Source organism: Flavobacterium sp. FlaQc-57, from assembly GCF_044007395.1.
Lineage (GTDB): Bacteria > Bacteroidota > Bacteroidia > Flavobacteriales > Flavobacteriaceae > Flavobacterium.
Map to the genome: position 1 here is coordinate 1 of NZ_JBIPDA010000005.1, position 57,671 is coordinate 57,671.

43 protein-coding genes and 4 pseudogenes are annotated in these 57,671 nt (G+C 32.1%); 34 read left to right on the forward strand and 13 right to left on the reverse strand.

Annotation, left to right across the window (positions count from 1 at the left end):
* The 10 genes and pseudogenes from ACHRVZ_RS15465 to ACHRVZ_RS15510 all read left to right on the forward strand — a co-directional run.
* Positions 1-227, forward strand: a 227-nt coding sequence (locus tag ACHRVZ_RS15465; protein WP_395423594.1) for a hypothetical protein, incomplete at its 5' end; no start/stop codon positions are given.
* A gap of 704 nt (positions 228-931) precedes the next feature.
* Entirely contained in the window at positions 932-1,168 is a 237-nt protein-coding gene (locus ACHRVZ_RS15470) for a TonB-dependent receptor plug domain-containing protein (RefSeq protein ID WP_395424145.1), read from the forward strand.
* Between the two features lie 143 nt (positions 1,169-1,311).
* A pseudogene (locus ACHRVZ_RS15475) lies at positions 1,312-1,943 on the forward strand (GH92 family glycosyl hydrolase); the annotation flags it as partial.
* A 32-nt stretch (positions 1,944-1,975) separates the two neighbouring features.
* On the forward strand, positions 1,976-3,406 hold the full coding sequence (locus ACHRVZ_RS15480) for a glycoside hydrolase family 125 protein (RefSeq protein WP_395423596.1): 1,431 nt from the start codon (positions 1,976-1,978) through the stop codon (positions 3,404-3,406).
* Positions 3,407-3,433: 27 nt separating this feature from the next.
* The gene (locus ACHRVZ_RS15485) at positions 3,434-5,614 is read left to right on the forward strand and encodes a GH92 family glycosyl hydrolase (RefSeq protein WP_395423598.1); all 2,181 of its coding nucleotides are present in this window, start codon (positions 3,434-3,436) and stop codon (positions 5,612-5,614) included.
* Between the two features lie 64 nt (positions 5,615-5,678).
* Positions 5,679-5,837, forward strand: coding sequence for a hypothetical protein (locus ACHRVZ_RS15490; RefSeq protein WP_395423600.1), 159 nt, complete (start codon positions 5,679-5,681; stop codon positions 5,835-5,837).
* 21 nt (positions 5,838-5,858) lie between these two features.
* Entirely contained in the window at positions 5,859-6,002 is a 144-nt protein-coding gene (locus ACHRVZ_RS15495; protein WP_395423603.1) for a hypothetical protein, read from the forward strand.
* A complete protein-coding gene (locus ACHRVZ_RS15500; protein WP_395423605.1) occupies positions 5,999-6,193 on the forward strand; it encodes a glycoside hydrolase family 97 N-terminal domain-containing protein in 195 nt (64 codons plus the stop codon). The genes ACHRVZ_RS15495 and ACHRVZ_RS15500 overlap by 4 nt, the downstream gene beginning before the upstream one ends.
* A pseudogene (locus ACHRVZ_RS15505) lies at positions 6,190-7,183 on the forward strand (glycoside hydrolase family 97 catalytic domain-containing protein). The gene ACHRVZ_RS15500 and the pseudogene ACHRVZ_RS15505 overlap by 4 nt, the downstream one beginning before the upstream one ends.
* Before the next feature lie 315 nt (positions 7,184-7,498).
* Positions 7,499-8,122: an HNH endonuclease gene (locus tag ACHRVZ_RS15510; protein ID WP_395423608.1), complete on the forward strand. Its 624-nt coding sequence runs from the start codon at positions 7,499-7,501 to the stop codon at positions 8,120-8,122.
* A gap of 78 nt (positions 8,123-8,200) precedes the next feature.
* On the opposite strand, the gene ACHRVZ_RS15515 is transcribed toward ACHRVZ_RS15510, so the two are convergent.
* Both ACHRVZ_RS15515 and ACHRVZ_RS15520 read right to left on the reverse strand, forming a co-directional pair.
* On the reverse strand, positions 8,201-8,557 hold the full coding sequence (locus ACHRVZ_RS15515) for a transposase (RefSeq protein ID WP_395423610.1): 357 nt from the start codon (positions 8,555-8,557) through the stop codon (positions 8,201-8,203).
* A 25-nt stretch (positions 8,558-8,582) separates the two neighbouring features.
* The gene (locus ACHRVZ_RS15520; RefSeq protein ID WP_395423611.1) at positions 8,583-9,734 is read right to left on the reverse strand and encodes a transposase; all 1,152 of its coding nucleotides are present in this window, start codon (positions 9,732-9,734) and stop codon (positions 8,583-8,585) included.
* A gap of 293 nt (positions 9,735-10,027) precedes the next feature.
* On the opposite strand from ACHRVZ_RS15520, the gene ACHRVZ_RS15525 reads away from it, so the two are divergent.
* Positions 10,028-10,711 carry a WG repeat-containing protein gene (locus ACHRVZ_RS15525; protein WP_395423612.1) on the forward strand — a complete coding sequence of 228 codons (684 nt, stop codon included), beginning with the start codon at positions 10,028-10,030 and terminating at the stop codon, positions 10,709-10,711.
* Positions 10,712-11,263: 552 nt separating this feature from the next.
* On the opposite strand, the gene ACHRVZ_RS15530 is transcribed toward ACHRVZ_RS15525, so the two are convergent.
* From ACHRVZ_RS15530 to ACHRVZ_RS15555, 6 genes are all read right to left on the reverse strand, one after another.
* Positions 11,264-11,425, reverse strand: coding sequence for a hypothetical protein (locus tag ACHRVZ_RS15530; protein WP_395423615.1), 162 nt, complete (start codon positions 11,423-11,425; stop codon positions 11,264-11,266).
* 128 nt (positions 11,426-11,553) lie between these two features.
* Positions 11,554-11,715, reverse strand: coding sequence for a transposase (locus ACHRVZ_RS15535; protein ID WP_395424146.1), 162 nt, complete (start codon positions 11,713-11,715; stop codon positions 11,554-11,556).
* A gap of 319 nt (positions 11,716-12,034) precedes the next feature.
* On the reverse strand, positions 12,035-14,092 hold the full coding sequence (locus tag ACHRVZ_RS15540) for a hypothetical protein (RefSeq protein ID WP_395423618.1): 2,058 nt from the start codon (positions 14,090-14,092) through the stop codon (positions 12,035-12,037).
* Positions 14,093-14,176: 84 nt separating this feature from the next.
* Positions 14,177-16,177, reverse strand: coding sequence for a hypothetical protein (locus ACHRVZ_RS15545; RefSeq protein WP_395423620.1), 2,001 nt, complete (start codon positions 16,175-16,177; stop codon positions 14,177-14,179).
* A gap of 244 nt (positions 16,178-16,421) precedes the next feature.
* The gene (locus ACHRVZ_RS15550) at positions 16,422-16,553 is read right to left on the reverse strand and encodes a hypothetical protein (RefSeq protein WP_395423622.1); all 132 of its coding nucleotides are present in this window, start codon (positions 16,551-16,553) and stop codon (positions 16,422-16,424) included.
* Positions 16,554-17,326: 773 nt separating this feature from the next.
* Positions 17,327-17,566: a hypothetical protein gene (locus ACHRVZ_RS15555; RefSeq protein ID WP_395423624.1), complete on the reverse strand. Its 240-nt coding sequence runs from the start codon at positions 17,564-17,566 to the stop codon at positions 17,327-17,329.
* A 3,845-nt stretch (positions 17,567-21,411) separates the two neighbouring features.
* Between ACHRVZ_RS15555 and ACHRVZ_RS15560 the strand changes: the two genes are divergently transcribed.
* The 11 genes from ACHRVZ_RS15560 (at position 21,412) to ACHRVZ_RS15610 (ending at position 40,573) form a co-directional block, all read left to right on the forward strand.
* Positions 21,412-23,235, forward strand: a complete 1,824-nt coding sequence (locus ACHRVZ_RS15560; RefSeq protein WP_395423626.1) for a hypothetical protein — start codon at positions 21,412-21,414, stop codon at positions 23,233-23,235.
* Between the two features lie 29 nt (positions 23,236-23,264).
* Positions 23,265-23,951: a hypothetical protein gene (locus tag ACHRVZ_RS15565; protein WP_395423627.1), complete on the forward strand. Its 687-nt coding sequence runs from the start codon at positions 23,265-23,267 to the stop codon at positions 23,949-23,951.
* Positions 23,952-24,014: 63 nt separating this feature from the next.
* Positions 24,015-24,593 carry a hypothetical protein gene (locus ACHRVZ_RS15570; protein ID WP_395423630.1) on the forward strand — a complete coding sequence of 193 codons (579 nt, stop codon included), beginning with the start codon at positions 24,015-24,017 and terminating at the stop codon, positions 24,591-24,593.
* Positions 24,594-24,670: 77 nt separating this feature from the next.
* On the forward strand, positions 24,671-25,249 hold the full coding sequence (locus ACHRVZ_RS15575; protein WP_395423631.1) for a hypothetical protein: 579 nt from the start codon (positions 24,671-24,673) through the stop codon (positions 25,247-25,249).
* Positions 25,250-25,377: 128 nt separating this feature from the next.
* Positions 25,378-26,820 carry a hypothetical protein gene (locus tag ACHRVZ_RS15580; protein WP_395423633.1) on the forward strand — a complete coding sequence of 481 codons (1,443 nt, stop codon included), beginning with the start codon at positions 25,378-25,380 and terminating at the stop codon, positions 26,818-26,820.
* Positions 26,821-26,901: 81 nt separating this feature from the next.
* Positions 26,902-28,911 (forward strand): hypothetical protein, encoded by a 2,010-nt coding sequence (locus tag ACHRVZ_RS15585; protein WP_395423635.1) that lies wholly within the window; start codon positions 26,902-26,904, stop codon positions 28,909-28,911.
* 1,604 nt (positions 28,912-30,515) lie between these two features.
* Entirely contained in the window at positions 30,516-33,590 is a 3,075-nt protein-coding gene (locus ACHRVZ_RS15590; RefSeq protein ID WP_395423637.1) for a SusC/RagA family TonB-linked outer membrane protein, read from the forward strand.
* A 16-nt stretch (positions 33,591-33,606) separates the two neighbouring features.
* Positions 33,607-35,232 (forward strand): RagB/SusD family nutrient uptake outer membrane protein, encoded by a 1,626-nt coding sequence (locus tag ACHRVZ_RS15595; protein ID WP_395423639.1) that lies wholly within the window; start codon positions 33,607-33,609, stop codon positions 35,230-35,232.
* 36 nt (positions 35,233-35,268) lie between these two features.
* Entirely contained in the window at positions 35,269-36,396 is a 1,128-nt protein-coding gene (locus ACHRVZ_RS15600) for a SusE domain-containing protein (RefSeq protein ID WP_395423640.1), read from the forward strand.
* Positions 36,397-36,455: 59 nt separating this feature from the next.
* Positions 36,456-37,634 (forward strand): glycoside hydrolase family 76 protein, encoded by a 1,179-nt coding sequence (locus tag ACHRVZ_RS15605; RefSeq protein WP_395423642.1) that lies wholly within the window; start codon positions 36,456-36,458, stop codon positions 37,632-37,634.
* A gap of 710 nt (positions 37,635-38,344) precedes the next feature.
* A complete protein-coding gene (locus ACHRVZ_RS15610) occupies positions 38,345-40,573 on the forward strand; it encodes a GH92 family glycosyl hydrolase (RefSeq protein WP_395423643.1) in 2,229 nt (742 codons plus the stop codon).
* Between the two features lie 824 nt (positions 40,574-41,397).
* Here ACHRVZ_RS15610 and ACHRVZ_RS15615 read toward each other — a convergent pair.
* Entirely contained in the window at positions 41,398-41,649 is a 252-nt protein-coding gene (locus ACHRVZ_RS15615) for a hypothetical protein (protein ID WP_395423644.1), read from the reverse strand.
* A gap of 256 nt (positions 41,650-41,905) precedes the next feature.
* On the opposite strand from ACHRVZ_RS15615, the gene ACHRVZ_RS15620 reads away from it, so the two are divergent.
* From ACHRVZ_RS15620 to ACHRVZ_RS15655, 8 genes and pseudogenes are all read left to right on the forward strand, one after another.
* Entirely contained in the window at positions 41,906-42,472 is a 567-nt protein-coding gene (locus tag ACHRVZ_RS15620) for an IS3 family transposase (RefSeq protein ID WP_395424147.1), read from the forward strand.
* An 18-nt stretch (positions 42,473-42,490) separates the two neighbouring features.
* Positions 42,491-42,691, forward strand: a pseudogene (locus tag ACHRVZ_RS15625) (IS3 family transposase); the annotation flags it as partial.
* A 403-nt stretch (positions 42,692-43,094) separates the two neighbouring features.
* Positions 43,095-44,459 carry a TlpA family protein disulfide reductase gene (locus ACHRVZ_RS15630; RefSeq protein WP_395423646.1) on the forward strand — a complete coding sequence of 455 codons (1,365 nt, stop codon included), beginning with the start codon at positions 43,095-43,097 and terminating at the stop codon, positions 44,457-44,459.
* A 136-nt stretch (positions 44,460-44,595) separates the two neighbouring features.
* Positions 44,596-45,822, forward strand: a complete 1,227-nt coding sequence (locus ACHRVZ_RS15635; protein ID WP_395423647.1) for a gliding motility-associated C-terminal domain-containing protein — start codon at positions 44,596-44,598, stop codon at positions 45,820-45,822.
* On the forward strand, positions 45,822-46,769 hold the full coding sequence (locus ACHRVZ_RS15640) for a type IX secretion system membrane protein PorP/SprF (protein ID WP_395423648.1): 948 nt from the start codon (positions 45,822-45,824) through the stop codon (positions 46,767-46,769). The genes ACHRVZ_RS15635 and ACHRVZ_RS15640 overlap by 1 nt, the downstream gene beginning before the upstream one ends.
* Positions 46,770-47,330: 561 nt before the next feature.
* Positions 47,331-48,212 carry a helix-turn-helix domain-containing protein gene (locus ACHRVZ_RS15645; RefSeq protein ID WP_395423650.1) on the forward strand — a complete coding sequence of 294 codons (882 nt, stop codon included), beginning with the start codon at positions 47,331-47,333 and terminating at the stop codon, positions 48,210-48,212.
* 520 nt (positions 48,213-48,732) lie between these two features.
* Positions 48,733-49,482 (forward strand): LytR/AlgR family response regulator transcription factor, encoded by a 750-nt coding sequence (locus tag ACHRVZ_RS15650; RefSeq protein WP_395423652.1) that lies wholly within the window; start codon positions 48,733-48,735, stop codon positions 49,480-49,482.
* 230 nt (positions 49,483-49,712) lie between these two features.
* A complete protein-coding gene (locus ACHRVZ_RS15655) occupies positions 49,713-50,078 on the forward strand; it encodes a hypothetical protein (protein WP_395423654.1) in 366 nt (121 codons plus the stop codon).
* 811 nt (positions 50,079-50,889) lie between these two features.
* On the opposite strand, the gene ACHRVZ_RS15660 is transcribed toward ACHRVZ_RS15655, so the two are convergent.
* Complete coding sequence (locus tag ACHRVZ_RS15660) at positions 50,890-51,252, reverse strand: hypothetical protein (RefSeq protein WP_395423656.1); 363 nt, start codon at positions 51,250-51,252, stop codon at positions 50,890-50,892.
* Between the two features lie 430 nt (positions 51,253-51,682).
* Between ACHRVZ_RS15660 and ACHRVZ_RS15665 the strand changes: the two genes are divergently transcribed.
* The 4 genes from ACHRVZ_RS15665 to ACHRVZ_RS15680 are packed head-to-tail and all read left to right on the forward strand — an operon-like array spanning position 51,683 to position 55,324.
* Complete coding sequence (locus ACHRVZ_RS15665) at positions 51,683-52,402, forward strand: hypothetical protein (RefSeq protein WP_395423658.1); 720 nt, start codon at positions 51,683-51,685, stop codon at positions 52,400-52,402.
* 30 nt (positions 52,403-52,432) lie between these two features.
* Positions 52,433-53,089 (forward strand): hypothetical protein, encoded by a 657-nt coding sequence (locus tag ACHRVZ_RS15670; RefSeq protein ID WP_395423659.1) that lies wholly within the window; start codon positions 52,433-52,435, stop codon positions 53,087-53,089.
* Positions 53,090-53,119: 30 nt separating this feature from the next.
* The gene (locus ACHRVZ_RS15675) at positions 53,120-53,665 is read left to right on the forward strand and encodes a hypothetical protein (RefSeq protein ID WP_395423661.1); all 546 of its coding nucleotides are present in this window, start codon (positions 53,120-53,122) and stop codon (positions 53,663-53,665) included.
* A gap of 12 nt (positions 53,666-53,677) precedes the next feature.
* Positions 53,678-55,324 carry a hypothetical protein gene (locus ACHRVZ_RS15680; RefSeq protein ID WP_395423663.1) on the forward strand — a complete coding sequence of 549 codons (1,647 nt, stop codon included), beginning with the start codon at positions 53,678-53,680 and terminating at the stop codon, positions 55,322-55,324.
* A gap of 133 nt (positions 55,325-55,457) precedes the next feature.
* Here ACHRVZ_RS15680 and ACHRVZ_RS15685 read toward each other — a convergent pair.
* From ACHRVZ_RS15685 to ACHRVZ_RS15695, 3 genes and pseudogenes are all read right to left on the reverse strand, one after another.
* Positions 55,458-55,637 (reverse strand): annotated as a pseudogene (locus ACHRVZ_RS15685) (IS3 family transposase); the annotation flags it as partial.
* Positions 55,638-55,651: 14 nt separating this feature from the next.
* On the reverse strand, positions 55,652-56,200 hold the full coding sequence (locus ACHRVZ_RS15690) for an IS3 family transposase (protein WP_395424148.1): 549 nt from the start codon (positions 56,198-56,200) through the stop codon (positions 55,652-55,654).
* 133 nt (positions 56,201-56,333) lie between these two features.
* Positions 56,334-56,633: a transposase gene (locus ACHRVZ_RS15695; protein WP_395423665.1), complete on the reverse strand. Its 300-nt coding sequence runs from the start codon at positions 56,631-56,633 to the stop codon at positions 56,334-56,336.
* Positions 56,634-57,671: the final 1,038 nt, after the last annotated feature.

Genomic DNA, 57,671 nt, shown 5'->3' on the forward strand with positions numbered 1-57,671 from the left:
AGTTAGGATTTACCTTTGATATGAAGGGCAAAAATGCGCTGTATGCGGCAATGTTTTTTGAAAAAGGATATGGTTCAATAGTTGATCAAAATAAAAACGAATCTTATATAGGTTATAATCCAGGATCGGTTTTAGAACGAAAAGCAAATGGATTGTATAGCACAGATAAAAATGCTAAAATACAACCTATAGCTTTTGGTGTAACATTAGGATGGAATTTTAAATAAATAAGAAAAGGTGTCAAATAAATAAAGAGATTAAAATTTCTTTCCTATTTTGCCTCAAAGGTGTCCGTCTTACATTACCATTAGAACTGCAAAGGGATTATTTTTTTAAGGTATTTAAACAATTGGAAAATGAACTTCTTTGGAAATAATTCCTAAGAATTAAGTAATAAAAACCACTTGTTAATTTGTGAATGAAAAACAGGAATTCAGCACTTATTTTATGATTCAATTTATTATCTTTAGTATAAACGATATATTTATTTTTGAAAACAAAAAGCATCACTTCGTTGGTGATTTTTGTTTTACAGCTTTGTTAAAATTAAATGGATTTAAAATTATGCTATAATATCTTATTTTTCGAGGTCGATCATTAATTCCATTAAATATGCCACATGTTACTTTGATTGAATGTAATTGAAAGAAGAAATTCATCTTTGAGTTAAGTTTCATATTTAAACCTTAAATAGTAGGTGGGTAATAAATTTGTCAACTTTGGGGCCTAAAGCATCACTTCGGTGATGCTTTTTTAATGAATTAAAGTCTTCTAATCTATTGTTGGAATCAAGCGCAAAGCTTGGGTATATCCAAAAAGATTAGATAATCTGAATAAGAAGAAATCTACTTTACGCACTCCTCTAAATTGACTTCTAAACGCGGGTTATGGTACTCAAAAGAAAGCAAATCTTACAGGTGCTGTAGCTTAGATTAACGGAAAAGAATTGCAAAACCGTCCTGTAGTAAACGCTGCGCAAGCGCTTCAAGGGTTGGTAGCTGGTTTGAATATTACTACAGATGCTGGAGCTTTAGACAGTAAACTCAGTATTAATATTCGTGGAACTGGTACTATCGGCGATGGCTCAAATGCCAGTCCGCTAATTCTTATTGACGGAGCCGAAGGCGACCTTTATTTAAAGAAGCTAAAAAGCAAGGGAATGTATTAGTAGTAACTTTTGAAAAACAATCAATTGGATCTGGGCTACAAGCAGAACAGAATGGGTTAACAAACTTTGAAATTGCAGGTGCTGATAAAAATTATGTAGTGCAAATTTATCTATAAAAAACAGTACACTAATAGCAAGTAGTCCTGCAAGGTTTGGTTGATTTAATGGGCGGAAGTAAAGCATTTGTTACACAACTAGATAAAGTATTTTCGTCTCCTCCAATTTTTGCCACAAAAGATTTTAAAGGAGGCGTAATTCACGAAATGAGAGAAATGCAAATTGCCAACATGGGACAATATGCACATGGAAACCAGCCAATTCAGCACATGATTTATCTTTATAATTATGCCGGAGAACCTTGGAAAGCACAATATTGGGTAAGAGAAACGATGAACAGAATGTATCATGCAACGCCTGATGGATATTGCGGAGATGAAGATAACGGACAAACTTCTGCCTGGTATGTTTTCTCTTCTTTAGGATTTTATCCTGTTACACCGGCTTCTGATAAATATGTAATTGGTGCTCCATTGTTCAAAAAAGTAACAATTCAGCTTGAAAATGGAAAAACTATAACTATAAATTCACCAGCAAATAGTGATCAAAATCGATATATTAAAGACCTGAAAGTAAATGGAAAAGCATATACGAAAACTGGCTAAGTCATTCAGAATTAATGAAAGGCGCAACGCTGGATTTTGATATGTCAGAAAAACCAAATAGAAAAAGAGGAATTAACAAAGAAGATTTTCCGTACTCATTGTCAAATGAATAACAGAAGCTCTTACAATTTTAAAATATAAAAGAATGCAAAGAAGAAAATTTATCCAAAATACCGTTTTGTTTAGCAGTTTAGCACTTATTGATCCAATGGAAATAATTGCAGGTACAAAAGCAATCAAAGATTTCCCTATTGTGAGAGTTGCAAAAGACAAAAGAAATTTTCAAAGTGATTTTATTGAAAAAACCATCGCTGAGTTTCAAAAGAATGTAAAAGACAAAGAATTAGTATGGTTGTTTAATAACTGTTTTCCAAATACGCTTGATACTACAGTAACCTATTCACAAAAAAATGGACGACCAGATACGTATGTTATAACGGGAGATATTGACGCTATGTGGCTCAGAGACAGTTCTGCTCAAGTTTGGCCGTACATGGCTTTTGCTGCGAAAGATGTAAAATTTAAAAATCTTATTGCAGGTGTTATAAATAGACAGACTGAATATGTATTGAAAGATCCGTACGCGAATGCATTTTACAATGATCCAAATAAAAAAGGGGAGTGGACCACCGATCATACGGATATGAAACCGGGCGTTCACGAAAGAAAATATGAAATAGATTCGCTTTGCTACCCAATCAGATTAGCCTATAATTACTGGAAAAATACCGGAGATATTGCGCCATTTGATGAAAACTGGGTTAAAGCGATTAAAACAACGCTTAAGGTTTTTAGAGACCAACAGCAAAAAGACGGTAAGAATCCATATACATTTCAAAGAACTACTCAGTTTGCAACAGATACAAGACCACTTAAAGGATACGGTTATCCTGTAAAACCGGTTGGACTTGTTTGTTCTGCTTTTAGACCAAGTGATGATGCAACTGTTTTCTCTTTTCTAATTCCATCTAACTTTTTTCTGGTAGCAAGTATGAATCAGGCTGCCGAAATGCTGGAGATAATTAAAAAAGACAACGCAACGGCAAAAGAATTAAGAGATTTGGCAAATGAAGTAGCAAAAGCTATTAAAGAGTTTGCAGTGGTTAAACATCCTAAATATGGTGACATTTTTGCATTTGAAGTAGATGGTTTTGGAGGTCATTTGCTTATGGATGATTCTAATGTTCCAAGTTTACTGAGTTTACCTTATTTAGATGCCATTGATGTTAATGATCCAACCTATCAAAACACACGAAAGTTTATTCTTTCAGAAGATAATCCGTTTTTCTTTAAAGGAAAAGCAGCCGAAGGAGTAGGCGGACCACATTGCGGAATGGATATGATCTGGCCAATGTCGCTTGTTATGAGAGCTTACACGACATCTGACCCAAATGAAATAAAAGAGTGTATAAAAATGCTAAAAGCTTCGCACGGAGATACGGGTTTTATGCACGAGTCTTTCCATAAAGATGACGCTAAGAATTTTACAAGATCTTGGTTTGCATGGACTAACACTTTGTTTGGCGAATTGTTATGGGATACATATCAAAAGAATCCAAAATTGCTGGAGTTATAGGTTTTAACAATTTTTAATTTTTATAAAATGATAAAATTTAACAAGAATATCGTTCTTGCAGGCCTTTCTATGTCTTTTTTTGGCTTTAATGTGGCAGCACAGCAATCAGGCGGAGGTATTTCAAAAGGAAAATATACAGCATTGGTAAATCCGTTTATCGGGACAGCACCTTTATTGGATACCAAAATAATTGGGTACACGCCGCCAAAAGATATGCGCGTTTGGGCAGGATTGGTTTTTCCGGGTTCTTCTGTTCCAAACGCAATGGTTCAGTTAAGTCCCATGACAAAATACAGATCTGGAGCTGGTTATGAATATGAAGATACTGAGATTTTAGGTTTCACTCATACTAATAAAGGACATTGGAATTTATGTCATATTCCGCTTTTACCAGTTTCGGATGGTGCTTCTTTTCCGTATAAATCATCTTTCAGCCATGATCAGGAAAAAGCAAGTCCGGCATATTATGAAGTATATTTAAAAGATTATAATGTTGAGGTAAAACTTACTTCAACTTTGCGTTGTGGTGTTCACGAATATACTTTTAAAAATAACAAAGGAAGAAAAGTACTCTTTGACCTCGGAAAAGCTAATAATCGTGTAGACGACTGGCAAATTAAGCAGGAAGGTTCAAATACAGTGACTGGTTTTCAAAGAACAGGAAGTGAAAAAATATATTTTTATGCAACCTTAAGCAGTCCAATTGAAAAATTAGATACTAAAGATTTGGGCAAAAGCGGAGGATATACTTTAGTAAATATTAAAGATGGCGATACTAAACCAATTACGATTAAAATAGCATTATCATTTGTAAGTGTAGAAAATGCAGCAGAAAATTTAAAAGCTGAGGTAGGAGATAAAACCTTTACAAAAGTATTTGAAGAAGGAAGTACAAAGTGGGAAAACATGCTTTCTAAAATTCAGGTAAAAGGAGGAACTGAACAGCAAAATATTATGTTTTACAGTATGCTTTACAGATCTTTTTTATGGCCTGCTTTGCGAAGTGATGTAAACGGACGATTTACAGATGATGCAGGTAAAGTTCGAAAAGAGAATTATCATTATTACACACTTCCTTCATTGTGGGATGATTACAGAAATAAATTAGTTCTTTTAAGTGTTTTTTCTCCGGATGTTACTGCTGATATTATTAGCTCGATGATTAACGAAGGGGAGATTAAAGGCTTTATGCCAACATTCTTTCACGGCGATCACGCAGCATCATTTATTGCAGGTTCTTATATGCGCGGAATTAGAAATTATGATGTAAAAAAAGCATATCAGTTATTATTGAACAATGCTTATAAAGAAGGCGGAACAAGACCACACATTGCAGAATATATTGCTTTAGGATATGTACCGGAACAGGATATTAAAGATCCAAAAATTGAAACCAAAGCTAATGCCGGAGTAACCAAAACTTTAGAATATGCTTATGATGATCATGCACTTTCGTTATTAGCAAAGGAACTGAACGATACACAACATTATAATGATCTGGTTAAACGTTCTAAAAACTATGCAAATGTTTTTGACAAATCGACCAGTTTTATGAGAGGTAAATTGGCAGATAGCAAATGGGTAACACCTTTTAATCCGGAGTTTCCTTATTACGAATACATGTATAGAGAAGCAAATGCATGGCAGGTATCTTTTTATGCGCCACAGGATATGCCGGGATTAGTAAAGCTTTATGGCGGTAATAAACCTTTTGAAGCCAAACTGGATGAGTTATTTACAAAACCATGGAACCCTAATTATATTGCCTGGAATATTTCTGGTTTTATAGGACAATATTGCCACGGAAATCAGCCGGATCATGAAGCGGCGTTTTCTTATTATTTTGTAAACAAACCTGAGAAATCACAAAAAAGAATAGACGAAATACTAGATACCATGTACGGTATTGGGCCAGAAAAACTAGCTATGAGTGGTATGGATGATGCGGGCGAAATGTCGTCTTGGTATGTGTTTGGTGCTCTGGGACTTTACCCATTATCACCAGCCGATCCGGAATATATTGTAACGGTTCCTATTTTTAAAGAAGTAGCATGGACAACTCCCGAAGGAAAAAAGGTAACCATAAAAAATCCTAATGGAAAAAGAGCTTTAGAAACTATCAAAGTAAATGGTTCTAAAATTGACAGTTATTTTATTTCGCATGATTTGTTTACGAAGGGCGGAGAAATACAGCTTACTACTAAATAATAGATTAATTGAAAAAAATAACGTTTCATTTTTTGTGGGACGTTTTTAATGTAAAAAACAAAAAATGAAAAAGATTAAATTATTTACATGCCTGTTTTTGTTATGGGGAATAAGCAATTATGCTCAGAAGAAAAACTTTGAGGTAACGTCTCCAAACGGAGAATTAAAAGTATCGATTAATTTAGGGGATAAAATTTATTATTCGATTTTAGCTGGAAATTAAGAATTAACTTCAAAAAATCATTTGGGATTAATTCTTAAAAATGAAACTTTAGGCGTAAACCCAAAATTATCAGGAAACAAAACAGGAAAAGTAAATGAAGATATAAAACCTGCAATTCCGCTTAAGTTTTCGACAGTTGCCAATTCCTGTAATTATTGCTTTTGAATTTTAAAGGAAATTATTCAGTTGAATTTCGCGCTTTTGATGAAGGTATTGCTTACCGATTTATAACGGCAAAAAAAGAGGAAATTGAAGTAATCAATGAAGATTTCTCTGTTAATTTTCCAACGGATTATTTCCATGGCGTTATTTTGTTATCACTAAAAACGATAAAAAGCTTATTGAAAACACGATGACATTAAAGTTGGCTCCAAAAAGTGAACTTACCGATACTTCTTGGGTAAAACCGGGACAAGCGAGCTGGGAATGGTGGAACGGTGCGACTCCTTACGGATCTGATGTAAATTTTGTATCGGGTTACAATCTTAATACTTACAAATACTTTATTGATTTTGCTTCAAAATTCGGCATTAAATATATTATTATAAATGAAGGCTGGGCTAAAAGTACGGAAGATCCTTATTCACCTAATCCTAATGTTGATGTTTAGGAATTGATTCGCTACGGCAAAGAGAAAAAAGTGGGTATAGTTTTATGGCTGAGCTGGTTAACTGTAGAAAAAAACATGAAAATTTTTAAAACCTTTAAAGAGTGGGGAATAGCGGGAGTAAAAATTGACTTCATGGATCGCAGTGATCAGGTTATGGTTAATTATTATGAAAAGGTGGCTAAAGAAGCGGCTAAAAATCAGATATTTCTAGATTTTCATGGTGCATTTAAGCCGGCTGGTCTGGAATATAAATATCCAAATTTGATCTCTTATGAAGGTGTAAGAGGAATGGAACAAATGGGTGGATGTAAGCCTGATAATAGTGTCTATTTTCCTTTTATGCGAAATGCCGTAGGTCCTATGGATTATACGCCTGGAGCGATGATCAGCATGCAGCCGGAAGTTTACAGATCTGAGCGTCCAATTTCTGCAAGTATAGGAACATCAGCTTGCTTTGTTTGTTGTTTTTGAAAGTGGTTTGCAAATGCTTACCGATAATCCAACAAACTATTATCGTGAAAAAGAGTGTACAGAATTTATAACCTCAGTTCCTACAACCTGGGATGAAACTGTAGCATTAGAAGCTCAAACCGGCCAATATATCAACTATTACAATGAAAAAGATGGTGAAATCAGAAAAAAAACACTTTGGAGAAAATATAAAATTGAGCAACAACGAATTCAAAACTTAGAAAAAATTAAAAAGAGAAAAAAATCTAACATAGAAAATCTATAAAAAATGATCGTCTAATACGTTAGTTTTTTATTTGGGTGATTTGATCAATCCAAAAAATAGAGCTTAATTTTTAGTCCCACACTCACTGTAGTAGTGGGATGTTAAACGCAAGCAGCTAAAAAATCGCTAAGAATAATTATGGATAAAGAAATTAATCAATTTGAAAGAGCTGTATTAGGTTGGCAAATTCTCAAAAGAGTTTCAATATAAAAAACTTTCATAACATATAAAAAATTTGGAAATGAAATTGGGGTTCATCATCGTGCAGTTAGATTTGTTCTTGATAAAATCCAAGATTACTGTTTAAATAATCAGTTGCCTCCGATAACCATTTTAGTTGGAGACAAAAATGGAATTTCAGGGACAGGATTTACAGCTTGGGATGTCGATAATATTGAGGAAGGTTTTGAAAAAGTTTATAATTGCAATTGGAATAATTTGGAAAATTCTTGTAGTTATGCTATTACAGGAACAACAGAAGAGGAAATTGTAAATGAATTATTAAATGATCCTGAAAAATCTAAAGAAACTTACAGCAAAATTAAAGTCAGAGGAACTGCTCAGATAATTTTTAGACAAGCATTATTAAAAGCTTACGATTCTCGATGCGCTTTTTGTGATTTTAGTTTTAGTTTTAGTTTTGCTTTACAAGCTGCCCATATAATCCCTTGGTCGAAAGCTTCTATAAGCCAACGTCTAGATGTTAGAAACGGAATATTATCGTGTGCAAATCATCACTGCTTATTTGATAAAGGTTTACTCACAATTGATAATGATTATTTGATAAATTTCAAAAGTAATATAAAACATAAAGCTATTAGTAATTATGATAATCTACTATCTTACGCATTTCACAATAAAACAATAAAGCTTCCGAATGATGAAAAACATTGGCCAAACAAAGAATTTTTATTTGAAGATAGAAATGCCAACGCCTAACACATGTAACTGTTGCGCAACTCTCTTAAAAAGTAAAATTTCAAGATAAACATAAAAAACAACCTCATTTAAGCATATTTAAGCGAGGTTTATTTTTGTTTTTAAGTTGTAGTCTTTAAAAACTGAGATGCTTAAAAACATCTTTCTCAAGTCATAGATGGCAGTTTTTAGAAAAGTTGGCACTTTTGCGTGTAATTCATTTACTACTCCGGATTTTGTTTTTGTTTTTTTAGTAATAAATTTCAAGTATTTCTTGAGATTATAGCTTAACGCTGCCATCAAAACGTGTTTGTTGGCTTGCTTGATTCCTCGTGTGTTTACTCGTTTCATATTGGTGAAATTGACCAATGTTCCAATTACCGGTTCTACGGTTTTACTTCTTACTCGTACCATTTTCTTAGCATAATGTGGGTTTTGAGTGATTTTTAAGTGCATTCTATCGTAGTGTTCTTTATGAATGCTATTGTCTATCTTTTTTATACTTAGTACTCTTTCCACAGCATTCTTCTCGTAGTGGACAGTTTTTGCAATCGCTCTCACTACTTCGATAGCTGCGTTTGGTATAGCCTTTACTATCGGTTTTTTCTCCTTTAAAAACTAAAATGGCTTTGTTTGAACCTTCTTTGATACATTCATATTGGTGCAATTCTTTATTAAAAATAAAACCTTCGCGCTCGGGTTTGTACTGTCCGAAATTGGGAATATACGCATCTATGTTTTTTTTGTGCAAATAGGCTAATGCTTCTCCTAATTCAATGCCGTTTTCTTGTAAATTTCCCTCTGTTAGTTCAACGATTTTTTGGATACATTGACTATCGCGTTGGTCTGCAAAATCAGAACATGCACCTGTTATTACATGGTGTGCATCATCTACTGCGATTTGTCCAAAATAGTTTAACTGTCTTGCTTTGCCTGGTTTTACACTTACTCGGGCATCAGTATCTGTAGGCGAATAATGGGTGTGATTCGATACAAATCTCGGACGTATTGAATTACCGTGTTCGTCTACTTTATCGATGTTGAAGTTGGGATTGGGCTGGTCTTTATAAGCTTCTTTTTTCCATTGGTGGTCTTGATCAACTAGTTTCTTTATGGTGCTTGTCGTTTTAAATTCGATATTTTCTTCCAATTCATCTACAAAAGCGCTAGCATCATCCAATACTTCTTTCTCTACCAAACTATCCATAGAGGCATTGACTTTGATAAAAACACTATCCACTGCCTGACGTTTGCCTCGAATCATGCCTTTGGAAACACACAGTTTTAAAACGGCTTTAAACAAACTCAAAAATACTTCTTCACCATACAACTGTCGGGTTCTGCTAATGGTGCTGTGCCATGGCAAAGCCTCATCAATGTCATACCGAATCAACAAACGAACATCTAAACAATTCGAGCAATATTCGATAAGTTTTCTATCTGAATTTATGTTGTTTAAATAACCAACTAAACAGATTTTGAAAAAGACAACAGGATCAATACTCTCTTGTCCTTCGTCTCCATAATAATCTGCAGTAGCTTTATAGAGAAATCGAAAATCAATAGATTGGTCTAATAATCTGTAAAAATTATGCGCTGGAATCAAGTCTGTTAAGTGTACTTGATAGAGCATTTTTGGCGTAAATTCTTTTCTTCCTTGCATGTTTAAATTTACATAAAAGCACGCTTTTTAATGTTTCCTTTTTGTTATATTTGAGTAGTTGTGCAACAAGCACACATGTTTTTCCTTATTTGAGCTTTAGTGGAATTAGCATTTTAATTCTTATTTTCGTTTGGCCGAAAATAGTCTGTTTCAAAATTCCCAAACACGGCAAAGGGCGAGAACGTTATTTGAGATTATAAAGAACCAACGTGCTAAAAAGAAACGTTGGAATATTAAATGTAAAAAAAAAACAAATAGTTACGATGGAAAATAATATTGGCGTTGGTGTTATTGTAGGATTGGTAACTACATCCTCTTTCTATGTATGGAATTCAAAAAGTTTTACGAAAGTTCAAAAAACTTTTCTACTTATATTCCTTGTTTTTCCGCCATTACAGTGGGTTTCAATATTATTAGTTTTGGCTTACAATAAATTCCAAGTAGAAAATAGTATTGAGACCAAATCAATCAAGAAAGTCTCCCAGAACAAAAACAAGCTTGAACTTGCAAAAGAGAGTCTACAAGATTTAAAAAATAGCGGTATAATTGACACCAATGAATACAACGAAAAAGTAGAAAAAATTGAAGACCAAATCTATAACTACAATCTATTAAATACAAATGAATATAAACAACTAAAGTATTTATATGATTCTGACATTTTAACTAAAGAAGAATTTGAAAGCAAAATAGAAATTCTGAAAAGCAAAAAGTCAGACGAAAACATTATTATAATTAATAAGGATTATAGAATAATTGACGGATATTCAGAAGGTTTAGCATTGGTTATAGATGATAACTTAGATTATGGTTACATAAACACTGATGGAAAAGTTGTAATTGACTTTATTTTTGAGCACGCAGAAAATTTTCTTAATGGTAGAGCAAAAGTCAGGATAAATGGGCAATTTAAAAGCATAGATCATAATGGAAATACAATGTGTTAATAGTCTCAATAAAGAATAAATAACCTTACACTACGGCTAAAGCGGATTTGGGAAATAGGCTTAATGGAAAGTTGGTTTTGTATTTGGGATTATTTAGCAAATCCGAAGAATGGGCTTAATTTAGTCCCAAACCCGGTAGTACCAGAACGTCAGGCTGTAAAAAAACCTCCTTTTCTAATTAAAACCGCTAAATTTCAGGGTATTACAATTCAAATAGAGCCTTATACTGAATCTTTTTTTTTAGGCTGCCCATTTCTCGGGATAAAAATCAGTTGCTGTAATTAGCTTTAAATAAGTAGTTTTGATCAAAAACAAGACTTTTGCCTTGTAGGGTGAGTTCCATTTTTGGAGTTTTGCAATAAAAAAACTATAGAAGAATTTTGGAATCAAAAAAATGACATGAAAAATGTAGCTTAACTTTTAATATACTTTTAGTTTGCATATTCATAGTTCATAATTGAACTAGTCGCAGTGCGATATATAAAACTAATTACAAAATGATATTAATATTCGTATCTCTGTAAAACGATTTAAAGCTTGTTCTATGAAATATTATGAATTTGAGCGTAAGCTAAAAAAGGCTGCATGAGTTTGGTAAAGAGTTAAATCAGGTAGCGTTAATTTTATCCCAAGTATTGCATCTATAGTGTCATTTATTACTTTTTTTACTTTCTTTTTAAACGAAAGAATATCTTTGCTGATAGTATTTTTCATCTCTTGAATCAGAAAAAAATATTCGCGTTTGTTTTGGATTAAAAGTAGCTGTCTCAAAACTGGGGCAGCTATTTTTTTAAGCTTGTTTTTTTCTAAGCATTTTTGGAATCAAGCGCAAAGCTTGGGTATTATCCAAAAAGATTAGATAATCTGAATAAGAAGAAATCTACTTTACGCACTCCTCTAAATTGACTTCTAAACGCTTTTACTTTAGCATTGAAAGATTCTGCAGAAGCATTAGTACTTCTATTATCAAAATAGTTTAAGATTGACTGGTAATTAACCGTTATAGTATTTAAACGAGATAGCTCATTTAATTATGCTTAAATATTGTATCAATGATTACACTTGTTACTTTATTTCTATATGTGTCAAAAGAATAATTTTAAAGAACTTTATACTTTTTTTATTTAGTAATAACATTTTACTTTTGTTTTTTTTGTAAAAAGCATCACAACTTTGTGGTGCTTTTTTTATCAAAAGGTATTTTTTTAGTATAATTTTTAAAACTCTAGAAATAAATTTAAGCCAATGGGTTTGTATAAAAAAAACTCATACTGATTTGGTTAGTTTTGTATATTCAGTCTTTTTGAAGAGTTTGAAGAAAAATTAATCTTTAATGCAACGAATTGAGAATCCCCATGAACGAGGAGTGCTGTCATTTTGTATTTCAGAATTGTTAAAATAGTAACGAATTGGGTCACGACCACAACAATTTATGGTGCTGGTCCAGTAACTGCCAAAGTTACCTTGATCATAAACGGTGGCATTATCACCTGTACGTGTACCAGCCTTGACTAGTTTTAGAATTGAATTCCATGCTGTTTGAGCATTTGTTATATTTAATTGAACTACTTCTTCTTGAAATTCAACAAAGGTAGGTACTCTAAAGCCAGTAGGACATGGATTATTTGTCCCCGAAATTCCTTGCCATAATGCATCATTTTTAGAACTGCGCCAGTCATCTATGGAAATAATGAATGAATTATTTACGCCGGCTTCTGGATATTTTATAGATGAAAAAGAGTAATATGCGCTTGCATTTATAGCATCTGTATGTTTGATACTTGCATGATCATCATTACCCCTTCCCCATTGGTATAGACAGCCATAAGCGAAATAATCAGAAGAGGAGGTAGCTATACGTGATGCTCCTAAATTCTTGGTCATCCAAAATTTTTTAGTAATAGGTGACTGAACAACTTCTCCTTGCCCAGAAGTAGAAGTAGGATTGTAAAGAGCATCGTAACATCTTCCATTTGATCCTGAAACATCTCCTTTATTTATTGCGCCTGTGGGAAGTGATCCTATTCCCGGAACCAGCCAGTTATTTCCTTCTATCGAATTATTTGGAGTTCCAGTAATCTTAAAAAGTATGGTTTTCGTACCTATGCTTGTGAAAGTGCCCGCAGGTACAGTAGCGACATCTAATCCTGTAGTCGCTCCACTTTTGCTAGGAATAAATGCGGCATAGCTTCCTGTTTGCGTTACATCAAATGTCACGGTGAAATAACTGTCAACATTTTTATCTATAGTTAAATTTGTCGGGCCTGCTATAGATTTTATCGTTGCTATTGCAGAACCACCTGTTACAGGATTGGGAGGAGGTGAGAAGGAAACAGATTTACTATAAATAGTAGTATTAGCTTCAACAACATAAAATCTTAGGTATTGAGTGGTACCTAAGTTGTTTACTTTGTAATTGTTAACTTCTAAATTTAACTTTGGATTATCAATAAAAGTTTCTGAATTTAGATAACTGTTGAGGGTATCCAATGAGGATTGTGTGGATAAAATTACTTTTTGGTTTGTAGGAGGGTCTTTTTGATCTGTGTAGTATCCATATTCAGTTATGGTTTTTGCAGGAGTTCCAGCATTAATATTTAGAGTTGTTTTGAATTTAGGATCAAAAGTTTGGCTGTCTGAGACCTCAGGGGTATTAAATACAGAAGGATAGCAATTAAATATTATTGTATTACCATAGCTTATGCCAAGTTTGTTCAAAGAATATGTTCTATAATAATATGGATATGGTTCTAATGAATTTACATTTATAGAAATTATACCTTCCTCATTAGTAATCGGGTCTATTGTCTTTAGTTTGTTGTTCGGATAAGAAGTATTGCCTGTTAAATTGTCTAGTTCAGGAAGTGTTGAAAAATCTCCGTTGATTATTTTTCGATATACAATTCCAGTTTCAATTGGGGAGTCCCCAATTATTTCTTTAAGAATTCCATTTATGGTAGCTGAGGTATTAGTTTTTTTTATTGGTTTGTTACTCTCTGTTTTTTTGCCTGTAGTTAAAATAGAAGTTGTTCTTATTTTAAGAGATGCCCATGCAGAGCCCATATAGATGCAGAGCTGTCCTGAGGCAGGTTCTGTTGATACATTACAGTCAGTGCACCATATTTGTAACCCAGTTGAAGGAGATTTTATTGCGTTACGTTGATTTCGAGTCATTCTAGGCAACAAGAACCCTTTTGTTGTACTTTCAACATCTAGAGCAGTGCTTAAAGTTATCGTGTAAGGACTTTTTCCTAGTTTTAATGTCTCCTGTGCAGTAGCAATAGATATTGAAGCCCCTATTATAACTAAAATTGTTAAGACTTTTATTTTTTTATACATTTTTTTTAATGAGTTATGAAATAAAAAATTATCGTTAGCCATAAATTCTACTGTTTTTAATGTTTAATTTTTATTCGATGTATAACAAGAATAATTAATTTCGTGTTTTTTAAAATAAGGATAAGCTTAATTTTTAATGCATCTTATCGACCATCCCCAAGATCGAGCAGGTGCACCTACGTATTTATTTTGTGTATCATAGTAATGACGATAAGCCCCACTTTCATAAACTGTGCTGGTCCAGTAGCTTCCAAAATTTCCTTGGTCATAAACAGTAGCGTTATCCCATGTTCTAGTTCCTCCAAGTACAAATTTATGTTTGGAATTATATGCAGAATTTGAATCAGTAACATTGTAAAGTGTAATTTCGTTTTGAAATTCTTTAGATGTAGGAACTCTATATCCTGTTGGACATGGATTATTCGTTCCTGAACTGTTTTGCCACAGATTATCGTTTTTTGGAGTACGCCAGTCAACTGACGAGACTATAAAATTACTATGTTTAGGGGTGTCTTCATTAGATTGAGTTGATGTAAAACCATTATAAGCGGTTGCATTATAAGCGTCTGTATGTTTGATACTTGCATGATCATCATTTCCTCTTCCCCACTGATACAAGCAGCCATAAGCATAATAATCCGCAGCTGAAATAGCAGCTCGTGATGCTCCTAAATTTCTATCCATCCATGTTTTTCCCGAAATCGAAACAATGTCTACAATTTTTGTTTCATGCAGATCATCACAGATAGCATCTCCTGTTTTAGGCTGGCCTAATTTTATTGGGCCGGTGTCAAAACTTAACGATAATCTTGACACAATAAAACTGTTACCTTCTAGAGAACTTGTAGGATTTCCTGTTAAGGGAAAAGTTAATGTATTAGTACCGATTGTGGTCCATTTGCCTGCAATTATATCAGATAGTATTAGACCTTTTGTAGCTCCAGAGGTTGAAATTACATAAAAAGCACTATAGCTTCCTGTTTTAGTTACCTTAAAAGTAGCTGTAAAATACTGTGTTACTTCATCTCCTATGGTTATTACACCTGGACTTTTGATAATACTTACCAATGTTGCTATAGCAGCACCTCCAGTTACAGCATTAGCAGTTGGTTTAAAACTAATATCAGCACTATAAATTGTTTGACCGTTAGCTACAACATAAAACCTGAAATACTGCTGATCTGTTGACGCAGTATTAAAATTAGGAACCGTCAAAGTAACTGTTGGATTAGCAGTAAAGTTTTCAACATTTAATTTTGTGTCTAAATCAGTCAAAAGTGCTGGTGTAGATAAAACTACTTTATTAGTTGTAGGACTTGCAGTTGTACCAGAATAGTAACCGTATTCCGTCACTGCTCCTGACAATGTCCCAGCATTAACATTTAAAATACCATTAAAAGTTGGCTCTAAAGCAGTGTCACTAGAAACACTGAGTCCGCTAAAACTTGGATCAGCAATATTGAATACAATAGGATTACCATAACCAATACCTAAATAACTTTTTGCATATGTTCTGAAATAGTAAGGAGTCTTGCCGATTGAAGATATTTTAATAGATATGGTTCCTCCTTCCTTTGTAACAGGGGACGTACTTGCTAATTTATAATTGGGGGTAGTTGCTATACCATTTACTTCTTCTAGAATAGGTAAAGTTGCAAAATCATTATTAGTTATTGGTCTATACACAATCCCTGTTTCTATTGGAATAGCGCCGTTTATCTCAAGTAAAATTCCTGTTATAGTTGCACTTGTACTACTGTTGCGTACTGGTTTATTTATTTCATCAGATCTTTTTCCTGTTTTTACAATTGGAAAAATGTTTGTTTCAAAAGGTGCCCATCCAGATCCTATGTATATGTAAAGCTGACCCGAAGAAGGTTGAGTGGATCCATTACAGTCCGTACACCAAATTTGTAGACCTGATGGCGGAGATGCTATTGCATTTCGCTGGGCCTTAGTCATACGTGGAGGAAGAAAACCTTTTGTGTTGCTCTCAATATCTAATACAGCGTTTGTATTTATTGTATAGGGATTACTACCTATTTTGAGCACTTCCTGTGCTGACAATTTGAATCCTACTCCGGCAGAATAAATAAATAATATAGCATTTAATAATTGTTTGTACATTTTTTTTTTGAAGTTTTGTATTCTTAAAATTTACAGGATTTTTACTTTAAAAATGATGATTTAAAGATAAAATGTTGTTGTAAATTAGTTATATTTTTATTTTTGTTTATTTTTTTTTAATAACTGGTTTGTTTAGGCTGTGGGAGGGGTGTTTTTCTGATATAAGTGGTTTTGTTTAGTCATTTAAAGGTCGTTTCAAAAGACGTCTTTACTATTTAGTACTTTTTAGGTATTATATGTTTTTTCAATGTTTTTTATTACCGCTTTTTAAATAGTTTTCAGCTGTAAATTTTAAAAAGAAATCTTTTATTATTTTTTGGTCTGTTGCTAAATTATCTTTTTGTTTAAGTGATATTTTGTTTTTAAATCCTCTCATATTTTTAATCTAAGAAATTAGTCTTATTTTTAATTTAATGATGTATGGCAAAGGCATAAAATAATAGGTTATTGTTCTTCAGAAATATTTAACGAGGTTTTATTAGTTAATGATATCCATATTGATATTGAAGTGCTGTTTTGGATACTGCTTAATATTTTTATTATAGAATTTGAAGTATAAAAATATTCATTGTTTGATTTTTTTATAGACTTTAAAACAAAAAATATCTTTCCAAAATCTTCTATATTATATAAAAGATAACATTTTTATTTACGAGTTTAATAGGTGATTTAATATTGAACGGAGTTTTTTTTCAAGATTAATATAGGGAATTTGGTTTTTGTCTAAATAACTTTGCAAATTGATGTTCGCCATTCATTAGGTCAAGTTTGAAATTGAATTATAAAGTTTTCCTTAGCTGCTGATTTATAGCTAAGTTGTATGAATCAGGATGTAAATTTGTTACAAAATGTTGTTTGTTTTTACTTAAGCACAAAGATTTCAAATGATTTATTGAATATTTTGTATTAAATAATGAAGATGTTTTAATTTTTTGTTTTTTGGTGCGTTATTATGAGATAAAAAGACTAGTAAATTATGATATTTGGTGTTTATCGTAATGGATTTGTAGTAAAGTTGTTTTATAAGGCTAGCGTAATAGATTTCTAGAATGACCATTTTTTTAGAGGTTTGTAGTTTACTATATTAATTAAAATATTAAGATTTTTATCTTTGAATTTTTGCTTCATGGAGGGTGTAAAATTGTTCATTTATATAATTGTAAAGTAAAGCTTCTTTCGTATTATTTTTAATTCACTTGTTGTTGTTGTTGTTGTTGTTGTTGTTGTTGTTGTTGTTGTTGTTGTTGTTGTTGTTGTTGTTGTTGTTGTTGTTGTTGTTGTTGTTGTTGTTGTTGTTGTTGTTGTTGTTGTTGTTGTTGTTGTGTTTTTATTTATTCCGTAAAGAGAAGTATTCAAGAAAAGTTCAATATCGTAAGAAAAATATTTCACATGGGGTAATATTTCTTTTTTTACTGATAAATGTTTTGAAAATCGTGTTTCAAAAATCAGATTAATTATTTCTGTTATCCACCAATTTTTTTCAACTGTTTTTAAAGTGATTCCTTTTCCCTTTTTTTAAGTTCAAGCTTGTTTTTATTTTGTAATTGATTCAAGTTTTTCATAGATGATTCGTAGATTTTGATATTTTTTTAGAGTGAGTATTCTTTAAGTTTGTCGATTATTTTTTGTGATTACTCAAAGTTATATTTATAAAAAATCTTGATTTAATTCTTCTCTTTTTTTTAGTATATGATCTTGATAATTATTTTTAATAACAGATGTTCAGGGTAAATTGTATTAATAAGTAATTGTTTTTGATCCTTTACTGTTTTGTAGGTGTACTTTATTGGTAATTTGGTAATATTTTGAGTTATTGTGTTTGTTTATCTAAAATTTTAGCGTTTAATGAGGCTTAGATTCAGGTTTAAAACTTTTTAATTTTTCGTAAATAGTAATATGAAAAAAATATACTTTTTAATATTGATGAAAAGTTTCTGAATAGATAGACTTTTAATCTTTTGTCAAACAAACCTCTGTACTTAAAAGTGCAGGGTAATTTAGTTTTTTTAAGCTTCTTTTCGTGAGTTAGTCCTTAATTTCAAAGATATTTGAATAATTATATTTGAATAATTATATTTGAATTATGCTAGTTTCTGCTTTAGATTGATTCTTTTGTTAGTCAAATAAGGAATCTTATCTGTGTTAATCTTTCTCAATATTTTTTATAATATCGTTTTTTACTTACTATTTTATTTCCGAATTCAGATTTGTGAAGTAATAACTAGTTGTTGCTAAATCAATTCTTAAAAGAGCAGTTCTGTTTTTACGTTCTCTGCTTTTAATGCAAAAGTTTCTAGTAAGTAACATTGTTTAGCAGTTTTCTTTGATGGGATTAATCACGAGCTTTAATGTTTTCTGCTTTGTAAAGAGTTTTCCGTATTATGATTGTAGACTTTATGGTTCTAATTTAGCGGCTCATGCTAAAGTTTTTATATTTTGATTTTGATTTTTTTTTTACATTTTAAAGTTTATTGTTATTGTTGAGGATAATTGTTTTTATGGATTCTTTATATGTTTTGCAAAGTAGGTTTTCCGTTTGTTAAAGGAAATTAATCACTTATTCATCTTGTTAGTAAAAACATCTAATTCTTTCCTAGCTTTGTTCTATGATTTGTGGTAAGAGGTTGAGCAATTAATTTTAGTACTTTTTTTTTGTTCTAGGCAATTATTTTTTTTTTTTGTGGTATTAAAGAAATGTGATTGCCTCCTCTTTATATTTATTAGACATTTTTGATTCTGTTTTAAAAAAGTAGCAGTTGTAAAACTTAGGGTTTAAGTTAAAAAATAGATGATGTGAATAGAAAAAATCTAGATTATGACATAAATACTTTTGTTTTAATTATTGAAAGATTTCTATGAAGTGTTTATGCTTCTTATTGTAAATAGTTTAAAATAGTTTTGGTAGCTAATAGTTGTGATATTTAGAAGAGTATTAAAGTTTTTAAACTATTAGGCCTTAGTTGTTTATTGTGAAATCTATTTGTTTTCTTATTGAAGTATGTTTAATATTTTAATTGTAAATGCTGCTCGAAGGTACTGACTAGGACTTCATAATTTTTGAGATTTGGGTTTTACTCGAAGAGTCTAATGTTATTTTATTGTTAAGTTCTGCCCTGTTTTTATATTGAGGGATTATTCAGGTGTATGATTTTGAATAATAGTTTTTTGTTGAATCTTAAAATGATGTAAAATATTCTCTTATTTTGCTTTTGGTATCAATTAGTTCTCAATATCTATCGTTTTGTATTTCATGTTTTTGATCGTCACCAATAATGTCAATATTAATTTTTGTATATAAAACCTATAGGTTAGTTGGGAGGTTTTGTTAAGAGATTTATTCAGAGATCAATTTCATCGATTTTGCAAATCCAATGTTGTACTCTTAGTGAGAGTTTTTTTTGTAATCTTTCTTGTTACTATGTTCTGTGACCTGATCGATTTTGGCTCTGGTAATAATGTCAGTAAAGACTCTTTTCTTTTTTTGATTTTCTTTGTTAAATATTAAATTTGTTCGGATATATAATCCTTTGGTGTGTATTTTCGTGTGGGGTTAATGTAAAGAATGATTTTTTGATTTTTTTGTATTGCCTTAGGAGTTTCTTTTTGTTAACTTAAAAAAGCGTTCAGTTTTATTGTAGTCTTTAATGCTGCTGTTATTTGTTAATTTCTAAAAAAAATCAAACTCTTGAGTAATGCGTTTTGTCTTGATTACTAAAGCACAGTCCGTTTTATTATTTTCTCCATTTGTTCTATTGGCTTAGTGATGTCTTTTTTATATCTCGACCTACAAGCTTACTCCTTAAAAAGAAATCCTGAATAGTAATTTTATCGAGAAAAACCTTCTAGAATTATTTTAAATGAATTGAACTCCTCCGAAGGCTATTTTTAAAATGCAGATGCAACACTTTCTTTGTGTTAGTTGTAAAAATACTTCAAAGTGATTAACTAAAAAATTCTAGAAGCATAAATTTTAAAAGTTCAATGGGGGTTATGTCTAATTCTTTGATATCAATTTTGATTTTATTATAATATTTTTGTTTAGGTCTTGAAATTACTCTTTTTTTTGACTTTGAATTTCTTATTTGCTGACAATTTTACAGAGTTCGCCTTTAAACAAATCAACTTCATTAATGTTGGAATGAATTCTCATATTTTGAGTGTAAATAATCTATTGATGTGTGTATTTGTTTAAAGTTCAGGTTTATATGTTTTTATGTGTTTTTTCTACTGCTGTTTGTGTTTCGTTGTTGTTAACCTCGCTGAAAAAGCATTTGGAGTATGGATGACTAAAGTGCAGTTATCTTTTTTTTAGTTGCAAATTCAATAGGTGTGCGATGTTTTTTGTTGGCTAATACGTAGTTTCTTTTAATAATTTTGTTTAGAGGTTTTATTAGTTCATCAACGTATTTTGATAAGTAAATAGGTAAACTTGCCTTTTTAGCGGAAATCAGGGATACTGTTTTTAACTAAAAAAAACTTTAAATGCTAATTCTGCGGAAGTAAAGTTGCTTTAATAGTTTATTTTGTAAAAAAATAAAGTTACATATTTTCTTCTTGATTTTTTGAAGGAAGTCAACTTAAAGATCTCAATTTAAAAAATCGGGTAAGATTTTTTTGAGTAGTTCTATAATACGATTTCAATGCGTATTGGTTTTCTATAAATATCTGATTTTTTTGTTTCCCTTAAATTTTATTCTTGATCTGTGATATGCTTGTATGTAATACCATTGTTTTTTAAGGGCTCTAAACTTTTGGCTAATGTGTTTCTATGATTGCTTAAGTCTAAACTTATTAAGTAATTTCTCCATTAATTTTATTGGTTTAATGACTCTTTTTTGAAATGTAATTGCGAAAGCTGAATCCTTAAAGGAATTCCAGGATAGTAATCTTTTCGAAGAAAATGCTAAGGAAATAGTTCGGAAGAATTCAGCTTTTCAAGAGTTTTTTCAATGTAGATATAGTTTTCTTCTTGCGTCAGTGGTAGAAATTATTTCAAAATGTTTAATTGAAAATTGTAAAAGATCAATGTTAGAATTTAAATAGGAGTTATGTGGAATTATTAAATCGCAAGTTTCTGATTTTAGGTTGATATTTCTTTCTGTGCTTTTAGATGGGGTCTTTTTTACAAAACGATTGTTCTGTAGATGCACCACTTATTTATTAAGGCTTTTTTTTAATCTAAAAAACAATTCACTTTGCTTAAAAGTATGAGTATTAAATTTATAAATTAAATTATGAAGAAAGTTTTATTTTTCATCACGTTGTTTTCGGTTTTGACTAGCTATGCCCAAGTGGGTATTGGAACGAGTAGTCCAGATGCGTCAGCTCAATTGGATGTTGTTTCAACTAATAAAGGAATTTTGATCCCTAGAGTAAAGCTAACTGGGAGTTTAGATGTTGTTTCTGTATCAAATCCTAAAGAAAGTTTACTTGTGTATAATACGTCGACTACGAATGATGTAACTCCTGGTTTTTATTATTGGAATTCTTTGAAATGGGTTTCATTATCTTCCGGGACTTTTTCAGGTAATGTAAGTATTGCCAATGGAGGTACCGGTGCTACAACTGCTTCGGGAGCTTTGTCTAATTTGGGGGCTCAAAAAATATCTAACATGACAGATGTTTTAGGTAGTACTTCTACTCATTATCCTTCAGAGTCTGCTGTGAAGTTGTATGTTGATAATGAGTCTGTAAGGGCTATTAGTTCTGAGGGACTTCTTAGGGCTGACATTGACTTGAAGGCGACAAAAAGTGATTTAGGGAGTGAGGTTTTAAGATCTATTACTGCAGAAAATTTATTGCAGACGGGTATTAATTTACGTGCAGAGACAGCTACTCTTAATAATGAAATTATTAGAGCGACAAATTCAGAGGCCGCTCTTCAGTCTAATATAGACTTAAAAGCTTCAAAAGCAGATCTAATTGGCGAAAGTGCCAGAGCTACTACTGCAGAAAATTTATTGCAGACGGGGATTAATTCACGAGCAGCTATAACTACTCTTAATAATGAAATTGTAAGAGCGACAAATTCAGAGACAGCTCTTCAGTCTAATATAGACTTAAAAGCTTCACAAGCAGATTTAATTGCTGAAAATTCTAGAGCTACTACTGCAGAAAATTTATTGCAGACCGGTATTAATTCGCGAGCAGATATAGCTACTCTTAATAATGAAATTGTAAGAGCGACAAATTCAGAGGCTGTTCTTCAGTCTAATATAGGCTTAAAAGCTTCACAAGCAGATTTAATTACTGAAAGTTCTAGAGCTACTGCTGCAGAAGCTGTTCTTCAGTCTAATATAGACTTAAAAGCTTCACAAGCAGATTTAATTGCTGAAAATTCTAGAGCTACTACTGCAGAAAATTTATTGCAGACGGGTATAAATTCACGAGCAGACATAGTTACTCTCAATAATGAAATTACAAGAGCGACTAATTCAGAAGCTATTCTTCAGTCTAATATTAGCTTAAAAGCTTCACAGGCAGATTTAAATATTGAAAATGTTAGAGCTGTAACTGCCGAGGGAGTTTTGCAGGCGGATATTAATACTAGAGAAAAGGTTAGTAATAAGAGTACTGTTATTGATGTTCAGACTGATGATGTTCTCTATCCTAGTGTAAAAGCGGTTAAGACTTACGTTGATTCAAAGTCTGATTTTTATACTGCTGATGGTAGTTTGAGTAATGTAAGAACTGTAAATCAGAATGGGAATGATTTAACTTTTTCTACTGGCGCAGGTAAATTGGTTGTTGATGGTGCTTTTAAACATAAAGGTATCGTTTTATATGATTTTATAAGAGTTCCTTCTACTTCTTATACTGTTCCTTCGAATATTAATACAATTGTTTATGAGGGTGGAAATAATGCAATCTTTACTATGCCTGCTGCATCATCAAGTGCTGGAATGGAAATAAAAATTTATAACGTAACAGGTTATGATGTTTATTTTTCTCCTGGAACTCTTTCTCTTGCAACTGGTACCGCGAGTATAGTAGCTGGAACTGCGGGAATTATGTTTTGTGACGGTACTATTTGGTATTTGCTTAGAGGAGGGTTGTAAAAAAAAAGGGGAGTGTAAAAAAAAAAGTTATGAAAATTAAATATATTATATTTCTTTATTGTTGTTTAATGGTTGTTCAAAATAGTTTTGGACAATTGAAAATAAATACAAATATCGCTACTTCTTCGATATCGTCAAATACTGCTTTTCTAGATGCTTCTAGTTCTTTATCATGGAATAATACTTCTAATATTGGGAAAGGTTTAATTTTTCCAAAGGTAGATTTGATTCAATTAAGTTCTATGGTTCAGAGTGGTGCAACATCTTCTACAAATAATCCAAATCGTTTTGATGGGTTATTAGTTTATAATACAGTAACAGGGACATCTGCAATTGGTGCGATTCAGGTAAAACCGGGTTTTTATTATTACAGTAATAAATCGGCGACTAATAATGGAGGAACTTGGATCGCAGTAGGTTCCAATGACCAGGTTGTACTTCCTAGTTTGAAAATTGCACAGTCTAATTATAGTGTGCTAGATACGGATTCTAGCGTACTATGTAATGCTAAAAATGGTGGATTTACTGTTACATTGCCTGCGGCTAGTGCAGCAAATTCTGGGAAAACTATTGTTATTCGTAAAATAGATGATACTTATAATGTCATTACTTTCTCTCCTTTTCTGAAATTAGATGGAGTCGATGTAGGGTCTTTGAATTACTCTAGAACATTAAGAGTGCAGAGCGATGGGACTAACTGGGTCGTTATTGATTAAGGCAATTTGATTGATGAGTGCTTGATATAAACGAGAAAAAACTAAGAACAAAATACAAATATTATGAAAAACAGAATTACAAAATTAGCAGGAGTTTTATTATTATCTGCAGGAAGTGTTACTATTGCTTCAGCACAGGTGTCTCAAAAAATCGGATCAAATCCATTTAACATTTCTTCTAGTGCAGCACTTGAAATCGAGAGTAGTACGAGAGGATTTTTGCCTCCTCGTATGACAGATGTGGAGCGTAATGCTATTGTTACACCAGCAACAGGTTTGATTATCTATAATACAGTAAGTAATCTATTAGAAATTAACATTGGTACTTCATTAGTGCCAAATTGGAAGTCGGCAACTGTTATCAATCCTTCTATTTTAACACAGACTGCAGATTATACAGCTTTAGAAACTGACTACACTGTATTGTGCGATGCCACTACAGCTTCCTTTACTGTAACGCTTCCGGCTGCTTCTGCTGCTACAGGAAGGGTTTATGTAATCAGTAAAATAGATAATACTGAGAATTTGTTAACATTTTCTCCTGCATTGAATCTTACAAAAGATATAACAGTTACAAGTTTAAATTATTCTAGATCTTTCAGAGTTCAAAGTGATGGGACTGTTTGGAATATCATTGACTAATTTAAGAGGTAACTTCTTAATTGGCAATTTGCAACAAAATAAAATTTTAAACTTAAATAAATTTAATATAATTAGTTATGAAAAACAGAATTACAAAATTAGCAGGAGTTTTATTATTATCTGCAGGAAGTGTTACTATTGCTTCGGCACAAGTGTCTCAAAAAATCGGATCAAATCCATTTAATATTTCTTCTAGTGCAGCACTTGAAATCGAGAGTATTACTAAAGGATTTTTGCCACCTCGTATGACAGATGTTGAACGTGACGCTATTGTTACGCCAGCAACAGGTTTGATTGTCTATAATACGGTTAGTAATCTATTAGAAATTAACATTGGTACTCCATTAGTGCCAAATTGGAAGTCGGCAACTGTTATCAATCCTTCTATTTTAACACAGACGGCAGATTACACAGCTTTAGAGACTGATTATACTGTATTGTGTGATGCCACTGCAGCTGGTTTTACTTTAACGCTTCCTGCTGCTTCTGCTGCTACAGGAAGGGTTTATGTAATAAGTAAAGTAGATGGTAGTGAGAATTTGTTAACATTTTCTCCTGCATTGAATCTTACAAAAGATATTACGGTGACAAATTTAAATTATTCTAGATCTTTCAGAGTTCAAAGTGATGGGACTGTTTGGAATATTATTGACTAATTTGTTATTATAGTAGGACTTGAGAGTTTGCATAATGAATATTTATTTTTGTGATCTCTCAAGTCTTTTTTATTTGCTTAATTAAAGCAAATACTCATCACAGTGCCATAATTTCAAATTCATAATTTATGTATTATAAAATAATTAAAATAGTTTTCTGTTGTCTTATATTTACTGGTAGTATAGAAGCCCAAGTGATACAAAAAGCAGGAGATAGCCCTTTCGCAGTGAATCGAAGTGCCGTATTTGAATTAGAAAGTAAAACTAAAGGTTTTCTTCCTCCTAGAATGACTTCAATTCAACGTGATGCTATTGTTTCTCCTGCTAGTGGTCTGACAATATTCAATGTTACTTCTAATGCGTTAGAAGTAAATGAGGGTAGTGAGTTATCTCCTATTTGGAGCTCGGTGAGAATGTATCTTCCTTTGGCTGGAGGTGTAATGACTGGTGATATCAAAGGAGTTACTTTAACATTAAATAATGATGCTGGTTCAAACAGTACTATTCTTGGCTCGGGGAGTACTACTGGAGCTATAATTCTTGGTGGTACAGGAAGTCAGTCTATAAGTATTGGAGCAGATGCTGGTTTGAAAACGCTAATTTTAGGAAGTCTTACTGGTACCAGTTCTACTGATATTCAGTCTGGTAGTGGAGGTCTTAAATTGAATCCTGCTGCCAATGGGGTAGTTTTAATAGGTAATAGTAGTGGAACTGGGAGTATCACTTTAGGATCTTCAACTAATTCACAAATAGTAAATATAGGAGCGGGTACAGGAAGTTCTACGGTTAATTTAGCGACTGCATCAGGTACAAATTTAGTTAATATTGGAGGAAGTTTAGGTGCTAGTGCGACTTCTATTCATTCTGGATCTGGAGGTTTAGTACTGGATCCGGGAAGTTTAGGAGGTGTAGTAATTGGTAATGTATCGGGTGAAGGAACTATAAGCCTAGGATCAAGCACTGGTTCGCAGATTATTAATTTAGGTACTGGTACAGGAGCTTCTACGGTTAATATTGCTACGGGTTCAACTGTAGCTAATTCAATTACTCTTGGAGGTACAAAGTCATTAGTTTCTGTTGGTGAAGCTCCCTTGGAAAGTTCTGCTGCTTTTTCTGTTAATTCTACAAAAAAAGGAGTTTTACCTCCACGGATGACCACTACGGAGCGAGATGCGATTGTTAGTCCGGCAGAAGGATTAATTGTTTACAACAAAAGTACAAAGCTTTTAGAGGTAAACACTGGCACACCAGCTGTACCTATCTGGAGCGCGGCTAATTCTTCTATATCTTATCCAGGAATAAGTAACAGACTTACTGCTGATTACACTGTGACTAAAGATGATTCTACTATATTGTTTAATGCTAGTGCTGGCGACTTAACTGTAACTTTACCTGCGGCTTCAACTTTGAAAGGTAAAATCTTTTGTGTGAGAAAGGACGAAGGATCTTCTAATCTTCTTACTATCTCTCCAGCTTTGATGCTTTCAGGAAGTTTAACTACTGTAGCTTTGAATTATGCTAGAACAATTAAGGTTCAAAGTAATGGAAGTTATTGGGTTGTTATAAACTAGTATTTACTTTTTTAGATTTGCTAAATATCAAAGCATTGATAGGATAAGAATAAAAAAAAAAATAATTTAACTTGTTATTATATGTTTCTAAATATTAAAAATGTAGCATTATTTTTGATTTTCGGCTGCTCGGTAAGTAATTCTTCAGCTCAGGAGGTACTTAAATTAGGTACGAATCCTTATTCAATAAATGAGAGAGCTGCTCTTGATGTTGAAAGTACAAGTAAAGGGTTTCTTCCTCCTCGTATGACTAAGGTTCAGCGTAATGCAATAGTATCTCCGCCTCCAGGGTTGCAAGTTTGGTGTACGGATTGTAATGTATCAACAGAACCTGCCTCGGGGCAGCTTTGCATCTATATGGGGTCGGCTTGGGCACCTCTTACTATGACTACTACAGCAGTAGTGAAAACGGGGAGAAGAACAGATAGTTCAAATAAGCCAACACGAACTTCTACTACAGCTGTTACAATAAAAGGTACTTTAGTTGAGGTTAGTGGTGCACTTCCTACTGAAACTGGAGTTGTGTATATACCTATAACTAATGGTGATTTTGCCACTCTTCCGCTTCTTGATGCAGATGGAAGTGCCATTGCTCCTAATATGAAAACAACAACGAGTTCGGTTGTTACAACTGAAGGGGCGGCGATGTCTGTTCCAGTTAGTTCTTTGGGTGCTACTCCTTACTATTACAGAATGTATGCAAAAAGTTATTTAGGTATTGGTTATGGTAATCCTATGGTATTTAATGTTGCTAATCCAAGTTTTAGCGCACTCAGTGTTTCTAGTCCAACTGCTATAGAACCTACTTTTAATGGTATTCTAACTGTTAATGCTGGTACATTATCAGGAGCAGTTACGGAGTATGGCTACTATTCTGGTACTTCTGCAAGTCCTACAACTAATAAAGTAATTTTATCTACACCGGCACTTTTGGCTGATTTAAATGCAAAATTAAATGTTGAAACCTTTACTGCTAATCCAACAGTTACTTTGACGGTTCCTGATTTTAATACTGCGTCAACAGATCAACAGTATTTTAGATTTTATGTTATAGCTAGCAGTCAAGTAATTTATAGTAGCGATATTAGTTTTAAGCCAAATCCTGATGCTGTAACTGGAGGTTCTGCGATTGCTACTTTTACTAGTGCCGCTTTAAGCGGTGCACCTTTGGTGATAGGGGTGGATTCATCGGGTAAGAATATTGTAGTTACTTTTGAGGTTACAAAAACGGGTACTTATAGTGCTTTTACGGTAGGTGGTTCGATAGGAAATACCACTAATATAACTCTTGGAGGTGTATCTGGTGGCACATGGTCAACAACAGGTACTAAAACGTTGAATTTTCCTTTGTCAGGATATCCTTCTGGTGATATTGATGGTAGAGCATTTGCAGTTTCAAGAATACCAAGTGTTAGTACTGGTGTACTTACGCCAGGAGCTTTAACTGCTGGTTTAGCAGCTTGTAGTCGAGCGTATGTAAAAAGTACTATAGTCCCTGTTACAGGAAATGCCGGAAAGGTTTGGATGGATAGAAATCTAGGTGCTTATCAGAGTGCTACTAGTTCAACTGATCATCTTGCTTATGGTTGTTTATTTCAATGGGGACGTGATGGTGATGATGGTCATGCAAGTATTAACCGTGCTAGCGCTACAGGTAGTTCGGCTGTTAATGGTACAACAACTATGCTTTCTGCTGGTGACCAACCTACATCTTCATCTTTTATTATTACATCGGATCTTGATTGGAGATCTCCAAAAAATGACAACTTGTGGCAGGGTGTTAATGGGATTAACAATCCATGTCCTCCGTTATATAGATTGCCTACAATAACAGAGTTTAATGCGGAAATTAGTGCAGGATCTAAAATTACGTCTTTAGCTACTGCTTATAGCAGCCCTCTGAAATTGATAGCTGCTGGGACACGTACGGGGGATACAGGTGTTGTTTATGATGAGACAGTCTTTGGAAGTTATTGGACTAGTAGTGTAAATGCTCAATATGCAATACGTCTCCGTATTGATTCTTCAACAGCACTTACGGCTGCTATTGGTCGTGCTTATGGATTTTCTGTTCGTTGTGTTAAAAATTAATTTTTTTCTAACCTTGTATGTAAATTTAATGTAATATATAGTATAATATTTTAGTTTTTAAATTCTAATGTGATTTTGGTACTGTAAAATCTATTTAACTATAATTACTTTGTATTTTTACTTTTTCAGGTTATTTAAATTTAATAGACCAGTCATTTTTTTTGGCTGGTCTCTTTCGTTTTATAAGGGTATAGTTTGATTTTTTATTGGAAAGATTCATTAGTATAACTTACTTTATTTAAGCAAGTTTTTAATAGAACCTGACTTGTTTATAGTATTCAAATACGTTCGTGTATTAATGTATAATATTCTTCCAAATCCTGTTTTTTTTAGATATTCCGTAAACGCAATGTAAGATTATGCGCTTTTTAAATGTATAGAAAGTCATATAAATTGTTTCGCTTAGGGTATAGATAATTTTAGCTTGGTTCTGGGTAAAAGAATTTGGCTTCTTGTCAATTCTTCTTTACTGCTGGCAATCCATTGGTAAGGTTGTTGCCTTTCTGCCTTTCAGGTGTTTATTAGTTAAAATACGCTGTTTTTTTTTAAAATTTAGTGTATTCATAAACTTTTTTCTTTATTATTTAGAAAAATAGACGATCGTTTGCTATTTGATTTTTATTATCAAATTTTAAAAGCACTCCAATGTCACTATTGCGATATTAAAAATGCTACTCTTGATGTTGTAGAAAGCGGTGTTGGTCTTTCAAATATCATAGTATATAACTGATTTATTTCTTAAAAAATGGAGATGTGTTATTGATTAATAAGTGTTTGATATTGTTAGGTTTCAATGTTTTTTGTTTAGTGATATTTTTTAGGTAGTATAAAGATGTGCCTGATGTAAACAAATAGTAAAAACCGAAATAATAATAGCGATGAGGAATTTTTTCGAGCGTAATTTGAAACTACTATATTTTTTAGGATCTTAATTAATCTCTTTTATGGCTAAATAAAGCGTTTCAAATTGGAAGTAAGTTTAGGATGATTTTCAAGAATTTGTAATTCGATCTTTTAAACACTCAGAAAATTAGATTTTTTAAAGTTTAAGTAAAATTGCGTCGTGGCTCTAAATTAGCTTGATTTATTTCGGTTTGCGAACTTTTCCTTTTGTTGTCTTTTGCTTAGGGTAATAGCTATGTTTCTTCTATTTTTTTAGCAAAACATTATTGGAGTCTCAAGTATCAGTAATTTAAGACTATCGATAGAAAAACTTTGGTTTTAAGTATAATTTCGAATTGTTAATATCCTTGGGTTGTAAATTTTCGTCTGCATTGTTTATCGATTCGTGGTTTGTATTAGGCCAGTTTTATTGCCAAATAGAACGAATTCAATTGATATATAAATTAGTTTATGTATTTTTTTGAGGAATTAATAATTTAGTATATGTTATTTTTTTAACTTTTAATTTCACTTATGACATAAAATGATCCGATTATTTAATAACAAGGTAAAATAAATGTTAAAATAATAGCTTTGTTGAGTTCTGTATTTTTTTTTGAATCGTGATCATGATAAGCGATTTAATGATTTTTACTAAACGTGTCTGTTTAACTTTTAGCTTGCTTAGAATAAAGTAATTAAACTTTTAAAATTAAAATGATATGAGGCTTAGTTTGTTTTTTATTATAATCGTATTTCTCTCAACGAGATTTGATAAAATTGTCGCGCAGAACCAGAAAATTCAGGTTTCTGGGGTTGTAACATCTGTTTCAGAGAAGTTGTCTCTCCCGGGAGCTACTGTTATGGATGTTAGTGATCCTAGAAACGCTGTTAATGCTGATTTTGACGGGCACTATATTATTGCTTTGAAAAATGGTACTACTACTTTAAGATTTACTATGATTGGATATAAAACAGTTGACATAAAGGTAAATAATAAAAGTGTTATTAATGTGGCTATGGACTTTGATGTTTCAGCCTTAGACGAAGTTGTTGTGGTAGGTTATGGTACGCAGAAAAAAAGAAAAGTAGTAGGGGCTGTAGATCAGGTTAATAGCGAGGCTTTTAATGGTCGTCCCAGCGCTAATACTACATTGGCTTTGCAAGGAAAAGCCCCCAGTTTAACTATTCAACAGACAAATTCTGAGCCAGGTGCCGGACTAAATCTTAATATTAGAGGGGTAAGTACATTAGGTAATAATAGTCCTTTAATTGTAATTGATGGAATTGTGGGTGGTGATATTAATGCTTTGAATCCTGCCGATATAGAAAGTGTTTCTGTTTTAAAAGATGCGGGAAGTGCTGCTATTTATGGATCGCGAGCAAGTAACGGAGTTGTTCTTATTACAACAAAAAAAGGGAGCAAGGGAAAACCAATGACTCTTCAATATAGTGGTCTTGTTGGATTCAATAATTCTAAATTCTTTACAAATCCAGTTCACGGCTACGAAAACGCAATGTTGAGAAACGAAGCGGCTTACAATTCGGGTGAATCGACAGCGGTTTTTACCGCAGATAAAATTGCAGAATTGAAAACAAAAGGAGATACGCAATGGTTTGCAGAAGAAATTGTAAAACCTGCATTGCAGTTAAATCAGAATTTTTCGGTTTCAGGAGGTGGTGAAAATTCGACTTATCTTGTTTCGTTTGGGTATTTGGATCAGGAAAGTAATTTTGTTGGACCAAAAAAAGGTATGGAACGATATAATTTTAGAATAAATCTTACCAATGAATATAATAATTTTAAGTTTACTTCTACATTGGCCTACTCTAAACAAAAAATTAGTGATCACTCTTCGAGTACAAGCACTTTAATGGTCGATGCATATAGAGTTCCATTGTATTATACTCAAAAAGACGAAAATGGTAATTTTTTAACCAATGATGTTTTACAGCAATATAATTCATTAGGTATTTTAGAAAAAGGAGGTTTTAGAAAATATGATAATGATGATGTTTTTGGATCTTTTAATGCAGAGTATAAAATAACTAGTGGCTTAAAAGTAAAGGGAGTTTTTGGAGGACGTTTATGGTCAGGAAACTTATATGCGAGAACTATGCAGGTTGACTTCTTGTCGCAAGGTGTTTATGGAGCAGATCGCGATACCAATGAAGAAAATCAAAAAAGCCTTGACTTGAATACTCAATTTTTGTTGGAATATACTAAGACTTTTGGAAATCATAATGTTAATGGTCTAGTGGGTGTTTCGAATGAGAATCGTTCAGAAAGAAGATCGGCTTTGTATACGAAGTTTAATGACTACAGCTTAGGGACGCCAACAACTGAAACTGTTATAGGGAAAAATTCATTTACTTCAAATGGAACAGATTCAAATGGTAATCCAGCTTCTTCGAAAAGCAGTCTTAATTCTCTTTTTGGACGTGCAGGTTATGATTATAAAGATAAATATTTTGCCGAATTCAGTTTTAGATATGATGGTTCATCAAAATTTAGAGACGAGGTACGATGGGGATTCTTTCCGTCATTTACTGTTGGCTATGGACTTAGTAAGGAAAGTTTCATGGAAAGCTACAAAGACAATGTAGGAAATATTAAGTTAAGATCTTCTTACGGAATTCTAGGAAATCAAAACGTTGGAAACTACCAATATCAAACCACTTATTTTACTTACCAGAATGCTTATGGATTTAATAATAATGTGCAGAGTGGTACCGGTTTTAACTTTGCAAATCCTGACATTCAGTGGGAAAAAGCAGCAACATTTAATTTAGGTCTGGATGCTGACTTCTTCAAGGGAGCTTTGAGTTTTTCATTTGATTTCTTTGATAAAGTAACTTCTGATATTTTGGTTCCACCACAAGTGCCTGGGGTTTATGGTGCAGATCTGCCTGATTTTAATTCAGGTAAAGTTGGAAACAGAGGATGGGAAATTAGTGCAAGTTATCGTCACAAAGGTAAAACCGTAAAGCAAATTTTGACCGTGAATTTTGGAGATTCAAAGAGTAAAGTATTGAGTTTTAACGGGCAAGAGAGGCTAACTGGAGTTGAAGAACTTCAAGTTATACTTCGTGAAGGACTGCCTTTTAATTCCTATGTGGGACTAAAAAGAGATGGTTATTTTCAGAATGTTGAAGAAATTCAAGGGGCGGCAGTTCCAGAAGGAATTACCGTTCAACCAGGCGATAATAGGTATGTAGATTTAAATAAAGACGGTAAGATCGATGATAATGACAAGTTCGTTTTTGGAAATCCATTCCCTAGATATACTTTTGGAGCTACTTATAATGTTGATTATAAGAATTTTGATTTAAGTGTTTTTATTCAAGGAGTTGGAAAAAGAACGATGATGATTAGAGGTGAACTAGTAGAGCCTTTTCACTATAATTATGGTATGACAATGTATGCTCATCAATTGGATTATTGGACACCTCAAAATCCAGATGCAAGATATCCTCGTTTAGCTAACAATGGAACGCAATCAAATACAAATAACTTCCGAAGAGGTTCTGATATGTATTTGTATGATGGTGCTTATGCAAGACTTAAAAATGTACAAATTGGATACTCTTTGACGGATACTGTTGCAAAAAAATTTGGGATGAGTAAATTTCGTGTTTATGTTTCAGGACAAAATCTGCTAACCTTATCTAAAGTTAAGTTTGTTGATCCAGAGCTTTCGGAGTTCAATAATAGTATGTCGGCTTCGGGTGCAAATAGTGGTAGAGCTTATCCATCTCAGGTATATTATGGAATGGGTATTGATGTCAGCTTTTAAAAAAAAAAGAAATAAAATGAAAAATATATTTAAACAAATAAAGTTCCTACCAGTAGCAGCACTTTTACTATTGTCGAGTTGTGAAGATCTTGATCTTGTACCTGAGAACCAGTTTACAGATACTACTTACTGGACAAGTGTAGAAAAAGCACAGACTTTCCTTAGTACGGCGTATTCACAAATGCAGAACAGTGAGTATTTCTTTTATAATGAAGCACTTTCGGATAATGCTTATAACGGTAGAGGAGACAAAGCCGGTGCAGCGTCAATAGGTGCAGGTTTATATGATCCGTCATTATCTAGAATTAAAGATGAGTGGAAAAATCGTTATGCAGGAATTAAAACTTGTAATCTGATTTTAGAGAATATAGATCGTGTACCAAATGCTGATGCTGCTATTATTGGAAGAATTAAGGCTGAAACACGTTTTTTAAGAGCTTTTCAGCATTTTCAATTAACAACTTGGTTTGGGGATATTCCGCTTATAAAGAAGGATCTTTCTTTGGAAGAGGCCTCAAGTCTATCTAGAACTTCTCATTCAGAAGTAGTTCAATTTATTTTGAGTGAACTTGATGCAATTATTACAGTTTTACCAAAGAACACACAACAAAATGAGGCAGATAGAGGTAGAGTTACAGTGGGAGCTGCTGTTGCATTAAAAGCTAGAGTACTTTTATATGAAGGAGATTGGGCAGGAGTTATACAAGTAACAGAACAATTTTTAGCAAATAATTTCGGACAGTACAGTCTTTTCTCTTCTTATGAGGGATTATTTCTTCCACAAAATGAATATAATAGCGAAGATATTTTAAGCTTACAATATGTTCCTCAGTTTAGAATGTGGGGTGATTTTTTTGATATGGCACCCTTATCAAGTGGAGCTAGGTTAAATGCTTTGGCACCAACTCAAGAGTTAGTTGATAGTTATGTAATGTTAAATGGAAAGAAAATTAACGATGCAGGTTCTGGTTACAATGAAAACAATCCTTATCAGAACAGAGATCCGAGATTGACAGGTACAGTTGTTTACGATCAGTATATTTGGAAAGAAACAGACGGTTCTTCTCGTGTAATTTATATCAAACCTGGTTCTTCTCCAGGAAATGCTACAGACGAATTTGTGCAAGGTTCATCTGCAACTCCAACTGGGTATTATACCCGTAAGTATTATGATCCACAACACCTAACATCCTTAAACTCGGGGTTAAATTTAATGTTATTTCGATATGCAGATATATTATTGATGCATGCTGAAGCTAAGAATGAATTAAACCAAATGACAAGTTCGGTATGGGATAAAACCATTAGGGCAATTAGAGTTCGTGCCGGTTTTACTGATGGAGCAGCTTTAGGATTTAATAGTGCTTTAGGACAGGCAGATCTTAGAGAAGTGATTCGAAATGAGCGTCGTTCAGAATTGGGAATGGAAGGATTAAGAATTTTCGATATCAGAAGATGGAGAATAGCTGAGAAAGTTTTAAATGGTTATGCACACGGGGCTAAGTTCGGAGTTTCTTCTGTAGATAATGGTTATTTAAGAGTGAATCTAAGAACTTTTGATCCAAACAAACATTATTTATGGCCTATACCAAGAGATGAGCGCTTGATTAATACTAATTTATCTCAAAATCCAAACTGGTAAACTAACTTAATAAATATAAACATGAAAAATATAAACATGAAAAATATATATTCAAAATTACTATTATTAGTATGCACGATTTTCATTGTAGGATGTGATAACAACGATTCAATGAAACATACTAATGTGAGTGTAGTTAATACACTTTATTCACCAGCAAATAACAAATTTTTTGATCTCGGAGCTCAGAGTTCAGCTATTTTTGAATGGGAAGGTGCAAAAGCAGAGGACAATGGTGTAGTACTTTATGATGTTGTTTTTGATAAAGAAAACGGCGATTTTTCTAAGCCAATCTATACTATGCCATCTGATGGTAACGGATTTCAAAAAACTTTAAATGTATCTTTTACAGAGTTGAATAAAATAGCGGCTTTGGCAGGAATAGAATCAGAGGCAATTGGAAAATTGAAATGGACGGTTTACTCCACAAAAGGTGTAAATGTTCAAAAGTCTAAAGTTTCAGGAGTTTTTGAAGTACAAAGACCTGGTGGTTTTCCAACTCCAGACCAATTATTTATAACAGGTGCTGGATCTGAAAATGGAGAAACAGTTGGAGATGCACAAGCGTTTAAGAAAGTGGGAGCAACTTCATTCGAAATTTATACAAAACTTAAAGCAGGAGCTTACAAATTTATTTCTAGAAAAAATGGTACTCCTGAAGTTTTTTACATCAGTGAAGGTAAATTGAAACAAGACGGAGCAACTACTTATGCAGGAGAAAGTAAAGTATACAAGTTAAAAGTCGATTTTAGTGACGGTTCAACTACAATGACAGAAATAAAAAAAATAGAATTATGGTTCCCGCCTCTTAGCCAATATTTATTTGAATATACTTATGCAGGTGGAGGGATATGGAAAGCTACCAACAAAGCAATAAGCTTTAAACAAGAATCATGGGGTAGAGATGAGCGTTATAAATTTAAGTTTACAGTAGTAAACGGTACAGTAACAACAGAAGAATGGTACGGAAGTATCAATGGAGATAATAGCAGGCCGGATGGTGCAAATGTCTCTGCTTCATACTGGTATATGGTTCCTGTAAGCGACGATTTTTGGAACAACTGTTTTAAATTTGCTTCGACGGTGGATAACAAAAATGTAAATGCAGAAATTAATTTTAGTGCAGTTGCACTCTCTTATACACATAGTTTTACAGCTTTATAAAATAACCACAACGTCTCTTAAAAAGATGTTTTTTTGAGAGACGTTTTTAAATGAATATTATGAAAAAATTATTTTCAATTCGCTTTATTATCCTATCATTATGTTTTGTAGTATTGGGGTTGCTGACCATTTCTTGTGATGATAATCCAGTTCCATTACGAGACTCCAACAGTACAGATGGAGTTGATTTTAAGTATACTTGGGCACAAACTGCTGATTCTTTGCAAGCGACCACTTATAATGTATACTTAGGAACTAACGGAACATTTATTGAAAACAATACGGGAAAAGGCACTTTCAATTATTGGCCTAACGCACATGTTTTGGATGTTTTTGTAGATGGTTTTTTAAGAACTGGAAATGAAAATTATAAAACAAGAATGAAAGCATTGCTTCAAGGTATTAAAATTAAAAATGGAAATACTTACAATAACGTTTTTAATGATGATATGATTTGGCTGGCAAATTCTTGTCTGCGTGCTTATGATGCAACAAAAGATCAAGAGTATAAAGATGTTGCCGATTATATATGGGGAAGGGTAAAATTAAGCTGGAGTGATGTTTTGGGTGGTGGGATTACTTGGAAACAAGATACTCCTAAACAGAAAAATGCAGTTTCAAACGGCCCGGCTATAATTCTTGCCATGAGATTGTATGAAATCGATAAAAAATCTGATGATTTGGAGTGGGCTAAGAAAATTTATGCTTGGCAAAAAAATAATCTTGTGGACCCCTCTTCTGGAATCGTTTGGGATAATATTTCTGAGGTAAGCGGGGTAATTACAACTAATAAAGACTGGGTTTTTACTTATAATATGGGAACTTGGATTGGAGCTGGTTTAAGATTGTATAAAGCTACAAACGAGCAGGTATATCTTGATGATGCAGTAAAATCTGGAAGAACAGTTTTAACTAGTCCAAGACTTCTTTCTGAAGGACTTCTGAGAGATGAAGGGCAAGGAGACGGCGGATTGTTCAAAGGTATTTTAATACGTTATTTTACAGAGTTGGCGGAGCTGTCAACAATCAATTCAACAGATAAAGAAAAATTTGTAGCCTTTCTTAAATTTAATGCTCAGACATTTTATAGAAAAGGAATTTTAAGAACAAATATGTTTTCTGGAAGTAATTGGAAAGTTGCACCTGCATTAGGAGGTAATACAGATCTTACAACACAATTAAGTGGTGTGATGCTAATGGAGGCTGCAGCTAAGTTGGAAAAAGATGGGAGTTTTTGATTTGATGATAGAGCTTTTTTAGGGCATAATTAAAATCCAAGTATTTAGTTTTGAGATTTTAGTCGAAATTTCAGATTGAATTGATTTCTTGCTCTAAATTATCTTTTAGTTTTTTGAGTCTTGAAAAAACTTTGAATTAATTAAAAAGTAATTTTACTGTTGTTTGTATGAGACAAACGGTAAGACTGTTTGCTGTTCTGCGAAATGTTTTCGTAGCTTCTGTTACCTGATTTGACTGAGAAAAATGGAACAATCAGTAAATTGAGAGCTGAATTGTTGGATACTAAAGACATCAAGATGTTTTTAGGTTTATAGTTTTAAAAACGATGTACATATGCATTATTTTTCTCTGGAGTTTCATTACTTTATTCCCAATTTTGCTGCAATTGATATTAGTTATTTGATAAGCACAAGTTTGTTTGTATTACTATACTTGTTTATTTATTTTGCGAAAGCAGTCTAAAGGAATGGGGCTTGAACTTGACGATGAGATGCACTTTTATTATTCATTACTATTGAATTGTTATCCGTAGTTAGATCTAAAGTAAAGCAACATATTACGACTGATTTTATGCATGTGCATTTATTAAACAATACTGAATTTACAAGATCATGATTTGTATGGTCTAGTGTGTTGTTCTGGATTTTTTTAGTGTATTTGTCATAAAAAACAAAGACTGGTTTAATTTAAATTTTGTTATCTTTTACTTATGAAAATAATAGTTGAATATTTTTTAAGAGCATTTGTCATTTTACTTTGTGGACTAAATTTTTTATGTGCACAAGAAACATGTTATAATCCTAAGCAAGGTAGATATACTTCTTTGGTGAATCCGCTTATAGGTACAGCTCCTTTGCTGGATACTAGAATTATTGGATACGTTCCTCCAGCTAATTTGGAAGTATGGGCTGGTTTGGTTTTCCCTGGCTCTTCGCTGCCAAATGCGATGGTTCAGTTAAGTCCCGTAACAGAATTTGGTACTGGTGCAGGTTATAAATATGAAGGTAAGAACATATTTGGATTTGCACACACTAATAAAGGGCACTGGGATTTTTGCCATATTCCTATATTGCCAGTTCCAGATGGAGGAGGATCCATAGCTGGATCAGATCATCCTTTTGGGTCTTCTTTTAGCCATGATCAGGAGAAAGCTAGTCCTGCTTATTATGAGGTATGCCTTAAAGATTACAATGTTCATGTTAAGTTAAGCTCAACACTTCATTGCGGAATTCATGAGTATACTTTTAAGAATAATAAAAAAAGGAAAGTACTTTTTTACTTGGGTAAAGCAAACCATGGTGTCGATAATTGGACAATTAAACAAGAAGGAACTAATGCGGTTAGTGGTTTTCAGCAGACAATAGGTCAGAAAATTTATTTTTATGCTACTTTAAGCAGTCCGATAGAAACAATACAATTAGAAAAATTAGGACAAAATGACGGATATTCACTCGTGACTATTAAAGATATTGATAATAAACCAGTTACACTTAAGATTGCATTATCTTACGTAAGTGTAGCTAATGCTATAGAAAACTTAAATTCAGAAATTGGAGATAAAAATTTCGAGGAGATTTTTCAAGAAGGTAGTGCGGTTTGGGAGAATCTTCTTTCAAAAATTCAAGTAAAAGGGGGGAGTGCTCAGCAGAATATAATGTTTTATAGTATGTTGTATAGGTCATTTCTGTGGCCGGCTCTTAGAAGTGATGTTAATGGTCAGTTTACAGATGATTCTGGAAAAGTAAGGAAAGAAAATTATCGTTATTACACACTACCTTCACTTTGGGATGACTTTAGAAATAAGCTTGTTCTGTTAAGTATTTTTTCTCCTGATGTAACTTCAGATGTAATTAGTTCAATGATTAATACAGGGGACATTAACGGTTATATACCTACTTTTTTTCATGGTGATCATGGGGCATCTTTTATTGCTGGTTCTTATATGAGAGGTATACGAAATTTTGATATTGCTAAGGCCTATAGATTGTTACTGAATAATGCATACCTTCCTGGTAATGAAGAGCCAAAAGATACCAGGTGGAAAAGAGGAAGAGAATATTTAGAGGAATATATTAATAAGGGCTTTGTTCCAGAATTGTATGTTTCGAATCCTAATACATATACTGATAATGCTACATCAGGAGTAACAAAGACTTTAGAATATGCTTATGATGATCATGCTCTTTCTTTATTGGCGAAAGAGTTGCAGGATACAGAACATTATAATGATTTGGTAGCTCGCTCAAAAAATTATGTAAATGTTTTTGATAAAAGCACTACTTTTATGAGAGGTAGGTTAGGTAATGGAGCATGGGTGACCCCATTTAATGAAGAGCTTCCATATTTTAAATATATGTATAGAGAAGCAAATGCATGGCATTTATCATTTTATGTTCCACATGATATGCAGGGATTGGTTAATCTTTATGGTGCAAGCAAATTTGAGGATAAGCTAGATCTTTTTTTTACCAAAAAATGGAATCCAAATTATGCTTTTGCTAATCTATCTGGATTTATAGGGCAGTATTGTCATGGAAATCAGCCGGATCATGAGGCTCCATTCTCTTATTATTTTATTAATAAACCTGAAAAGTCTCAAAAGTTTATAGATGAGATATTAGATACAATGTATGGAATTGGCGACGAAAAACTTGCAATGTGTGGCATGGATGATGCTGGTGAAATGTCTTCATGGTATGTGTTTGGAGCGTTAGGGTTGTATCCTCTTTCACCTGCGGATCCTGAATATATTGTAACTGTCCCTATTTTTGATGAAGTATTATGGATAACGCCTTCTGGAAAAGCAGTTACCATTAAAAATCCTAATAAAAAAAGAAGTATGGAAGCAATAAAAGTAAATTCATCTAAAATTAACAGTTATTTTATTTCACATGATTTATTTTTATCTGGCGGTGAAATTGAAATTACTACTAAATAATTGTTATAATCTCGAAGTTTTTTGTAATCAAATAGTTTTTTTAATAGCAGCTTTTTGTAGAGTAGTTAAGTGAAAGTTTTATATTGTTGTTTATCTATTTATAGTTAAATCAGAATATGAAAGTCTGTAATTGGTTTACGTAGATGTAAAAGAACATAATTTAGCTAGGACTTAATTAGAATATTTTACTCAAGAGTTAACTGCTATAAGAGTATTATTGAATTGAACTACAATGAAGCAACAACTTGCAGAAGTTTTTTTATAAATTGTTAGAGTATGGAAAACTCGTTGATCATTGTGAATTTCATGGCTTAAATTATAAAAATTTTTGGTACTAATAACCAAAGATGTTAATGCTAAACACCCGAAGATAATTTCTGATTTTTTAACATCTTGTAATCCTTCTGTACTTGAAAATAAAAACATCTTATTGCTTTATGTTTGAAATCAATAAAAAAAAAGTGATACTTTCAGTTTTAGTTGTGATTCAAAAGTAGTTTTTTCGTATAATATTTGTCACGGTGTTTGTATTAATTTTTATAATGATAGTTCGTGAATCTGATGACTCTTGTGCATTTTGGCGGTCCTAGATAAGTTTTTAAGATGTATTTCATTTTATGATATTATATACAAGTGATAAGTTTTATAATGTGAAATAGCTTGTAATTTGCGTTTTCGAAGTATTAGTATTGTTTTAACTAATTAGAGAATGTTTTTCTAAAACCTTTTTTTAAAAATTATATGATAGTTAATAAAAGAAAGATTATGCTTGGCTTATAACTAGTGATATAATGGAACTATAATCAAACTTTCGGATATGATTTTTAGAGCTGATTATTTTTTTTAAAATTCAATACTGTATTTCTTTTTAAGAAGTTTTCATTTTCGATAAGTGAACTTATTTCTTTTGTTAATATAATGCTTTGTTCATATAATGCTTTCCATTCTTCAAAGTCATCTTTCGGTAGATGTTCTATTTGAAAATTTTCTAAATTATTTTTTTTTAATACGTTTCTCATTCGATCTTGTAGCTTTTCTCCTTTCTTTAAAAGTTTGAATATATTTTTATCATCCATCTGTTTAAAAGATTATTTGTAATTATATTTTCCTGCTAGTTAATTAAAAGTAATAGAACTTTATTTCGTTTTTGAATATCTGGGCTTGTTATAGGTCTAAATGGTTTAACATGTTAGTTTTGGAGTTGCTACATTTACTGGGACATAAATTTTAAGACTGTTTAAATAAAAATAAATATCTTAGAATTATGAAAAACGAGTTTACAGTGCTGAGTTTAAATCATCAGCAGTACTATTAAGTTACGAGCGAGAAAACATCAAAGAATTAGCAGATGAACTAGGTGTCAAGGTAGAGCGTATTTATAAATTGAGGTCTTCTCAAAAAAAACATTCACTAATCCCTTACGGAAGTCCCAGAATAGAGGAAGAGCTAAAAAGGAAAGGATATAAAATATCCAAAAGGAAAGTTGCTAAATTGATGCTTCTTAATGACTGGAGAAGTAAACTTAAAAGACGCTTTAAAGTGACCACAGATTCTAATTATCGATATCCAGTGTGCAGTAATCATCTCAATAGAAATTTTACACCAAAATCACTTAATGAGGTCTGGGTATCTGATATAACCTATATAAGGACAGCTGCCGGCTGGTTATATCTTACCACTATTATTGATTTATATGACAGGCAGGTTTTAGGATGGTCATTAAGCACACGAATGTATACCGATCAAACGATTATTCCAGCTTGGAAAATGGCAGTATCAAAAAGAGAAATAAAAGAATCTTTACTTTTTTATTCAGATAGAGGAATACAATATGCTTCGATAGAATTCAGAAAATTGATTAATAAAAATACTTTAATCACCCAAAGTATGAGAAGATAAGCTAATTGTTGGTATAATGCTGTAGCTGAAAGTTTTTTCAAGACCCTTAAAGCAGAACTTATTTATCAGCATAAATTCACAACTATTGAAGACGCTAAATTAGCAGTCTTTAAATATATAGAAGTATGGTATAATAGAAAACGTCTGCATTCTTCTTTGGGGTACAAAACACCTAAAGATATGGAACTAAAATTTTATAAAATTGAAAGTGTAGCATAGGTTTTAGAAAATTTGTCTGACTCTTTGTTGTAAGTCCAAAGAATTCTGGAATCAAAAAAATGACATAAAAAATGAAGCTTAACTTTTAATGCAGTTTTAGTTTGCGTATCCATACAGTTTAATTTATACTTTTTGATGGTATTGTATAATCTTACCAGCAAGTTTTAGAAAAGTAGTGTATTCTTCCTTGATGTTGTTTTTGTTTAAGTTTATTTTTGGATTATTTGATTTGTAGTTTGAATACATATGATGTATCTATGTTTTTTTTTTTTTTTTTTTTTTTTTTTTTTTTTTTTTTTAATTGTTTCTTTTTTTTGTGACTCTTATTAATTTGTTTGTTTTTTTAGACTTGGCAGAGATTAATTTTGATTTAACTATGTTTTTAAAACTAATAATTTAATTAATGAAGTCTATAATGCTATATTTTCACTTATGTTTTTTTGTTTGTGCATTAACTTCGGCACAGACCCATTACTCAATTACTGGACATTTTCCTCAAAGTGTTGGTAAAGATGTTTTTGTTAAAGGCTATGATTTGGATGGACTTAAAATACTTTCTAAATCTAATATTGGTTCCGATGGTATGGTTAAAATAGTTTATCCATCAAGTTATTCCGGTGCTGCTATTTTAGAGGTAGTGGATGGGAGTAGTGTTATTATTATGTTGAATAAGGAAAATTTTGAAATTCAATGGGATAGATATGAAGATTTTTCCAGATTAAAGTTTTTAAATTCACCTGAGAATGATTTTCTGTCTAAAGGTCTTGATTTGTATAGCTCTGTGGAGAGTAAAAAATCAGGTCTAAATTATTTGATGACCTTGTATTCTTCTGGATCTTCAGTTGATCTTTTTTTGAAGGAGGAGTTTAAGAGTCAAGAAAAGTTGCTTGATGTTTTTTTTGAAACTTTACCTTCGAATTTGTATGTTTCGTATTATTTGAAATTAAGGAAACTTATTTCTGATATGCCCTTAGCTGCTACTAGGTATACTAATAGGATTGTTAAGAATCAATTAGAATTTAATAGTCTAGATTTTGGTGATCTGAGGTTAGTTAGTTCGGGATTAAGCAGGGATCTTTTCGAGGGTTATGCTGTGTTTATGGAAAGTTATGCTGGTGCCGATATGGATAAATTGAAGGTAAATTTAAATTTATGTATTGATTCGGTGTTAAAAACTTTAAAAGATAAACCTGAGATTGCTCAAGTCATGTGTCAGCAGTTTTTTAATATATTAGAAAAGAGGAGTTTGTTTTTTTCTGCGGAATATCTTGCTCTTTCAGTTCTCGATAATCAGAGCTGTATGTTGGATGTAAAACATCAGTCTTTATTTGAACAATATCGTAAGATGGCAATAGGGAGAATTGCTTCGGATATTGTTTTTTCTGAACCTGTAAATGGGTACTATAAACTTTCAGATTTAAAATCTAGATATAAGCTTGTAGTCTTTGGAGCGAGTTGGTGTGATAAATGTAAGTTAGAAGTACCTAAGCTACAGCCTTTTTATGAGAAATGGAAAAGAGATGATGATCTTGAAATTGTTTTCGTGTCTTTAGATACTGATAAGGATTCTTTTCATTTGTTTTCTAAAGATTTTTTATGGATTTCTACCTGTGATTATAAATCGTGGGAAGGAGAATCTGTTTTGGATTATTGCGTTTTTGCAACTCCTACAATGTATCTTCTTGATCGAAATCAAAATATTATTGCGAAGCCAGTTTCAGCTGAGCACGCAGAAGCGGTAATCTCTTCTCTAAGGGGGAGTAAGTAGGTGTACAATTGTTCGCTATAATGCCTCACTTGTAACTTTCTAAATGGTATAGTCGGCGGGGAGGGTTAATTTTACTGTATTGTTAATTTGAACTGGGTTTAAGGTCTTCTAAATTTAGTTTTGAATAAAAAAAATTATGGTAAAAAAGAAAAAAAGTAGTTTTAGGCTTTTGTTTTTAATTGCGTCTGCTCCTTGTTTGTGTTTTTCTCAATTAAGTAATCATGGGCTTCTAAGTGTTAGTTCTGGAACTTCCTTAAGTTTGGTTTCCTTGTTGGAGAATAATAAAGGTGCTATGTTGGTAAACGATGGTGATTTTTCGTTGTATGATGATTTTAAGAATGAAGGAACGCTTGGTTTTACTTCTGGCGTTTCTTCTGGGATTGTTCGATTTGAAGGAATTAAGCCTGGTAGTCAGTTGATATCAGGTAATGGTGTTTCGGACTTTTATAATCTTGTGTTTAATACTGAGAAGTCGGGTTTTGAGTTGTCTTCTAATCTTAAGATTTATGGTAAAGCTTATTTTCAAAAAGGCATTGTTGATGCTAAAGGAGGTGTGTTGTATTTTGAGGATAATGCTGTTGCCGAGAATGTTGATGATATTAGTTATGTTAATGGACCGGTTGTAAAAAGAGGAAGTAGTGCTTTTACTTTTCCGATTGGTGATGGAGGTAAGTTTAGGCCGGTGTCAATTACTGCTCCAAGCAGTTTGGATGCTTCTTTGTCAGGTAGGTATTTTTTAAGTACGCCAGATATTAATTATCCAGTAGCTAATATGGAAACGTCTTTAAATTTGATTGATAATGTTGAGTATTGGGTAGTTCAAAAGGAGAATGCATTGTCTGGGAATTTTTTTGTTAGTCTGACTTGGGATGAGTCGATAACGCCTTCATTGTTATTGTCCGATTTTGAGAATCTTCATGTTGCTGGGTGGGATGAAGAAAAAAAGTTGTGGGTTGATTTAGGAGGAGTTGTAGATTTTTCAAAGAAGGAAGTTACTGCAGTTTCAAATTTTAAGTCTGACTATGGAGTATTTACTCTTGCAAGATCAGTGAGTTCATCACAACAGATTATTGCTTTGCATCCTGGAATTTCGCCTAATGGTGATGGTTTAAATGATGAGTTAATGATAGAAGGTTTGTCTTCTTATCCTGATAATAAGGTTACAGTATTTGATCGTTTTGGTAAGATTGTTTTTGAAACAAAATCTTATAATAGCAAAGGTAATGTTTTTAAAGGATTTACGGATCAAGACAGTTCTAAATTACTTCCTCTTGGGACTTATTTTTATACGGTTGACTATCTTGATACGTTAACTGGGCGCAGAGTTAAGAAATCTAATTATTTATATATAAATTTGAGATAATGACTAATTATACTTTTACAAAGAATATTTTTCTTTCTTTTTTCTTTTTGATGATTTTTTTTTCTGCAAATGCTCAAGAGAATGAGCGTTATACGCAATATTTTTATAACCTTACATCTATAAATCCTGCTTTTGCTGGAACAAATGGAATTACTACTTTTCTGGGGGCATATAGAGCTCAATGGGTTGGAGTTCCTGGTGCTCCAAAAACGTCTTCGTTGTCGATTAATAGTTCCTTAAAGGATAAAAGATTAGGTTTTGGTATGTCGATCATTTCAGATCAGATAGGACCTTCCGACCAAGTCGCTGTATCTGCTGATTTTTCTTACAATATAGAATTAAGTACTCAAAGTCGGTTATCTTTTGGAATAAAAGCATCAGCAAATCTCTTAAATGTTGATTTTACTAAATTGTATTTAAAAGATGGAGCAGATCCTGTTTTTGAGGATAACATAAGAAATAAATTTTCACCAAATATAGGGGCAGGTCTTTATTTTTATAATAAAAACACTTCTATAGGGATTTCTGTTCCTAATTTATTAGCAACAAAGTTTTATGATAAATATTCAAGTAGTGCTTCTGTCAGTAGTATTGCAAAAGAAAAAATGAATTTATTTTTTACAGCTGATCGTATATTTGAGTTGGATTATTATTTAAAATTTAAACCTGGCTTATTAGTGAAAATTGGAGAAAATAGTGTACAAACATATACGTCAGCTACTTTCATGGTAAATGATGTGTTTACAATTGGAATGTCTTATCGTTTTGGTGGTACAATTTGTAATTTAGCAGGTTTTCAAATAAATGATAAAATGTTTATTGGTTATAGTTATGATTTGGAAACAAAAAGTATGAGAAATTATAATACAGGTTCGCATGAGATCTTTTTAAGATTTGATTTTTTATCTAAAACTCAAAAAAGATCATCATTAGGGGGGTATTTCTAAGTGTCTTTATTTTGTTTTTAATGAAGTCAATTCGACGTTTAGGTGTTTTTTAGATTATTGATTTTTTAGAATTACATTTGTTATTAGTAATTTGAGTCTGTTTTTATATTAAAGTAAGATAAGTCTTCTTTTAGTTTAAAATCAGGCTCTCTTTTTGTTTGAATATATTCTATATAACGTGAGAAATTAGAAAAGCATCTTGAATGTTATGTTTTTTTTTGTTATTTCGCTGGAAGTTTTTTATTAATAGCGAGACATTTTTTATTTAAGATTATTTTGGATTTATATATATTTTTTTTTTTTATTGCAATCTCTTTCTCAGGAACTTTGTGCGCAATAGTTCTTATGTTCATAAATAAGTCAGAAAGATTTGCTAATCGTCTTCTTGGGTTCGGACTCTTTAATATATCTCTAGTTCTTCTTTTAAATGGTCTTACTTATGTTGATGGTTTTTATTTGAAATTTCCTCACGCATATAGGTTAGGGATCTTCACTCAATATCTTCTTGCACCTTTTTTTTATTTGTATGTTAGAGCTACTATTAGACAAGAATCTTTTTTTTTGAAATGGGATTGGTTGCATTTTGTTCCTGCGTTGCTCCATTTTATTGAATTTATTCCTTTTTACTTGATGCCGACTCAAGAAAAAATAGAATATTTAAGGTATGCGTTTTCTCATGTGGAGATACTTTCTAAGCAGCAAGAAGGATTCTTGCCAGCTAATTTTCATCCTTTTCTTAAAACATTTACTGGTATTGTTTACGAATTTTTTCAATCTCTTATTTTATTTTCTGTTTATAAGAAGGAACGTATTTGGGTGAGAAAAAATAAAGTTGTTTGGAATTGGCTTGTTCGTTTGACTTTCTTCCACAGCTTAACTTATTTATTTGTTTTTGCTTCATATGTTCTTTTCTTTAGCAAGGTTGATATGCGAGTGTATTCAGTTTTACCTTTAGGATTTACTCAGTTTTTTTGCACTATAAATCTAATTTTTAACCCAAGAATACTTTATGGTATGAAAGAAATTAAAGATGAGGTATTGGTTTCTGAATCTACTGAATTGCCGATAATGATTAATCGAAAAGTTTTATCTTTTGTAAAGACTCAGAATTATAAGAAAACACTTGATAGGTACTTAGAGCATGAAAAACCATATCTACAAAAAAAATACAGTATTAGAGATTTGTCAGCAGACTGTAATATTCCAGTCCATTATCTTTCTATAGTAATTAACGATCAATATGGTTGCAATTATAGCGATTTTATTAACAGATACAGAATACAGTTTATTATAGAAAACAGATATAGTGAATTTGGAAGATCTTTATCACTTGAGGGGCTTGCTTCTGAAGCTGGATTCAATTCTAAAAATTCATTTTATACAGCCTTTAAAAAAAATGTAGGTTGTACTCCTTCTGAATATTTCGCAAGACAGATCGAGTAAACGTGACACTGGTGAATATGTATTCACACTTTCTTTCTTTCTTTCTTTCTTTCTTTCTTTCTTTCTTTCTTTCTTTCTTTCTTTCTTTCTAAAATTAATTTTGCTGTGATTTAGTTTTTTTTGTTTGTAGGTGTATGTTTTAGAGATTACTTTATGTTTAAATCTTTTTTTGGAAGATACTTAAATTGATTGAAATGAGCTTATAGGAATTATGGTGGCTTTTTTCTCGTTTAGAAGGCTTTAGGTCTTTTAAAGTAGTCCTATTTTGCAGATTAGGACTATAAAACAACTTGTTTTTTGTTTAATTTAAAGCTTTCTACATAATTTTGAATTCGGATTTTGTTCTTAAATTTTTATTAGATTAATAATGTTTTATGACATTTATTGTTTTAAAAGGCACATTTGCGATTTAAAAGTTACGTTTGTTTATCTTCCGTCTTACTTGCAGAGAGCTGTCCTTACCTTTAGTTGAAGAATAAATTTATTTGTAATAATGCCTTAATTTAAATATATTGAATATATGAATACTTATAATGTTGCAATAATAGATGATGTACTTACTGATGTTTTAATTCTAGAAAAGATAATTTCAAATTTTTGTATTAATATTAATTCAGTTGTCCATTTGTTGTCTATTGATGATGGAATTAGAGAAATTAACTGCAATAGGCCAGATATTATTTTTTTAGATGTTATGTTTAATGATACTATTATTTTTGATTATTTAGATAAGTTTTCATTGGGGGATATCCCTGTTGTTTTTCTTTCATCAGACAAAGATTTTGCATTAAATGCTTTTAAAAATAATGCTGTTGATTTTATATTAAAACCTTTGAATGTTGAGAGCGTTATTCTTGCAATGAATAAAGCTATTAAGGCTATAAAACAAAGCGCCATCAATGATACTAATGATTATTCGATAAAAAAAAGATATGAGGCTTTCGAATACTTGGCAATATCATCACTTGATAAAATTGATTTTATTAAAAGAGATGATGTTATGTTTTGTATGGCGGATGGTAAGTATACAACTTTCTTTCTATTTGGTGGTAAAAAAATTGTTTCTAGTAAGAATCTTGGTGAATATGAGAAAATTTTAGACAATTCTTTTTTTTATAGGGTACACCATGGTTATATAATTAATATTAAGTATTTGATAAGTATTGTTAAGAAAGACGGGGTTTATTGTGAACTTGCCAATAGAATGACTATCCCTGTTTCTAAAAGAAAGCAGGAAAGTTTTAACCGATTTATTAAATTAAGAAATTAATTATAAGTTTTCTTAAGTCTGATGATTTATTTAGTAGAAAAAAATATAAAGTAGTTTCGATTGTCGTAAAGGTGTAGTTTGTTTATTTCTAGATGTATAAAGTATTTTAGTGCACTTTGTTTTTTTATGAGATTATTTTATAACGAAATTTGGTTGCTTTCTTATATATATAATCAGTTAAAAATAGTGATAATTAAAGTTTATAAGTTTTATTTAATAATTTTTGTGTTATGGATTCTAATAAAGTTCTTGTTTTTGATAATTATCATTTTTTTTCTAGATTTTTAAAATATGAGTTTAAAGATATTAAATTTATAAATGGAGAAAAGGAGTCTATCTTGTATGGAAGTGAAATTAATAATGGATTTTCTTTAATTGTTTTTGTTTTTTATTCTGAAGATGATATGATCGATCTTTTAAGGCTTTATGCATATGGGGTTAAACTTCTTGTTTGTAATCATAGCCCTAGGTTTGTGAATAAGTTTAGGAATATAAAAAACATGGGTGCTCTTGATTGTTTTGAGACGAAAAATGTATTTAGAAATGATTTGCGTATTTATTTTAATGAGGTGTTTCAGATTGCATATACTTTATAGAAACGTGATCGATGGCAGATTGTTTTTATATGATTTTGGTGAATTATTTTTTATTTATATGTTGAATGGCCTTAGTGCTGTTTTGAACTACTTCGTTTATGTTGGAGTTTTTGAATGTTGTCTAGTTGAGTTGTAAATTTAGTTTTTTTGTTAAAAATAAATTTTTAAATTAAATATATTAGTCGCAATTAAACCCATGGGATCTTTAATTACTAGTCAAGTTATCTTCAATGCTTCCGCAAGTGATTTATGTTAATATAGGTATTCACATGTCTTCCATTTTTGATTTTATCAAGAAATATGGTACTTTGTATTATATCTTGAAAAATACATGTCGCATTTTACTGTATGGAGTTGCTAACTTAGCCTGCATTGAAAGTTAAGAATAAAACTTAACTTTATCAGTTATGAAATAAATGCGTAAGATTTACGACCGTGCTTTTAAAGAGAAAGTAGTAGAATTAATCTTTCAACGAACTAATATATCAGAGTTAGCTCGGTAACTTCGTATAACTGCTCCACAGCTTTACAAATGGAAAAAGGAACACCTTGAGTTTTGTCTTGATATTTTTCCAGGCAATGGAAATGTAAAGCAGATTCGTGAACAAGAACAGATTGCTCTTTTGGAAAAGAAACTTAAAGATGCAGAGATGGAACGAGACATATTAAAAAAAGCAATTGGCATCTTTTCCAGAACGGTCACTGATATATGATTTCATTTTGACTAATTAAAATCTATTTCCGATTGAGAAGATGTGTAAGGTCCTTGAGATTGGAATTCCTACAATGGTAGTTACAACACCTGCTGGCGTTATTTTACGTATTTTATGATTACTTTGATCTGCAACATATACATTACTAATGCATCTACAGCAACGCCTATAGGACCATTAAATTGTGCTAATGTACCAGTACCGTCTTTATAACCAATTGTACTTCCTGCTATAGTAGTTACCACACCCGCTGGAGTTATTTTGCGTATTTTATGATTACCTGTATCCGCAACATATACATTACCTGTAGCATCTACAGCCAGACTCGTAGGAGTTTTAAATTGTGCTGTAGCACCTGGACCATCTGCAAAACCTTCTGTACTTCCCGCAAGGGTAGTTACAACACCTGCTGGCGTTATTTTTCGTATTTTTTGATTTTGTTTATCAGTAATAGACTTCATAGGAAGATTAAAAATAAATAAGTGGCAGTAAAAAATAAATAATCGGCAATAAAAACTAAACAATCAGACTATGCTTTTTACAACAAGTGTCTTGTTCTAGTATTTAAATTAGTAAGCGAATTTCGTTCTTCGATTCCTATGCTTGGGACAAGAAAGCTGTTGTATTTACTCATCCCTGAAATGGAAAAGCATGAGATAAAGATGGGTAGAGATCAACTTTTCAACTTACAGAGTTAGTGAGACACTACCGAAAAACCAAAGAACCAAATCTTACAAGTGTATTTAGCAGTTATGCCTTATACATGTCAACTATATACTTAAACGACCACATATTACATTGCTAATGTATTTCTTCTCACCTTACATGATCTTTACATTCAGTTTAATTTAAATAGATAAAAAAACGCCTGATGGATCATTTGGTTATAGTATGATTAGATTTTTATTTTATTCATTGGTAGTAGGTTCATTTTTATCTTCCTTTAGAGCCGTCTCACAGGTTGGTATAGGAACTATTATGCCTGACAAATCAACAATTTTAGAAATTGTTTCTACTAACAAAGGTATTTTAATACCTAGAGTTAGTCTCACTGGAGTGATGGACGAAACAACAATTATTAATGGTAACAAGGAGAGCTTATTAGTATATAATATAACTAAGGTAGCCGATGTTATTCCAGGCTACTACTACTGGGCTACTGGAAAATGGAACAAAATTGCAACTACAAATGAAAATATACAAGTTAATGCTGACAATGGATTAATGTTGAATAATAATAGTATCATACTAGGAGGAGATTTAAAAGTGCCTACTTCAATATCTGCATCATCTAATAATACACTAGCCATAAAAGGTTTAGAAAATGGAGATACTATCTCAGATGATGTTGTTGTAGTTGATAAAATCACAGGTATCTTAAAGAAAGTAAATATGACTCCATTTTTAAAAGAAAAACAGGCTATTGTAATTGCTGTTGATAATCAAACAGAATTTACTCCACCATTACCCATTTTTGATATTGAAAAAATTAATGTTTATCGAAATGGAATAAGAGTAAATTTTACTTTGGTAAATAGCTCTACGATAAAACTGGAAGCTGATGCAACTTGCTTCCAAAATGATGAAATACGGATTATACAATTTTATTAAATAAATACTTTAACACTTGAAAGAAAAATTATGAAAACACATGTACACTTACTAAGAATTGCTTTAATTATATTCGGTTTTAGTACCGCAAATGCCCAATCAACAAGCGATGTAGCCAAAGCAGCAACAGCCATTAAAGTTGTCGACAATAAAGGGACGATCAAGTATTTTCAATCGAACAATGGTATTACGCAAATAGTAAACACTACGGCTAATCAGACAACAACTACTTGGCAATTAGGAGGCACATTAACGGATAACACGTATATTGATGTTAGCGGTAAAACATTTGCTCTTGATGGCATTGATTTAGCTTCATCAACTGATGCTTCAACTGATGCTACCACAGGAAGCAGTCATGGTACAGGAACAGGATGGACACTTTTAGTTAGAGATGAAGCCACAGGAAAGACTAAAAAACTATTGCCATCTGATTTAATTAGTGGAATTAGAGTAGAGCATACACAATCCGTCGATGCAGCAGCTAATGTTCCTATTACTGTAACAGGGTTACCAGTTTTAATGGCTGGTACTACCGAGGCTAAATTATTTGTATTTAGAAACGGCGCTAAACTAAGAACAGGTACAGACTTTTCGACTGCTGCTAACACAGTTACAATCACTTATAGTGCTTCAGATTTACCTATGTATTCGGGAGATGTGATTGAAATTCAATATATAAAATAATTTAACCACATTTTGAATTTATTGAGATTAATGCTATTCTTATCAATAAACTTGACGGTTTGTGCTTCTAATTATGCGCAAACCGTCAAGTTTATTGACAATAAGGGCACACTAAGAAATCTAGAATTAGGAATTGGAAGTATTGCAGAATTATATGATGCAACCGGTGGACAAACCATTAATGAAGTTACATTTTCGGATATCAATTTTAATTCTCCTGGTATAGTAGATTCAGAAGATTTTTCCACAAATATAAATGCTATTACAGTTTTAACTCCAGGGCGTTATGAAGTTATTTATAGAGTAACTACAGAAACCACCAATAATGAAAGAAATGGAGGTGAATTTTATTTGCAAGTAGCTGGGACAGAATCTCCAGGAACTAGGGCTTATACCTACAGCAGAAATAATTTGAATAATAAAAACACAATTAGTGTTATTAAAATCATTAAAGTTTTAATTAATACTACAATTAAAGTAAGAGGAAGAGTTTATGCTTCAAGCAAAAATGGAGCGAACTCGACATTAAATATGGCCATAAACGGCTCTTCTTTAATAGTAAAAAGAATCAAATAGCTTTAAAACAATATGAAAGTAGTATTTTTTTACATTACAATGTTGTTTTTCAGTAACAATGTTATATCGCAAATTCAAGTTTTGTCAACTGACATTAATTCCATTACGAAAGCAGGACAAGGAGATTTGTACAAAACTACAGACACTAATCAATTATATATTGGTCTAAGTGATGGAACAGTCAGTTTGATAGGCAATGAAGGTGTTGGAGGAGGAAGCAGTGGCACTAGCTGGGGCATAGGAGGAAATTCAGTATCAGAATACTCCTTTCTAGGTACAACTAACAATTCAGATCTATGGTTTAAAGTAAACAATATAGAGTCAGGAAGGATTAGTTTGTATAAAAATTCACTTGCTTTAGGCTATAATTCAACCGCTGCTTATGGATCTACTTTATTAGGCTTTCAGACAGGACCGTCTGACGCTACAGAGGCTGTAGGAATAGGATATAATGCTAAGACAGCATATCGGTCAGTAACGATTGGTTCCGAGGCTAGCGCTTCAAATGTTGAATCCGTCGGAATCGGCTATAATACTCGTACTGCTTATCAATCTACCGCCATTGGTTCTGGAGCTAGTGCTATTGGGAATGGTTCAACGGCGATAGGGTATAATAGTACAGCTCCTCAAGCAAACACAATTATATTGGGAAAGAATCAGAATGTTGGTATTAATAATAATGCACCAAACAATTTTTTAGAGGTTAAGGGAGCAACTGCTTCCTCTACCTCAGGACTTAGATTGACAGGCTTAGGAGTAGTAACACCAATATCAGCGTTAACTAATGTTTTAGCTGTAAACTCAGATGGAGATGTTGTTGTTACTAATAATTCTACTGCTAATACCTGGACACTTACCGGTAATTCTAATGCATCCTCAAATAGTTTTTTAGGAACAACCAATGATGTAAAGCTAAGCTTAAGAACTAATAATGTATCTATATTAGAATTTGGAAAAAGAAGTACATTGGGTTTAGTACAATCTTATACTGATTACACTGATTCTAATCAATATCTTCTAAACATTAAAGGTAATGGTACGTCAGCTTTGCAATTCGAAGCCTCGGGAGCTAATTTTTATAAACCTATGTTTTTCACAACAGCTTCAGGTAATTTTAGGCTAAAAGGAAGTGCTGGCGGAAATGATTTTTTTGAGCTTGGATCCGCAGGCACAAACAATGATGGCTCGCTGGAATTTATTGTTGGAGATGATGGTAATGAACCAATCGTATTTAAAAAATATAATAGCAGCACTGCCACAAATGTTGAGATGATGAGATTACAAGGAACAGGTTTAGATAATAATATCAGGGTTGGTATTAAAACATATGGGGTTGCTGCAAACTCTACTTTACAAGTAAAAGGCTCCTTATCATTGGCAATTAATCGTCTCTCTAGCGGAAATATAACTTTAGATGAAAACCATTATACCGTAATTTTGACATCCGGAAGTTATTCTAATCCCACGATTATATTACCCGCAGCAAATATTTGTACCGGAAGGGTCTATATTATAAAAAATTATTCTGGATCAGTTTGTAATACAAATTTTAATTATGTGAATCGGTCAGGAGTTAATACCACAGCTTTAGCTAATGGGCGAAATTTTATGCTTCAAAGTGACGGCACTGAATGGCAGCTAATAATAGGCAATAATTAAGTTTTTAATTTATAGAAGAGATTATTCTTATTTTTAAAATCATGTTTTTTTTAATTTAACAATTAAAAACTTAGTAAATCTAGAATAAAAATTTTTAGAGGTTTGGATATGCAAACTAAAAGTAGATTAAAAGTTAAGCTACATTTTTCATGTCATTTTTTTGATTCCAAAATTCTTCTATAGTTTTGTATTGAAGAGCAGAATGCCTGCTCTTTCGGTTGTACCAAATTTCGATATATTCGAATAAATCAAGCCTCATTTGTTCTTTGCTCACAAGCTTATTTCCGTAAACCTGTTCTGTTTTGAGTGTTTTAAAGAAACTCTCCGCTACCGATTATCCCAACAATTTCCTTTTCTACTCATGCTCCTCCTTACGATCTTATAAGACTCTATAACATTGCCAAACTTTTTATTGGCGTACTGTATTGCTCTGTCGGAATGAAATATTAATCCTTTTTCAATGCTTCTGGTCTTTACCGCCATCTTCCAAGCCGCTAATACTGTTTTATCTGTACTTATACCGTTACTTAGGATCCAACCTATGATTTTCCTGTCATAGAGATCAATAAATGTTGTTAGATACAAAAAGCCTTCTTTTGTGCTGATACATCTTATATCTGACACCCATACTTTGGAAGGACCTGAGACAGTAAACTCTCTGTTTAGTATGTTAGCCATAGTGTTGTATTTATGCTTAGAGTCAGTGGTGATTTTGAACTTTAGGCTTAATTTGCTAGATAAACCCATCTCTATCATGTATTTAGCTACTGTAATCCTGGATATCTTATTTCCCAAAGAAGTCAGTTCTGCAGCTATTCTCGGACTCCCGTATCGCTGTTTTGAAGAAAAACAGATAATGTTGATCTGTTTTTTGATCGCACTAGTTTTTTGCTTTTTTTAGACAGCAATCGGACTTTCCATGTATAATATCCCCTGAGGACTATCTCAAGGACTTGATACATCTTTTCAATCGTATATGTTTTTTCATTAGTTAAAATGAAAGTATAGATCAGTGACCATTTTTGGAAAAGATGCCTATTGCTTTTTTTAATATATCACGTTCCATATCTGCATCTTTAATTCTTTTTTCCAACAGAGCGATCTGTTCTTGTTCAGGAGTCTGCTTTACGTTTCCAATACCAGGAAAACTTCCAAGACCAAACTCTAAATATTCCTTTTTCCATTTGTAAAGCTGTTGAGCAGTTATACCATGTTCCCGAGCTAATTCTGAAACATTAGTCCGTTGAGGCTTAATTCTAACTGCTTTCTCTTTAAAAGCACGGTCGCAAATCTTACGCATTTGTTTCATAATTGATAAAGTTAAGTTTTATTCTTAACTTCCAATTTCCGCTAAGTTAGCAAGTCCAGACTTCAATTATTCTATCTATACAAACATGCAAATTTAATCTTATAAAGCTACAAATAAAATTATAAGAAAGAGACTGCTTATAGAGTAACCAATTCCTGCTGAAATTCATAAAAAAATTGCATCAGAACTCACCATATCACAGCAACGGTCATTGATTTCATTTCATTATACTGCATTTCAACCACTTATTACTTTTACTTTGAATGTTTTTAAAAAAAAACTAATATTTGCCTATTCAATATTTTATACAAAAAAATTTTAGGTAGATGTTAATTTGGTACATCAGGAAAAAGACACCACATAAAGTGGTGTTTTTTTATGTCGTTATTCTTTATGATAACAATTATAACATTGTTATCATAAATGCGGTAAAAAAATAGTTTTTTTTCTATTTATTAATTAATGCAGATTTTCAGAATCAATTGTATCAATAATAAAAATGAACTTAGAAATATGTCCACATTAATTGAACTATATTATTCTATTCTTATCAAAAATGGATAATAATAGAAATGAACAACAATAGATTAGAAGACTTTAATTCATTAAAAAAGCATCACCGAAGTGATGCTTTTTTTTACAAAAACAGCCGCAAAACTGATTTTTTAATGATATTAAATATATAAAAAATAAAATATCTTCAAATATACTGACCTTTGATCTAACAGCAATAAGAAAAGTAATAACTGCTGGATTTTAGCGACTAATAGATCGCAATTTTTATTCTAAAAATATATGTTATCAAACAAATATCTACTTTGGACTTGAAGGAGTTTCGAGATGGTTTGTGTTTTATATTGGAAAAAAGGATCAATGATAATCTATGGATTATTGTTGGTTTTTAGATTGATCAGGAATAGTTCCGCTAATTATCTCTTTTGTCAAATGTTTGAATATCAGGGATTTTTTTATTTGAAAATTATATTATTTATCTGTAAAAACCAGTGATATTGACCACCTAATTTCAATTTAAAGTGA

Excerpts from the sequence above, each read along its gene's own strand:
- ACHRVZ_RS15480 (WP_395423596.1), top strand. The coding sequence starts at position 1,976 with ATGCAAAGAAGAAAATTTATCCAAAATACCGTTTTGTTTAGCAGTTTA.
- ACHRVZ_RS15485 (WP_395423598.1), top strand. The coding sequence starts at position 3,434 with ATGATAAAATTTAACAAGAATATCGTTCTTGCAGGCCTTTCTATGTCT.
- ACHRVZ_RS15490 (WP_395423600.1), top strand. The coding sequence starts at position 5,679 with ATGAAAAAGATTAAATTATTTACATGCCTGTTTTTGTTATGGGGAATA.
- ACHRVZ_RS15515 (WP_395423610.1), bottom strand. The coding sequence starts at position 8,557 with ATGCACTTAAAAATCACTCAAAACCCACATTATGCTAAGAAAATGGTA.
- ACHRVZ_RS15520 (WP_395423611.1), bottom strand. The coding sequence starts at position 9,734 with ATGCTCTATCAAGTACACTTAACAGACTTGATTCCAGCGCATAATTTT.
- ACHRVZ_RS15525 (WP_395423612.1), top strand. The coding sequence starts at position 10,028 with ATGGAAAATAATATTGGCGTTGGTGTTATTGTAGGATTGGTAACTACA.
- ACHRVZ_RS15530 (WP_395423615.1), bottom strand. The coding sequence starts at position 11,425 with ATGAAAAATACTATCAGCAAAGATATTCTTTCGTTTAAAAAGAAAGTA.
- ACHRVZ_RS15540 (WP_395423618.1), bottom strand. The coding sequence starts at position 14,092 with ATGGCTAACGATAATTTTTTATTTCATAACTCATTAAAAAAAATGTAT.
- ACHRVZ_RS15545 (WP_395423620.1), bottom strand. The coding sequence starts at position 16,177 with ATGTACAAACAATTATTAAATGCTATATTATTTATTTATTCTGCCGGA.
- ACHRVZ_RS15550 (WP_395423622.1), bottom strand. The coding sequence starts at position 16,553 with ATGAGAGGATTTAAAAACAAAATATCACTTAAACAAAAAGATAATTTA.
- ACHRVZ_RS15560 (WP_395423626.1), top strand. The coding sequence starts at position 21,412 with ATGAAGAAAGTTTTATTTTTCATCACGTTGTTTTCGGTTTTGACTAGC.
- ACHRVZ_RS15565 (WP_395423627.1), top strand. The coding sequence starts at position 23,265 with ATGAAAATTAAATATATTATATTTCTTTATTGTTGTTTAATGGTTGTT.
- ACHRVZ_RS15570 (WP_395423630.1), top strand. The coding sequence starts at position 24,015 with ATGAAAAACAGAATTACAAAATTAGCAGGAGTTTTATTATTATCTGCA.
- ACHRVZ_RS15575 (WP_395423631.1), top strand. The coding sequence starts at position 24,671 with ATGAAAAACAGAATTACAAAATTAGCAGGAGTTTTATTATTATCTGCA.
- ACHRVZ_RS15580 (WP_395423633.1), top strand. The coding sequence starts at position 25,378 with ATGTATTATAAAATAATTAAAATAGTTTTCTGTTGTCTTATATTTACT.
- ACHRVZ_RS15585 (WP_395423635.1), top strand. The coding sequence starts at position 26,902 with ATGTTTCTAAATATTAAAAATGTAGCATTATTTTTGATTTTCGGCTGC.
- ACHRVZ_RS15590 (WP_395423637.1), top strand. The coding sequence starts at position 30,516 with ATGAGGCTTAGTTTGTTTTTTATTATAATCGTATTTCTCTCAACGAGA.
- ACHRVZ_RS15595 (WP_395423639.1), top strand. The coding sequence starts at position 33,607 with ATGAAAAATATATTTAAACAAATAAAGTTCCTACCAGTAGCAGCACTT.
- ACHRVZ_RS15600 (WP_395423640.1), top strand. The coding sequence starts at position 35,269 with ATGAAAAATATATATTCAAAATTACTATTATTAGTATGCACGATTTTC.
- ACHRVZ_RS15605 (WP_395423642.1), top strand. The coding sequence starts at position 36,456 with ATGAAAAAATTATTTTCAATTCGCTTTATTATCCTATCATTATGTTTT.
- ACHRVZ_RS15610 (WP_395423643.1), top strand. The coding sequence starts at position 38,345 with ATGAAAATAATAGTTGAATATTTTTTAAGAGCATTTGTCATTTTACTT.
- ACHRVZ_RS15615 (WP_395423644.1), bottom strand. The coding sequence starts at position 41,649 with ATGGATGATAAAAATATATTCAAACTTTTAAAGAAAGGAGAAAAGCTA.
- ACHRVZ_RS15630 (WP_395423646.1), top strand. The coding sequence starts at position 43,095 with ATGAAGTCTATAATGCTATATTTTCACTTATGTTTTTTTGTTTGTGCA.
- ACHRVZ_RS15635 (WP_395423647.1), top strand. The coding sequence starts at position 44,596 with ATGGTAAAAAAGAAAAAAAGTAGTTTTAGGCTTTTGTTTTTAATTGCG.
- ACHRVZ_RS15640 (WP_395423648.1), top strand. The coding sequence starts at position 45,822 with ATGACTAATTATACTTTTACAAAGAATATTTTTCTTTCTTTTTTCTTT.
- ACHRVZ_RS15650 (WP_395423652.1), top strand. The coding sequence starts at position 48,733 with ATGAATACTTATAATGTTGCAATAATAGATGATGTACTTACTGATGTT.
- ACHRVZ_RS15655 (WP_395423654.1), top strand. The coding sequence starts at position 49,713 with ATGGATTCTAATAAAGTTCTTGTTTTTGATAATTATCATTTTTTTTCT.
- ACHRVZ_RS15660 (WP_395423656.1), bottom strand. The coding sequence starts at position 51,252 with ATGAAGTCTATTACTGATAAACAAAATCAAAAAATACGAAAAATAACG.
- ACHRVZ_RS15665 (WP_395423658.1), top strand. The coding sequence starts at position 51,683 with ATGATTAGATTTTTATTTTATTCATTGGTAGTAGGTTCATTTTTATCT.
- ACHRVZ_RS15670 (WP_395423659.1), top strand. The coding sequence starts at position 52,433 with ATGAAAACACATGTACACTTACTAAGAATTGCTTTAATTATATTCGGT.
- ACHRVZ_RS15675 (WP_395423661.1), top strand. The coding sequence starts at position 53,120 with ATGCTATTCTTATCAATAAACTTGACGGTTTGTGCTTCTAATTATGCG.
- ACHRVZ_RS15680 (WP_395423663.1), top strand. The coding sequence starts at position 53,678 with ATGAAAGTAGTATTTTTTTACATTACAATGTTGTTTTTCAGTAACAAT.
- ACHRVZ_RS15695 (WP_395423665.1), bottom strand. The coding sequence starts at position 56,633 with ATGAAACAAATGCGTAAGATTTGCGACCGTGCTTTTAAAGAGAAAGCA.